Here is a 57671-nt window from a genome sequence, read left to right on the forward strand (position 1 = left end):
GATAACTTTCCATCAAAATATTCTTTGCATGCTGCTAGCCTTATTTCTGTCGTATATTTGGACATAAAAATTTCCCCCTAAGTAGATTTGGTTATTTACCTTGTCTACTTAAGGGGAATCATATCATCCCCCAGTGCTACGCCGTTTATTTGTATATAGTGAAGAAAAGTACCATTGTTAAAAAGGAAGGGAAGCGTTATTTTTTTGTTGATACATGATCGAATAACTCCAAGTATCCATAACCATTTTTGCATAGACCACACCATTCTAATATAGAAGAAATGGCCGATATACGGCGTAATACAGATTCTCCTAGTGCTACACCATATGCATTGTATGCGACATAGCCTTCTACAGTATCTAATGTAAGACCCGGTTCACCTAATTTGGCTTTCATTGCATTTCCTTTTGATGATCTTCCATTACTCTTCTTTAATAACTCCATAACAGAATCGAAAGCTTTCCAGGTTAGAAGGCTTCCCTTTGGAAGATTAGAGGCATAGATACCACCTTCAAATTCTTCATAATATATGAAGAATGTCTTGTTATTGGATAGAGGAAGTGTGGCAATTCCTTTACATGCATTAAGTTTTTCCTTAATTCGTTTTGTGGCAATGCTTTCGTCCTTATAAATGGGTAAAGCATCAATTATAACTTCAATGGTGTCTCCGTTTGAACCAGATAAACCATAGCCTAATCGATCAAGTACTTGATCAAGTCGTTTCTTAGCTGCTGGGTAACTTAAGTCCATCAATTGCATTAATTCCTTTAGATTACCACGGCACTTTAGGTAGTTATCAATAAAATGCAAATCTTCATAATCTAGATAATTAAATTTGCTCATTGCAAAATTATTGGTTAACTCTAATCCGCAATGTTTACAGGTAAGTCGAGTTGCAATTAATTTTTCATGGCAAATGGGACAATGCCCTATGATTTCTGTGTGCTGCATAGAGATCCACCTTTCTTTTTTGTTTTTCTATATGATTCTCCGATAATCTCCTCAAAAGGTACGTTCCTTTGTATGGACAGAGGGAATGATCAGTAGTATATATTTAGTGGGGTTTACTTCGGTATTTACTATATATATGAATCTGGTATAAAGTTATATTTTTGCATAAAGTAGGGCATACTTAGATAATGAGCGCTTTTTATTGGAATATTGGGTAGATAAAGGTAGTAAATATAGGAATAAATACTGAAGAACATGCTATAAAATATTTATTCAAAAAAATAAAAAAATATAATTAGAAAGTGTTTCTTCTATATAATAAGAAGAATAGCACATTAGAAGAAAAATCACAAGGTAGTAATAATAAAATTAATACTATCTTAAATTAGTAAAATGAATAGCTTGAGTTAGTCAAAAAAAACACCTTGATTAAGGTGTTGACAAGTCTAAATATATATGCTAACATGAAAAATGCACTATTGTGGTGTCTTGTGCTTTAAGTCGAATATGTGTTGATTATAGCACATTCATATAAAAAATTCAAGGGGTGAAAACGTCAATGGATAAAAACAGAATACGTCCAATTAAAGTTGGTAACGGCATGAGAATGAGTTACTCAAAGCAAAAAGAAGTACTTGATATGCCTAATCTCATTGAAGTACAGAAAGACTCTTATAAGTGGTTCCTTGAAGAGGGGCTTTATGAAGTCTTTGATGACATCTCACCAATCGCAGATTACAGCGGACACTTAAGCTTAGAGTTCGTTGATTTTACATTATGCGAAGATGATGTTAAGTATTCAATAGAAGAGTGTAAGGTAAGAGATGCTACTTATGCTGCTCCACTAAAAGTAAAAGTCAGACTTCATAACAAAGAGAATGACGAAATTAACGAACATGATATTTTCATGGGTGATCTACCATTAATGACCGAAACAGGTACGTTCGTAATTAATGGTGCTGAACGTGTTATCGTAAGCCAGTTAGTACGTTCCCCTGGAATTTATTATGCTATCGGACATGATAAGATCGGTAAAGAATTATATTCTTGTACGGTTATCCCTAACAGGGGTGCATGGTTAGAATATGAAACAGATTCTAACGATGTTTTCTATGTTCGTGTAGATAGAAACAGAAAAGTACCAATTACTGTATTGATCCGTGCACTTGGATTTGGTACAAATCAAGAGATTCTTGATTTGTTTGGTGAAGAACCTAAGATCTTAGCAAGTATCACAAAAGATACTTCAGATAACTACCAAGATGGTCTTCTTGAATTATACAAGAAACTTCGTCCAGGTGAACCACTATCTGTAGAAAGTGCAGAAAGTTTGATCAACAGTATGTTCTTTGATGCAAGAAGATATGATCTTGCCAAAGTTGGTCGTTATAAATTCAATAAAAAATTAGCACTTAAGAATAGAATTACTGGTTTCACACTATCAGAAGATGTGGTGAATACAGAGACTGGCGAAGTAATCGCTGAAACAGGTACATTTGTATCAGAGGATCTTGCAATTGAAATCCAAAATGCTGGTGTTCCTTTTGTTTGGGTTCAAACAGAAGAGAGAAATGTAAAAGTTATCTCTAACTTAATGGTAGATCTAGCAGCTTATGTTGATGTAGATAAAGAAGAAGTCGGCATCACAGAAGATGTTTACTATCCAGTATTGAAAGCAATTCTTGAAGAAAACAAAACACAAGAAGATATCATTGTTGCAATTAAAAAGAATGTTAATGAATTAGTTCCAAAACATATCACAAAAGATGATATCATTGCTTCTATTAACTATAACATGCATCTTGAGCATGGACTTGGAACAGATGATGATATCGACCACTTAGGAAACAGAAGAATCAGAGCGGTTGGTGAGTTATTACAAAATCAATATCGTATTGGTTTATCTAGAATGGAACGTGTTGTTCGTGAAAGAATGACGACACAAGATTTAGAAGTAGTATCTCCACAATCCTTAATTAATATTAAACCAGTAACAGCTGCTGTCAAAGAATTCTTTGGTAGTTCTCAGTTGTCACAGTTCATGGATCAGAATAACCCTCTTTCTGAGTTGACTCATAAGAGACGTTTATCTGCATTAGGACCTGGTGGTTTATCAAGAGATAGAGCCGGATTCGAGGTTCGTGACGTTCACTATACGCATTATGGTAGAATGTGTCCGATCGAGACTCCTGAAGGTCCTAACATCGGTCTGATCAACTCATTAGCTTCTTATGCAAGAATTAATGAATATGGTTTTGTTGAAGCTCCATATCGTAAGGTTGACAAGACAGATCCTAAGAATCCAAGAGTAACAGATGATGTTGTTTATTTAACAGCTGATGAAGAAGATAAATTCGTAGTAGCACAAGCCAATGAAGAGTTAGATGAGAATGGTTACTTCGTACGTAGCAACATTTCTGGTCGTTATAGAGAAGAAACTTCTGAGTTCGAGAAATCAAAGATTGATTTGATGGACGTATCTCCAAAGATGGTATTCTCTGTGGCTACAGCCATGATTCCATTCTTACAAAACGATGATGCCAACCGTGCCTTGATGGGATCCAACATGCAACGTCAGGCAGTTCCACTATTAATTACAGAATCACCTGTAGTTGGTACTGGTATGGAAAGCAAAGCCGCAGTTGACTCTGGTAACTGTGTTGTTTCTAAGAAAGATGGTGTTGTTGAAAAATCAACAGCAACAGAAATTATTATTAAGAACGATGACAATACAAGAGACGTATACAAAGTTTCTAAATTCCTTCGTAGTAACCAAAGTAACTGTTTGAACCAAAGAACAGTTGTATTCAAAGGTGACCGTGTTCATGCAGGACAGGTTATCGCTGATGGACCTTCTATTTCCAAGGGAGAATTAGCACTTGGTAAGAACCCATTAATCGGTTTCATGACTTGGGAAGGTTACAATTACGAAGATGCTGTATTATTAAGTGAAAGATTAGTACAAGAAGATGTATATACTTCTATTCATATTGAAGAATATGAAGCAGAATCAAGAGATACAAAACTCGGACCTGAAGAAATCACAAGAGATGTACCAGGTGTTGGTGATGACGCATTAAAAGATCTTGATGAAAGAGGTATTATCCGTATTGGTGCAGAAGTACGTGCGGGAGATATCTTAGTTGGTAAAGTTACACCTAAGGGTGAAACAGAATTAACAGCAGAAGAAAGACTTCTACGTGCAATCTTCGGTGAAAAAGCAAGAGAAGTACGTGATACATCATTACGTGTACCTCATGGTGAATTTGGTATCATCGTTGATGCAAAAGTATTTACAAGAGAAAATGGTGACGAGTTATCACCAGGTGTTAATGAAACCGTTCGTGTTTACATTGCACAAAAGAGAAAGATTCAAGTAGGAGATAAGATGGCCGGTCGACATGGTAACAAGGGTGTTGTTTCCCGTGTATTACCAGTAGAAGATATGCCATTCTTACCAAACGGTCGTCCACTTGATATCGTTCTTAACCCTCTAGGCGTGCCTTCACGTATGAACATTGGACAGGTACTTGAAATCCATCTAAGTCTTGCTGCTACAGCACTTGGATTCAAGGTTTCTACTCCAGTATTCGATGGCGCCAACGAGTTTGATATCATGGATACATTAGAATTGGCAAATGACTATGTGAATACTCCATGGGAAGAATTCTATAACAAATACAAAGATACCCTTCACCCAGATACGATGGAATTCCTTGAAAACAATATGGATTATCGTAAAGAATGGGAAGGTGTTCCAATTAATAGAGATGGTAAGGTAAGACTTCGTGATGGTCGTACAGGAGAATACTTCGATGGCGCTGTTACAGTCGGTTTCATGCACTACTTGAAACTTCACCACTTGGTAGACGATAAGATCCATGCACGTTCTACTGGTCCTTACTCATTAGTAACACAACAGCCACTTGGTGGTAAAGCGCAGTTCGGTGGACAGAGATTTGGTGAGATGGAAGTTTGGGCACTGGAAGCTTACGGTGCTGCATACACATTACAGGAAATCTTAACTGTTAAATCCGATGATGTTGTAGGTCGTGTGAAGACTTATGAAGCAATCATTAAAGGCGACAATATATCAGAACCTGGTATTCCAGAGTCATTTAAGGTACTTCTTAAGGAATTACAATCACTTGCACTTGATGTTACTGTTCTTGATGAAAATGGAAATGAAATTCAGATGACAGAAAACATTGACTATGGTGAAGAAGACTTAACACCATTAATCGAAGGAGATGACAATTTCCGTTTCGATGAGGAGCCTTTCGCAGATGCAGGTTTTAGAGAACACACTGCAGATGAAGAAGAGGAAAGCGTATTCGATGGCTTTGATACAGAAGAAGACATTGAACTAAGCGGTGATGAGGAATTCGAAGATTAATAGTTACACACATCAGAACAAGCAAGTATGCTTGTTTTGGTGTGCATTAAGATAAATCTTGGTGCAAGAAGATTGCTACTGAGTAAGTATAGAAGAAATCAGTTGACATTGGGACGGAAATTTACTGAATGCAGTAAAGTCCTTACACAGATGAACGAAGGGAGTGCCAGATAAATGTCAGATGTAAGCAATGAAAATGTTTCAGAATTGACATACGATGCGATAAAAATCGGATTAGCTTCTCCAGAGAAGATCCTTGAGTGGTCTAGAGGAGAGGTAAAAAAACCTGAAACAATCAATTACAGAACATTAAAACCAGAAAAAGATGGTTTATTCTGTGAAAAGATATTTGGACCAAACAAAGACTGGGAATGTCATTGTGGTAAATATAAGAAGATCCGTTATAAAGGTGTAGTTTGTGACCGTTGTGGTGTTGAAGTAACAAAAGCAAGTGTACGTCGTGAAAGAATGGGACATATTGAACTTGCAGCTCCAGTATCACATATTTGGTATTTTAAAGGAATCCCAAGTAGAATGGGTCTTGTTCTTGACTTATCACCAAGAACACTTGAAAAAGTATTATACTTTGCTTCTTATATTGTATTGGATAAAGGGGATACCGATCTTCAATACAAACAAGTATTAAATGAAAAAGAATACAAAGAGGCATATGACAAATATGGTAGCCGTTTCCGTGTTGGAATGGGTGCTGAATCAATCAAAGAACTTCTTCAGGCAATTGACTTAGAGAAAGAGTCAAAAGAGTTGAAGAGAGGCTTAAAAGATTCAACAGGCCAAAAGAGAGCTAGAATTATTAAACGTTTAGAAGTTGTTGAAGCATTTAGAGAGTCTGGAAACAAACCAGAATGGATGATTCTTGATGCGGTTCCAGTTATTCCACCAGATTTAAGACCTATGGTTCAGCTTGATGGTGGACGTTTTGCAACTTCCGATATGAATGATCTATATAGAAGAATCATCAATAGAAATAACCGTCTTAAGAGATTATTAGAGCTTGGTGCACCTGACATTATTGTTCGTAATGAAAAGAGAATGTTACAGGAAGCAGTAGATGCTTTAATTGATAACGGTAGAAGAGGACGTCCAGTAACTGGTCCTGGTAACCGTGCACTTAAATCTCTTTCTGATATGTTAAAAGGTAAGCAAGGCCGTTTCCGTCAGAACTTACTTGGTAAACGTGTTGACTATTCAGGACGTTCCGTTATCGTAGTAGGACCAGAGTTAAAGATCTATCAATGTGGTCTTCCAAAAGAGATGGCAATCGAATTATTCAAACCTTTCGTAATGAAAGAATTAGTAGCAAGAGGAACTGCTCATAACATTAAATCTGCTAAGAAGATGGTAGAACGTCTTCAAACAGAAGTGTGGGATGTATTAGAAGAAGTAATCAAAGAACATCCAGTTATGTTGAACCGTGCTCCTACTCTTCATAGACTTGGAATTCAGGCGTTCGAGCCTATCCTAGTAGAAGGTAAAGCAATCAAACTACATCCATTGGTTTGTACAGCATTCAATGCCGATTTCGATGGTGACCAGATGGCTGTCCATCTTCCATTATCCGTAGAAGCACAAGCAGAATGTCGTTTCTTATTACTATCTCCAAACAACTTGTTGAAACCATCTGATGGTGGTCCAGTAGCCGTTCCTTCACAGGATATGGTTCTTGGTATCTACTATCTGACACAGGAGAGACCTGGAGATCGTGGTGAAGGACATTGCTTCAAGAGCATTAATGAAGCAATCTTAGCATATGAGAATAGTGTTATCACACTTCAAGCAAGAATCAAAGTTAGAAGAAAAGGTATTAATGCACAGGGACAAGAAGAGTTTAGAATGATTGAGTCTACATTAGGACGTTTCATCTTAAATGAAAGCTTGCCTCAAGATCTTGGATTCGTTGATCGTACCAAAGAAGAAAACTTCTTAAAACCAGAAGTTGATTTCCATGTTGGTAAGAAACAATTAAAACAAATCCTTGAAAAATGTATCAATACTCATGGCGCAACAAACACAGCGGAAACACTTGATGCAATCAAGGCATTGGGTTACAAATACTCAACTCGTGCTGCAATGACGGTTTCTATTTCCGATATGACAGTGCCTGCGAAGAAGAAACAAATTCTTGCCGATGCTGAAGCAACAGTAGAAGTAATTGCAAAGAACTTCCGTCGTGGTTTAATGACAGAAGAAGAACGTTATAAAGCAGTAATTGAAACTTGGAAAGAAGCCGATGATGAAATTACGGAAGCACTTCTTACCGGTCTTGATAAATACAACAACATCTTTATGATGGCTGACTCTGGTGCCCGTGGTTCTGACAAGCAGATCAAACAGCTTGCTGGTATGCGTGGTCTGATGGCAGATACATCAGGTAGAACAATCGAATTACCAATCAAGTCAAACTTCCGTGAAGGACTTGACGTTTTGGAATACTTCATCTCTGCGCATGGTGCTCGTAAAGGTCTTTCTGATACTGCACTTCGTACAGCCGATTCAGGTTACTTGACTCGTCGTCTTGTTGACGTATCACAAGATTTGATCATTCGTGAAGTGGATTGTTGTGAAGGTAAGGAAATCCCAGGTATGTGGATTAAAGCTTTTACAGATGGTCGTGAAATGATTGAAAGCTTGGAAGAAAGAATTACAGGTAGATTCTCTTGTGAAACAATCTGTGATGACAACGGTGATATGATCGTTAAAGCAAATCATATGATTACACCAAAACGTGCTGCTCGTATTGTGAAAAAACAAGAAATTGTTGATGCAGGTAACGATGCGAAATTAAAGATTCGTACAATCTTAACTTGTCGTTCTCACATTGGAGTATGTGCAAAATGTTACGGTGCAAACATGGCAACTGGTGAACCAGTACAAGTTGGTGAAGCAGTTGGTATCATAGCAGCACAGTCAATCGGTGAACCAGGTACACAGCTTACAATGCGTACATTCCATACAGGTGGTGTTGCCGGTGATGATATCACACAAGGTCTTCCTCGTGTTGAGGAACTTTTTGAAGCAAGAAAACCAAAGGGTCTTGCAATTATTGCTGAGTTCGGTGGAACAGTTACAATCAGTGATACGAAGAAAAAACGTGAAGTTATTGTTACAAACAGCGAAACTGGCGAATCCAAAGCTTATCTAATCCCTTATGGATCAAGAATTAAAGTTATGGAAGGTCAAGTTCTTGAAGCTGGTGATGAGTTAACAGAAGGTAGTGTTAACCCACATGATATCCTTAAGATTAAAGGTGTACGTGCCGTTCAAGATTATATGATTCAAGAAGTTCAACGTGTATATCGTTTACAAGGTGTTGAAATCAATGATAAGCATGTCGAAGTAATTGTACGTCAGATGTTGAAGAAGATTCGTATTGAAAACAATGGTGATTCTGAATTCTTACCAGGAACATTAGTGGATATCCTTGACTATGATGAAATCAATGAACAATTGGTTGCAGAAGGAAAAGAACCAGCAGATGGTAAACAAGTAATGCTTGGTATTACAAAAGCATCTCTTGCAACAAACTCCTTCTTGTCAGCAGCTTCCTTCCAGGAAACTACAAAAGTTCTTACGGAAGCAGCAATCAAAGGAAAGATTGACCCATTAATTGGTCTGAAAGAAAATGTTATCATCGGTAAGTTAATTCCAGCTGGTACTGGTATGAAGAGATATCGTTCTGTAAAACTGGATAGTGATGTATCCGAAGAATTAACATTATCAGATGATTTAGGAGAAGATGATATTATTTCAGCTAATGTAGATATGGATTTTGATCAAGATGCGGAACCAATCTTATTAGTAGACAATGATGAAGACTTTGATTTTCAATCAGATGATGAAGAATAAATAAGACAATATCATATAGCAACAATAGAAGCCTAGAGTGCAGAAAAGTCTGTTCTCTAGGCTTTGCTGCTATATAAATATAATAGGAGCCCTTCTACTTCCTGATTATATAAACCCTCCTAGGGAGGCGCACTCGTATATAAGGAAGATACCAGCTGAAGTTGACTGTTCTCCGCGCCATTTCTGTATGTTGTGCTAGAGCTGGAATGGAATACATGGCGGGTATTTGATTTCTTACAAGTACACATTAAGGAATGTTAGGAACATTAATATAGGAAGGCCATGGTTATACAATCCTAGTAATAAATGAAAGTAAATGTGCATAAAATAGTAGATAAGAATATGATTCGTTAAGAATATAAAACGGCATGTAGTAAAAGCTATTTGGCGTAAATTTTATGGAGGCATTTATTTAAGATATAGCAGTATAAAGTAACAAGCTACATAAAAATAAAGGATAGATATAAGATTGTGGTGATAAAAATGGAAGCTTGTTAGATAATCGGGGGAGGAATTAAGATATGGGTAAAAGAATAGTAAAGATTGCATTGTTCCTATTAACAATGCTTGCAATTTGTAGTATTATCCAACATAGCGTAGAAACACAAGTGGCACTAAGACCATTATTTATGTTATACTAAGGTCTTTCGTGCCACCTATATGTGTATATATATTCATGTATGACGCCCTATCAAATTTATATGAATCAACGGATCGGACTATTCATTTAAAGTTGTGTGATGTATCCAGTTTCCTTTTAGAATCCTTGGGATAGTGAGCAGTGTCTTCATCATTTCATCGCTACAGAGAATGATATAGACAAAAACAGGATTTAACTTTAGGACGCCTGCTACGAAGATGCCGACTCCCAATTTAATAACAAATAAGGTTAAGACATCAAGTGTGGTACAGTATATCGTATCTCCTGATCCACGAAGGATTCCCGCCATGGTAAGTATGGAAAATGCCTGAAAAAACAGAAGGTAAGCAGCACCAAACAGCATATTTTGAATCATGGAGGCTGTTTCTGGTGTACAGTTAATGAAGTTTGGAGCAATAGGTCGAAATGCAATAACGGCAACTGCGACGATGAATCCGAGCACAGCACTGACTTTAATCAAAACACGAGAGATTTCTAACGCTTCCTTTTCTTTTCCTTCTCCAATAATATTCCCCATAACAATACCGGTTCCAACTCCAAAACCAATTAGAATAATGCCTGCAAGCTGTTGTACTTGATTAATATAGCTGGATGCGGTTATGGCGCTTTTGCCAAGACGACCAATGATTGCAGCTTGGACAGAGATGCCGATTCCCCAACAAACTTCGCTTAATAATACAGGAATGCTGTAACGAACAAGCGTTGACCAATACTTCTTTGTATGGTGGAAAAGATCCTTTAATGTAAATCGTAATTTCCCTTCTCGTAGATACATATAGCAAACAGTTAAAACACTTTCTAGAATTCGGCTGATTAATGTAGCAGTGGCTGCTCCTTGAATTTCCAACCGCGGCATACCAAGATGACCAAAAATTAAAACCCAGTTTAGGAATACGTTTAGTATAAAAGAAATGCCATAAATACAAGCAGAGATATAGACATTTCCTGTACTGCGCATACTCATTAAGTAAATACCGGTAAAAGCAGAGAACATATAGGAAAATCCCACAATCCGTAGGTATTTTGCACCGTACTTGATGATTTCAGGTTCATTAGTAAAGATGGACATTGCTGTTTCTGGTTTTAAGAGAACAAAAAGCGAAACAAGTAAGCCAGCAAGTATACCAATACGAAGCATTAATCCTAAAATCGCTCGTATTGGTTTTAAATCTTGTTTTCCCCAATACTGTGCGGTTAGTACGATTGAGCCAGAAGCTAGGCCAAAAAGTACGGTTGTAAAGACGAAATAAGGCTGGTTGGCATAGGATATACCAGATAATTGTTCTTCACTAATACTTCCGATCATTAACGTATCTGTTACGCTGACTCCAACATTGATTAAATTTTGCAAGGCAATTGGTATAGCAAGCATTATGATACGCATTATATAGTGTCGTAGGGTAGCGGGAGAACAGGTGCTAGTTGCACGGTGTTCATTATGTAATTGTTTCATAAAGTAGTACCTCCAAGTAGCCCAGTTTGGGCGGGTTTATTTTTATTAGGGACATATTGTTTGAAACGATAAGTCCGCATAATAAGTAATTTTAAGTTTAAACAGTATTAATTTATGTTTCGTCGTATCTACTGTATATCATGGAAATGGATGACGTCAAGAAGAAAACAGAGCATATGTATTATTTCGTTTTCAGTGGTATACTACCTACAAGTATGATAATTTGTTACGAGTTGTGTAATCATAGGAATTTGACATTTTAATCATAATTGTTATATCATTTTGTATAGAGATGCACCGTATCGGTCAAAGTAATAATTTGCAGTGGGTCTATAGTACAAAAACAGTATAGGTTGAAAGGAGAACGGTAGGTTACATGAAGAAGTATATTGTAGCGTTGGATCAAGGGACAACAAGTTCCCGTTGTATCCTATTTGATAAGTGGGGGAATATCAAAAGCAAAGCGCAAAAGGAGTTTACACAGATTTATCCGAAAGCAGGTTGGGTTGAACATGATCCAATGGATATCTGGTCTTCCCAGATTAGTGTAATGACGGAAGCAATGATGAAGATTAATGCAAGAGCAGAAGATATTGCAGCAATTGGAATTACCAATCAAAGGGAGACAACCATTGTTTGGGATAAACATACGGGACAACCTGTGTATAATGCAATTGTATGGCAGTGTAGGAGAACATCCAACATGATCGATCAGATCGTGGAGGCTGGGCAGAACGAAATGATTCGCCAGAAGACAGGATTGATTCCAGATGCCTATTTTTCTGGAACAAAGATCAAATGGATTCTAGATCATGTGGAAGGTGCAAGAGAACGGGCAGAAAAAGGAGAACTTCTTTTTGGAACAGTGGATACTTGGTTGATTTGGAATCTTACACAGGGAAAAGTATTCGTAACAGACTATACCAATGCTTCCCGTACCATGTTATATAATATTAGAGAGTGCTGTTGGGATGACGAGATTCTTAAGCTATTAGATATTCCAAAATGTATGCTTCCAGAAGTCAAATCCTCCAGTGAAGTGTATGGAGAAACAACTTTGGATATCTTAGGGGGCAAAATTCCAATTGCAGGCGCAGCAGGTGATCAACAGGCTGCACTGTTTGGACAATGTTGCTTTACACAGGGTGAAGTAAAGAATACTTATGGAACAGGTTGCTTTCTATTAATGAATACAGGAGATAAAGCAGTAAACTCCCAAAATGGATTGTTAACAACGATAGCAGCAAGTAGACCCGGGGAGTTGGAATATGCACTGGAAGGAAGTGTATTCGTAGCAGGAGCAGCAATCCAATGGCTTCGTGATGAACTTGGATTAGTAGAGAATGCTGCAATGACAGAGAAACTTGCAATGGAAGTGCCAGATACCAATGGAGCGTATGTTGTACCTGCATTTACAGGACTTGGAGCACCATATTGGGATCAATATGCGAGAGGCGCCATTGTAGGATTGACTCGTGGAGTGAATAATAAACATATAGTTCGAGCGACTTTGGAATCCATTGCATATCAAGTACATGACATTGTTCGGGCAATGGAAAATGATGCAGGGATTACATTAAAGAGTCTTAAGGTCGATGGGGGAGCCAGTGCAAATAACTTCTTATTGCAGTATCAAGCGGATATCCTGAATACCACTGTATTGAGGCCAAATTGTATTGAAACAACAGCTTTAGGAGCTGCTTATCTAGCGGGACTTGCCGTTGGTTACTATGAATCAAAAGAGGAGATTCGTCAGAATTGGGCATTAGGAAAACAGTTTGAAGTCTCCATGACAGATGAAGAACGTTATGAACGAATTGATGGCTGGAAACATGCAGTAGGACAAGTTCGAACAAAATAGAGAAAAGACAGTTCAAATTGGGTATGGACTCTAATGACCAATTTAGAACTGTCTTTTTTCTTTAATCGCTTTTTGTATAATTCGACGCCACTTTTTTTTGCACACGAAAACAATCTGGCGCGACCATGTTAAAGTATTTTCTCAAGAACAAGCGCATCTCTTGTCTGATGGTTACTTAAGGTTGTTTGACTGCACTTTATCCTATGAAATCCAAGATGTTCCCAGAATGGAAGACTCTCTTCGTTTCCGTCAATACAAGCTAGTTGGATCTTCTTGATCTGGTTTTCTTTAGAAGCACGTTCAAAGACACGCATAAGATAGGAACCAATTCCCTTGCGTTTGTAGTCACCATGGATCATAAAAAAACCGATCCAGACACAGTCTAGCATATTGCTGTGCTCATAGTCATAACCTACCAGATAGTCCATCAATGCAATTAGATTAGTTCCTTCATAGATTCCAAAGTAGAACTTCTGCTTTATAGGAAAACCGTTGGGTACAGCTGTTAAGTCAGACAGACTTTCTTCCATTGTGATTGGGTGATCCTGAATCTGAGAAAAGTAATAAGGATTGGAGGTGTGGAGTGCATGGATATCCTCTTTTTGTCGATTGGTCAGACGAATGAGTCGGTATTCTGGCAGTAAAAGTTTGAAACCGTTGAATACATCAAACGGATCAAAGGAATCATCAAGTCCAAGGTCTTTTGGAGAAGGTTGTTTCTCTTCTTTAGTGTAATGTGAGCCATCTTTAGAACGACTAAGAAAACAGTTGTTATATAATTCTCTTCGTAGTGTACAGGCATCCGAATAGGTGTGCCATTGGTCGATCAATTCATTCATTTCCTTTTCTGTGTAAACCTTATTGTTTGAAATCTTTGAAGCAAGATAAAGGAGAGCCATCTTTTGTGTCTTTTTCTTTGCAGGGAATTGGGTTAGGCGTCCTTGTGCATCAAGAAAATTCTTGATTTCATATTGTAAGTTCATAAAGTCATCTCTTCCTTTCTTGAATTTGTAAATGGTTTTATGTGGTTAAAAAATAATGTGTGCTTACTGAAACGGTAATAGAAAGCCTATTAATATGTATCTTATGTACGGACTCCAATGCGATCTCTTCAAGAACAAACAATAATGGATTATAGTTTGTTATAGAACAAACAGATATAATGTTTGTTTATGATTATTATACAAAGTAGCATGATCAATGTCAAGAAACTATTTTCCATTTTGTTTTCAGCTATAGATACTGTCGATTGTTTAATTAGGAGTATAGTTAAGAAAATAATGAAACAATTATTAAAGAAAATAATAAAGAAAATAATAAAGAAAAAACTACATACATTGCGTAAATTTCCAATGTGCTAAGTTTGGGCGTAATAAATATAGAAAATAAAACGGATACACAATAAGTTACTCTATTGCGTATCCGTATGTGTTTTTATGAAGTTTAATATGGTTCTATTGTTCAAGTTCTTCAAGTAGGGAGCGAAGTACCTCTTCCACAGAGTGTGTTGTATATGGTGTGAGCGCCTTGATCTCTTCATTTGCTCCAGACATCGCATATCCATAACCGGCAGTGGTTAACATCTCGATGTCATTAAAATTATCACCAAAAGCCATGGTTTCTTTTGTTGATATATGCAAATGGTCACATAATGCTTGTAAAGCATTACCTTTGTTAGTTTGCGGATGCATAAAGTCAAGCCATTCAAAACCGGAAAAAGTAGCGCTAAGTTGGGAACTCCATTTATTCATAAAATAAGGGCCTGAATTTTTGGCAATTCCTATCTGCTCGAATGCAGATATTTTGTAAAATGGTTCTTTCACTTCATGAAAATCTTTTACCACCGTAACGTTATTATGTACAATGTGTTCTAAGAAATAAGCAAAAGCAGGATTCTTTGGTTGAACATACGAGGTGGACTGCCCAGAGAGAAGAATCTCGCAATCCCCTTTCTGGTATATGTCTTCCATGATCTGAAGCCCAAGTTCTCGGTCAATATTTGACTTAGATAGAATCGTATCCTGATATATAACCAAAGCACCATTTTCACATATATATGCAATCTTATCCTTCACAGGTTCGAATAGACGTTTAAGGTTTGGGTACTGTCGTCCACTTGCAGCAGCAAATAGGATTCCATGGTCTGCTAAACGTTCAATATATGTAATGATTTCATTGCCCAGACTTTGGGCGCCATTATGTAGTAGGGTACCATCTAGATCACTTGCAATTAATTTAATCGTCATATGTATTGTTTGCTATCACCTGCTATTATAAAGGTGATAGGGAACTCCTTTCCTGTATCATTAGCTAGTCGAATAAGGCAAATCCTAGTAGTATTCTGTATTTTATCATACATTCTTTCGGATTCCTAGTAGAACATAATTAGAATCCCTCTATTTTGTAAAATCAGCTGTAGTGTAGAATAAGAGCAGGAGAAGAATACTGTATGACAATTGTAACATTTATAAAATACTATATTGCAATGTAGAATAGTATGTGCTATTATATAGTCAATTCAAGATTAGATTATTCGAAGAAAGAAGGGAGGAAGAGAATGAATCCACAGTTTAAGAAGGGTGCGTTAGAGTTATGTGTATTGTCAAAATTGTTGGGAAATGATTGTTATGGATATGAATTAACAGAAGCCATATCAGAAAAAATGGTGATTGCGACAGGAACCCTATACTTGGTTTTAAAACGATTAAAGGACGAGAATTATGTAGAGACATATCTGGTAGAATCAGATGAGGGACCAGCAAGAAAATACTATCATCTCACAGAAAAAGGAATCACCTATCAAGGTGCATTAAAACAAGAATGGTTAGAATTTGTTCAGGCAGTTGATCATTTTATACAGGCATAAAATTGAGTATGTACCATTACCAATGAAGAGCGAGGCAACAAAGTCTTACAAAACTAAAATTAGAAAGGGAGTATAGAATAATGAATAAAGAGAGATATTTATCAGAAATCAAGAAGGCATTAGTAGATGCAAGTGTTGACCAGGGAATTATAGAAGAAGTAATAAGCGATTATGAAGAACATTTTCGTATGGGGATGAAGAACGGTAAAATAGAAGAAGAAATTTGCGAAGAGTTGGGATCCATAGAAGAAATTGTGGCGGAGATTCGTGGTATGGAAGGCAATAACAAACCAAATGAGAAGAAAGAAGAAAAGTATTCTTTAGTTGCAGAGGAATTGCAGAATGAACAGAAACAACAAGAAGCGGGAAATACTTCTATGGGAAATGCTCCATTTACAAAGGTTCAAGTAGAAGGTGTTTGTGCAGATGTCCAAGTGTTCCACGGACCAGAGTTTCAAGTAAACTATATGAATAATGGAAGCGAAAAGGATAAATTGGCATATCAATTCTATCATTATCAAGAGGGAGACACCATGTATGTTGGAGTAAAAGAGAATTTTACGAAGATGTTGTTCCGCATCTTCCATACAACAAACATTCGTCTGGATATACAAATGCCTGATTTTGTAGAAGATTTGAAAGTAAAATTAGTAAGTGGTGATTGTCGTCTTGAGGGAGTACAATTACAAAAACTTGCTGTCAATACTGCAAGTGGAGACATTACGATGAACCAAGTATCCGCAATTGATGGAGAAATTCATTCTAGCAGTGGAGATCTACGAGTGGATAGCAGTAGGATTAGTCACCTTTATGCAAAATCCAGCAGTGGAGATGTAACTGCTATGTATGTAACAGGTAATGTACTTCGTTGTAACAGCAGCAGTGGTGATTTGGGAATCGATGGCGGTACGATTGATAGAATAGAAGCACATACAAGCAGCGGAGATGTGAAATGCTCTGCTTTAGCAAAAGATTACTTTATGAAGAGTGTAAGTGGAGATGTGGTGATTCATATGATGGGCGATGGGCAGGCAACCTTTGAGTCGGTAAGTGGAGATGTTGAAATCCTATTGAACAACCAGAAAAATGGATTTATCTTAAATGCGAATACAGTATCTGGTGATGTGAACTTGAATTATGGTGGTATGTATCAATCTGATTGCAAGAGTGGACATTACACATTTGGAAACCAAGGTGCGACAATTAATGCAAAGACGGTTTCTGGTGACATTGATTTGAAAGGATAAAGAAAATAGAACCTAAGAAAATAGGTTGACGAATTATGTATAATAGAGTATGATAAATTAGTAAAAAGAAAACAAACATATTATTATTTCTCTTATTCAGAGTGACGGAGAGTAAAGGCTCTATGAAGTCACGGCAACCCCAAAATTGGAAGGTGCCAACCTGAGCGAGTAAAATCGAACAATAAGAGGATTTGATGAATATAGAATCAAGTCCACTTATGTGGACTTTTTTTATGTCATTTAGTAACTGTTTAGAGTTAACATATAGTGTTTCCTAGATTAACTCTAAAGGGTTCATTATTTAAGACAGGATAAATGGAATGTTGTATGGACATGCTAATGTACAAGCCAATATTTCAAAACACGTATATAGAAGACATAAAGAAAGTGTACAACGAATGGGAATAATAATTATACAAATGGGTCCCTGGGTATGAGAAATCATACAACAAGGATAACAGGAAGGATCGAGAGAATGGAAAAATTATTATTTACTTCAGAATCGGTTACAGAAGGACATCCAGACAAAATCTGTGACCAAATTTCAGACGCAGTTTTAGATGCGTTATTAGCACAAGACCCAATGAGCCGTGTTGCTTGTGAAACTGCTATTACAACAGGTCTTGTATTAGTTATGGGTGAGGTTACAACACAAGGATATGTAGATATTCAAAAAATCGTACGTGATACGATTCGTGAAATCGGTTATGATGCATCAGAAAAAGGCTTTGATGCCAATACTTGTGGTGTAATCGTTGCATTAGATGAGCAATCTTCTGATATTGCCATGGGTGTAAATCGTGCATTAGAAGCAAAAGAAAACAAGATGTCAGATGAAGAGATCGAGGCAATTGGTGCTGGTGATCAAGGTATGATGTTTGGATATGCGACAAATGAAACAGAAGAATATATGCCATATCCTATCTACTTGGCACAAAAATTAGCTCGTCAGTTAACAAAAGTAAGAAAAGACGGTACCTTACCTTACCTTCGTCCAGATGGTAAGACACAAGTAACGGTCGAATATGATGAGGCTGGAAAACCAATTCATTTGAATGCCGTTGTATGCTCTACACAACATGCAGCAGAAGTATCACAGGAACAGATTCACGAAGATATCAAAAAATATGTATTTGATCCAATCTTACCAAAAGAATTAGTTGATGAGAGAACAAACTTCTTTATCAATCCAACAGGACGTTTCGTTATCGGTGGACCAAACGGAGACAGTGGATTAACAGGACGTAAGATCATCGTAGATACTTACGGTGGATATGCACGTCACGGCGGTGGTGCATTCTCAGGAAAAGACTGTACAAAGGTTGACCGTTCTGCAGCATATGCAGCACGTTACGTTGCAAAGAATATCGTTGCAGCAGGACTTGCAAGTCGTTGTGAAATCCAATTATCTTATGCAATTGGTGTTGCACAACCAACATCTGTAATGGTTGATACATTCGGAACAGGTAAGATCAAAGATGATGAGTTAGTGAATATCATTCGTGATAATTTTGATCTTCGCCCAGCTGGAATTATTAAGATGCTTGACTTAAGAAGACCAATCTACAAACAAACAGCAGCTTATGGACACTTTGGACGTAATGATCTGAACCTTCCATGGGAAAGACTTGATAAGGTTGATGTATTAAAGAAGTATCTATAGGATTTTAATTATGAATGAGGTTTGTCTATATTGATCGACGAAATGATACGTGCATCAATAAGAAAAGCTCATTTTATATAAAAACGTTCACAAATTTGTTTCTATGAAATTTGTGAACGTTTTTTGTTTGCGAAACAATGGATGCTGTTTTAGAAAAAGTTAAGAAACATACGAAAGAGTTTATGTGTAAAACAAGAAGCACTATGGTATAATGAACATATAAATGACCATGAATCGTTAAGTAAACATTTGCTTTGTAGGTTTCTCGGAAAATGCAAGTAATCAGCGTGCAGAAGTGAAACGTGTAGCATTCAAATGAATAAGATAGAAGAAAGAAGGTGAGAAGATGAAGCTGCGATTAAGACTGGCAATCGCATTCATTACGATTATTTCACTTCCACTTATCATGATATTTTCAGTAGGAACAGTGATCATTAATAATCAGATTATATCCATTCAACAGACCTATGATGTGGATTCGAATACGATCCAAGTAATCACCAATCCCATGCAGTTGTTGAACCGAGTGACAAGAGGCGTATACAATGAGATTAAGCTGTGTGCATTAAAAGAGCCACAGAAATTAGAAGATATGAATTATGTCAAAAGGCTTAATTCAGAATTGGTAGGGAAATATTCATTTATTGTTGTACGAAAAGGGGACGAGATCCAATACACCGGTGACCGAATGAAATTAAACAGGATCAGTGAAGAACTACCCAAATTTGCGGATTATACCATCAGTACAGATGGTGGAATCTATCTGGGTGGGGCATATCCATGTTTAGTGAAGCAGCAGGATTTCTATTATCAAGATGGAACGGAAGGAAGTATATTCGTTATTACTGATGTGAACAAGCTGATTCCGCAGCTGGAATCTTCCATCATTCAATGTTTGGTTGCATTTATCTTGATTATATTTCTTACTGCAATTATACTGACGTTCTGGATCTATCGAAGCGTTCTTCGTCCACTTCGAACCTTACAGGTAGCTACGAATAAGATAAAGTGTGGGAATCTTGACTTCTCTGTGAAAGCTGAAAAGAATGATGAGATTGGTGCACTATGTGAGGATTTTGAAGAGATGCGTATTCGAATCAAGGAGTTGATTGAAGTTCGAATGCAATATGAACAGGACACCAAAGAATTGATCAGTAATATATCCCATGATTTAAAGACGCCACTAACGGCTATTAAGGGATACGCGGAAGGAATTATGGATGGGGTAGCGGATACACCTGAGAAACAGGAAAAATATCTGAAGACCATTTATACAAAGGCAGTGGATATGACATCATTGGTCGATGAACTTTCTTTCTATTCAAAGATTGACTGCAATACCATACCTTATAATTTTGCAAAGATTTATGTGGATCAATATTTTACTGATTGTATTGAGGAATTTAGTTTGGATCTGGAAGTGAAGAATATTGATGTGGCGTATTTTAATTATGCAGATGATAATGTGCGAATGATTGCAGATCCGGAACAATTGAAGAGAGTAGTCAATAATATAATCGGTAATTCTGTTAAATATATGGATAAAAAGAAAGGAATCATCAATGTTCGTATCAATGATCTTGGTAATTTTGTCCGAATTGAGGTAGAGGATAATGGACAAGGAATTGCTGAGAAGGATGTAAGCAGCATCTTTGATCGATTCTATCGCACCGATGTTTCAAGAAATTCTTCCAAAGGAGGAACGGGTCTTGGGCTTGCTATTGCCAAGAAGATTATTGAAGACCATGGTGGAACTATATGGGCAGGTAGCAAAGAGTTTGTTGGAACGACAGTTTATTTTACATTAAAGAAAGTGGAAGAAGATGTGGAAGGGGTTCAAGATCTTCCAGAAGTCGGTGATAATCTAAAATCAAAAAGCCGGCGGGTAGGAGAGGGAAAATACCGCTTCTTCTTCCTACCAGCAAGGGACAAGTCAGGCACAACGAAAAATGAGGGTGAAAAATCCCTAGAAGAGAAACATGGCAATAGTAAACCAGAAGGTGGTAAGACAGAAAAGAAAGAAAATGTTCCACCAAAGGGAAAGAATAAAAAGGCAGATAACATAAATGAGATCGGAGGGGTTAAAGAATGAGTAAGATATTAATAGTAGAAGATGAACTTGCAATCGCCGAATTGGAAAAAGATTATCTAGAATTAAGTGGTTTCACAGTAGATATAGAGTCACAGGGAGATACAGGGGCGCAAAGAGCCCTGTCAGAAAACTACGATTTGATTATATTAGATTTGATGTTACCTAATATGGATGGATTTGAAATCTGTAAGAAAGTAAGAGAAGAAAAGAATATTCCGGTAATCATGGTTTCTGCAAAGAAGGATGATATTGATAAGATTCGGGGGCTAGGACTGGGAGCTGACGATTATATGACAAAACCATTTAGTCCGAGTGAATTAGTGGCAAGAGTGAAGGCGCATTTGGCTCGCTATACCAGACTCATTGGTACTGGTATGAAGGAGAATGAGATCATTCAAATTCGGGGAATTAAGATTGATAAGACAGCCAGACGTGTATACGTGAACGGAGAGGAGAAGATCTTTACAACGAAAGAATTCGATCTATTAACGTTCTTGGCACAAAACCCAAATCATGTGTATACGAAGGAAGAATTATTCCAGGAAATCTGGGATATGGAATCCATTGGAGATATCGCTACTGTAACGGTACACATTAAGAAGATAAGAGAGAAGATCGAGATCAATACATCGAAACCACAGTATATTGAAACAATCTGGGGCGTAGGATATCGATTTAAGGTGTAGAGAGGTGCAGATGAGTAGCATGAGAAGTAACATTATATATGAAGATAATCATCTGTTGGTTTGTGAAAAACCAGTGGGAATGTTGGTACAAAGTGATCGGTCTATGAGTATAGATATGGTAAATGAGTTAAAGAATTATCTTTATGAAAAGCAATTGAAAGAGAAGCCAGGGGATTCCAAAGAACCCTACATTGGTTTGATAAATCGATTAGACCGTCCAGTTGGAGGTATTCTTGTATTTGCAAAGACAGGACAAGTTGCAAGGGCATTAAGTGAACAAGTACAAGCAGAACAACCTCAAAAAGATACAGAGAAAAAACAGACACAAGGGAAAAATCGGATCTCGAAGATGCAAAAGAAGTACTATGCTGTTGTAGATGGCGATTTGTCAACACAGTTGGGCTGTGAACCAGTTAAACTCCAGAATTATTTGATAAAAGATGCAAAAACCAATACTTCACGGATAACAACAGAAAATGATAAGAATGGGAAGCGTGCAATACTCACCTATCAGGTACGAAAGGTAGGGGTAGATGAGATGGGGTACCCCGTATCCTTGGTGGAAGTGGAATTAAAAACAGGACGTCATCATCAAATCCGTGTGCAGATGGCTGCAAACCATATGCCACTCTGGGGAGACACAAAGTATAATACGAGTTTCATAAAGAGACAGAAGGAATATCCAAGTTTGAAATGGGCAAATGTGGGACTCTACTCGTATTCCCTTACCTTTCAACATCCAATAACCAAAAAGGAATTGCATTTTACTAAAACACCAAAAGAAGGAATTTTTCAAGTGTTCTCTGTATAATATTCAACCAAATGCCAATACTATATCGGTAAATATCGCTATAGGAAGAATCAATTGTATGACAGGAATGTCAGACAAGTCATGAGTCAGAGGTGTTATGGTGGAGATGGAGAAGACAGGATCAAAAGTAAAAACCGCATTACTAATAGTAGGAACGACCATAGCAGTGTATCTATTCTTTCGGTACGCGCTGTTTATGTTTGTTCCTTTTATATTGGCATATTTTTTTACAAAATTGCTTCGCCCGATTGTGAATTGGATCTATGATAAAATAAAAATGCTTCGTATGATCAGCACAACAATTTTACTGTTATTGCTTGTAGTCCTTTTGGGTACGGTAATCTTTTTTCTTGGTAAAAAGTTGGTGGAGCAAATTAGCCGCCTGGTCATCAATTTTCCCTCATATCAGCAAAGTATACTGAACACTTTTCAGAAGATGTCTGGATTCTGTGATAAGATGTTTGGTTTGGATCACGGCCAGGCGTATGCATTCCTTATGGAACGAAGCAACACTATCATCTCCAACATGCAAGATAAGATGGTACCAGCAATTACGCAACAATCCATTAACATTGTTTCAATAACGGTGAAAATTCTTGCGAAGGTAGGAATTATCTTCATCGCTGTATTGATGATGATGAAAGATTATGATTCGTATAAGGAGACATATGAAAAGTCGCGTTTCTATGAAGATATTCATAAAGTGACGGGAAAATTATCAGAGACGGGGATTGCCTATATTAAAACCCAGGCAATTATTATGCTCATTACGGCAACCATTATGACCTGTGGATTGTTTCTTATGAAAAATAATTATGCGTTGTTGCTTGGAGTCCTAATTTCGTTTTTAGATGCCTTTCCTGCTATAGGTTGTGGACTTGTACTAATTCCATGGGCAATTATTGAACTTTTTTCAAAAAATGTTGTTCATGCGGCAATCTTAATTACAATTTATTTAATTTGTGAACTGACAAGGCAATTTCTAGAACCCAAACTTCTAGGGGACAGGATTGGGATCAAACCTGTGTTTACTTTAATGGCAATGTTAGTTGGTGTGGAACTTTTTGGTGTGCTAGGATTCTTACTTGGACCATTAGGTTTAGTTATTATATTAGCGGTGGTAAAGGCTTATGAAAGCTAGAATACAGAAAAATACAAAAACATTGTAAATTTTAATTATCATCCCTTGACAACTATAAAACTTTGAATTATACTCATCTAGTGTGCATTTTACTGAATGTAACATTGCACCATAAAAGCTGATGAAAACAGCAACCACAGAAAAAACATCATTACCGCAGGAGGTGAAAAGAATGCCAACTTTTAATCAATTGGTAAGAAAAGGAAGACAGACTGTAGAAAAGAAATCAACTTCTCCAGCACTTCAAAAAGGTTTCAACTCATTAAACAAGAAAGCTACTAATACTTCATCACCACAAAAAAGAGGTGTTTGTACAGCAGTTAGAACAGCAACTCCTAAAAAGCCTAACTCAGCGCTTAGAAAGATTGCCAGAGTTCGTTTATCTAACGGAATCGAAGTAACTAGCTATATCCCAGGTGAAGGCCACAACTTACAAGAGCATAGTGTTGTTCTTATCAGAGGTGGTAGAGTAAAAGATTTACCAGGTACTAGATACCATATCGTTAGAGGTACACTTGATACTGCAGGTGTAGCGAAGAGAAGACAAGCTCGTTCTAAGTATGGAGCTAAGAGACCAAAAGACGCTAAATAAGAATCATAAGTAACCACATTTTCGCAATTTTCTGATTCAAGAAGTGCCGGGTTAATGAGTTTATTCCTGTAGGTTGCAGGTAACTATATATTAAGCTGGTCACGAACACAGAAAAACAATTGCATTATAATTGTAATTGACACAATATGTGAGTACCGATGAATTAACAAGTGTATTGATCAGTGAAACTGGTCAGCACGTATTAAGGAGGGAAGCACCGTGCCACGTAAAGGACATATTCAAAAAAGAGACGTATTAGCAGATCCATTATACAATAACAAGGTTGTAACGAAGCTTATCAATAACATCATGTTAGACGGTAAGAAAGGTGTTGCACAAAAAATCGTATACGGAGCCTTTAATCGAGTAGCAGAAAAGACTGAAAAAGATGCTGTTGAAGTATTCGAAGAAGCTATGAACAACATCATGCCAGTGCTTGAAGTTAAAGCAAGACGTATCGGTGGAGCAACTTACCAGGTACCAATCGAAGTTAGACCAGACAGAAGACAGGCTTTAGCTCTTCGTTGGATCACATTGTATTCTCGTAATAGAGGAGAAAAGACAATGGAAGAAAGATTAGCAGCTGAAATTCTTGATGCAGCTAATAATACTGGAGCATCTGTTAAGAAAAAAGAAGATATGCACAAAATGGCAGAAGCAAACAAAGCGTTTGCACACTACAGATGGTAAGAATGATTGCATAATTGCATATTGTTTTATCGAACTGTTTATGCCGATAAAAATGAAAATAACCTCTTATGCAACTCGTTGTATAAGAGGTTATATATAAACGTGTAATACCGCGCTTCGCGGTAAAAAGTATGAAAAGGTGTAATATTATGTTACCCAAAAGGTTACAGTTGACCAAGCGAAGCAGATAGGAATATCTTCTTTGCTATCTTGCATATTTTCAGGAATGTGTAAGTAATATACTGATTAATTTAAGGAGGAAAATCCCTTGGCTGGAAGAGAATATCCGTTAGAGAGAACCAGAAATATTGGTATTATGGCTCATATCGATGCAGGTAAAACTACATTAACAGAGCGTATCCTTTATTATACTGGTGTAAATTATAAAATCGGTGATACTCATGAAGGTACTGCAACCATGGACTGGATGGAGCAGGAGCAAGAAAGAGGTATCACAATTACTTCAGCGGCAACTACTTGTCACTGGACTTTACAAGAAAATTGTAAGAAAAAACCAGGTGCTGAAGAACATCGTATCAACATTATCGATACTCCAGGACACGTTGACTTTACTGTAGAAGTTGAACGTTCACTACGTGTACTTGATGGTGCTGTTGGTGTATTCTGTGCTAAAGGTGGAGTTGAACCACAATCTGAAAACGTATGGCGTCAGGCTGACACATACAACGTACCTAGAATGGCATTCATCAATAAGATGGATATCTTAGGTGCAAACTTCTACGGTGCAGTAGAACAAATCAAGACTAGACTTGGAAAGAATGCAATCTGTCTTCAATTACCAATTGGTAAAGAGGATGATTTCCAAGGAATCATTGATTTATTTGAAATGAAAGCATACATCTACAATGACGAAAAGGGTGAAGATATCTCTATCACTGATATCCCTGAAGACATGAAAGATGACGCTGAATTATACAGAAGTGAATTAATTGAAAAAATCTGTGAATTAGATGATGATCTAATGATGGCTTACCTTGAAGGGGAAGAACCTACTACAGAACAATTAAAAGCAGCTTTAAGAAAAGGTACTTGCGAATGTACAGCTATTCCTGTATGTTGTGGTACTGCTTATAGAAATAAAGGTGTTCAAAAATTACTTGATGCTGTTATCGAATTCATGCCTTCACCAGTTGACATTCCTTCAATTAAGGGTGTTGATGAAGATGGTAACGAAGTAGAAAGACATTCATCAGATGAAGAACCTTTCTCAGCATTAGCATTCAAGATCATGGCTGACCCATTCGTTGGTAAGCTTGCATTCTTCAGAGTTTACTCTGGTACAATGAATTCAGGTTCATATGTATTAAATGCTACTAAGAATAAAAAAGAACGTGTTGGTCGTATCCTTCAGATGCATGCCAACAAGAGAGAAGAACTTGATAAAGTTTATTCAGGAGATATCGCTGCAGCTGTTGGTTTCAAATTTACAACAACTGGTGATACAATCTGTGATGAACAACATCCAGTTATTCTTGAGTCTATGGAATTCCCAGAACCAGTTATCGAATTAGCAATCGAGCCTAAGACAAAAGCTGGTCAAGGTAAATTAGGTGAATCTTTAGCGAAACTTGCAGAAGAAGATCCAACATTCCGTGCTCATACTGATCAAGAAACTGGTCAAACAATCATCGCTGGTATGGGTGAGCTTCACCTTGAAATCATCGTAGATCGTCTTCTTCGTGAATTCAAAGTAGAAGCAAATGTAGGTGCTCCTCAAGTTGCTTACAAAGAAACATTCACTAAACCAGTTGAAGTTGATAGTAAATACGCTAAACAATCTGGTGGTCGTGGACAATACGGTCACTGTAAAGTTAAATTCGAGCCAATGGATCCTAACGGTGAAGAAACATTCAAGTTCCAATCAACAGTTGTTGGTGGTGCTATTCCTAAAGAATACATCCCTGCAGTTGGTGAAGGTATTGAAGAAGCAGCTCAAGCTGGTATCATCGCTGGTTTCCCAGTACTTGGTGTTTCAGCAACAGTATATGATGGTTCTTACCATGAAGTCGATTCAAGTGAAATGGCATTCCACATCGCTGGTTCTATGGCATTCAAAGATGCTATGAGCAAAGGTGGAGCAGTATTACTTGAGCCTATCATGAAAGTTGAAGTAACTATGCCAGAAGAATACATGGGCGATGTAATTGGTGATATCAATTCTCGTCGTGGACGTATCGAAGGTATGGAAGATATCGGTGGCGGTAAGATGGTTAAAGGTTATGTTCCACTTGCTGAGATGTTTGGTTACTCAACTGACCTTCGTTCTAAGACGCAAGGACGTGGTAACTACTCTATGTTCTTTGAAAAATATGAACAAGTTCCAAAATCAGTTCAAGAAAAAGTTATTGCTGCAAAGAGCAAATAATTTTTAAGGACAAATACTTTCTCATCTGAGGAGGTCGTATAAGATCGAATCAGATGAGAAAAAAGAAAATTAAAGCGAAAGTAAACCAAAGTCATATGACAAATTGGTGAAAACCCTATAAAATAGGAGCTTACGTAAAGTTTTTCTTGAAAATATCACTAATATGAAATATAATTAGTGATATGAGGCAATAATCTTCAATGGTTATACATTCGTAAGAAGATTATAACAAAGAGTCGGTAAAACTGGCTCTATATAGAGAATTCAGTATAGTCGCCAAGAGGCGCATATTAAAGGAGGACACTTTAAAATGGCTAAAGCTAAGTTTGAAAGAACGAAACCACATTGTAATATTGGTACTATCGGTCACGTTGACCATGGTAAAACAACTTTAACAGCTGCTATCACTAAAACTCTTTCTGAAAGAGTTGCTGGTAATGCTGCTGTAGATTTCGAAAATATTGATAAAGCTCCAGAAGAAAGAGAAAGAGGTATCACTATCTCTACTGCTCACGTTGAATATGAAACAGAAAAGAGACATTACGCTCACGTTGACTGTCCAGGACATGCCGATTACGTTAAGAACATGATCACTGGTGCAGCTCAAATGGATGGTGCTATCCTTGTAGTTGCTGCTACTGATGGTGTTATGGCTCAAACTAAAGAGCATATCTTATTATCTCGTCAGGTTGGTGTTCCTTACATCGTTGTATTCATGAACAAATGTGATATGGTTGATGATGAAGAATTACTTGAATTAGTTGAAATGGAAATCACTGAGCAATTAGCTGAGTACGATTTCAATGATTGTCCAATCATCAAAGGATCTGCTTTAAAAGCTCTTGAAGATCCAAATGGTGAATGGGGAGATAAGATCATGGAATTAATGGATGCTGTTGATAGCTTCATTCCAGATCCTCAACGTGCTACTGATCAAGCTTTCTTAATGCCAGTAGAAGATGTATTCTCAATCACTGGACGTGGTACTGTTGCTACAGGCCGTGTTGAACGTGGTGTTCTTCATGTAAATGAAGAAGTTGAAATCGTTGGTATTCATGAAGATGTTCGTAAAGTAGTTGTAACTGGTATCGAAATGTTCCGTAAACTTCTTGATGAAGCTCAAGCTGGTGATAACATCGGTGCTCTTCTTCGTGGTGTTCAAAGAACTGAAATCGAAAGAGGTCAAGTTCTTGTTAAACCAGGTTCAGTAACTTGCCACAAGAAATTTACAGCTCAAGTTTACGTATTAACTAAAGACGAAGGTGGACGTCATAAACCATTCTTCAACAACTACAGACCACAGTTCTACTTCAGAACAACTGACGTAACTGGTGTTATCGAATTACCAGCAGGTACTGAAATGTGTATGCCTGGTGATAACGTAGAAATCACTGTAGAATTAATTCACCCAATCGCTATGGAACAAGGTTTATCATTCGCTATCCGTGAAGGTGGACGTACTGTAGGATCTGGTAAGGTTGCTACAATCATCGAATAATTAATATTGTTATTATATAGCAATTATAAATTTTCCCCGGAGACTAAGGTCTCTGGGGATTTTTTATATACTAGGAAAGCCCTCTGACATTTCTAGTGTATAACCTTCCGTAGGCTGCGCACTTGCTCATAAGGTAGATGCCAGCTGAAGCTGACTGTGTTCAGAGCTAAGAACAAAGTGTGCCAACACTGACAAAATCTGTAGTATACGATATATTGCAAGTGGAGGAAGTGAACATGAATAGGGATATGATCTATAAGAATGCTGTAGAAATTGCAAAAGTGTTATGTAAACAAAAGATTACAATAGGGGATCATGTAATTGATGCCACCATGGGAAATGGAAATGATACTGCTTTTTTCTGTAGTCTTGTTGGAGAAAGAGGAAAAGTATATGCATTTGATATTCAGGAACAGGCAGTTGCAGTGACAAAAAGCAAATTAGAGGAACTACATTATCTAGACCGTGTTGAATTGCATTTAAGGAGCCATGACCAAATGGATGAGGTTGTGAAGGAGAAGGTTCAGGCAATCATGTTTAATCTGGGATATTTACCAAAAGGAGACCATCGTATTGTGACAAAACCGGAAACCTCACTTGCTGCTCTACAAAAGAGCTTAGAATTAATAGCGGTAAATGGAATTATAATTATAATTCTATATCCTGGACATGAGAGTGGTAAGAAAGAAAAAGAATTGATTTTGAATTATGTAAAGGACTTGCCACAAAAGGAATTTAGTGTAAGCCACCTGTCATTTTGCAATCAAATAAACAATCCTCCAGAATGTATATGTATAGAAAAGATTGGATTAACATCTCGCTAGAACGGATATGCATTATACATGGGATAAGAATGTAATACATGGTAATCTGATGTAGAAAAGAAAAAGTTAGTGTAGTCAAATAAAAAAATCTTAACCAAATCTTCTATACTGTATTGAGTTACAGCATAGAATGATAATCTGGTTAAGATTTTTTATTTCCTTAATCTGATAAGGTTAAGCATTGTACTTTCGAAGTAAACATACGCCAACAATGTCAGGACCAGTGTAGGTACCAATTGTCGTCCCAAGAATAAAAATTGGATGTTCTATTGTTTTGTGAATAACCGCAGGAAGTTTGTCGCGTAAAACAGAGGCATCTTCCATATTTGTACCGGTAATTACACAAAATTCAAAATCCTCATAACGTAGATTTTGACTGCTGAAATATTCAGAGAGCATGTCAGAGATCTTATCAATTGCTTTTTTAAAGCCTCTAACTTTACCATAAGGTGCTAATTCTCCATCTTCAAGAACAATCAGAGGTTTCAAGTTCAATAAGCTTCCAGCTAAGGCAGATACTTTACCAATACGTCCGCCCTTCTTGAGGTATTCAAGAGTGCCGAGCGTTAACATAACACGACCGGTTTCTCGTAACTCTAATAATTTAGCAGCATTATCAGACAAGGAATAACCAGCTTGCTGCATTTTACCTGCTTCAATTAATAAAAGTCCTTGAGCACCAGTACATAAAATGGAATCAATGACTTCAATCTGGCTGTCAGGATACTTCTCCATTATGATTGATTTGGCAGTCATTGCAGATTGATGGGAACCACTAAATTTTAATGTTATATTTAAGCAAAGAACATCAAAACCATTTTTGATTGCTTCTTCGAATTTATCACAATAATCTTCTACAGAAGGAAGAGATGTTTTGGGATATACACTCTCAGTTGTTAATCGGTGATAAAAATCAGCTTTTGTGATCTCAACATTTTCTTTTTGATAAGTAACTTGATCAAAGGAAACATAGAATGGTATGGTTGAGATTTGGTACTGATCTAATAATTCTTGCGTCAAATCACAGGAACTATCGCTAAATATCTTGTATGGTTTCATATAATCCTCCACTAATACTTCTTATCTATTGACATAGTGTTTCAAGAAAATCTGCATCACGTACAAGCAGATACTAGCTATTATATCATAGAATTATAAAAATGTAATTAACTTTATTAACATTAAATAAAGATAACAATGTTGTTTATTACTGGTGGTAAAATATACACTTATAAAAAATGAAGGATTACAGAGAATATGAGTGTAGAAGGAATGATAAAAGATTCAAAAGAATATTCATTTTACCTTTACAAGGAGTGAAATTTGGAGAATCTATAAACATGAGTTTGGAGGTAGAAACTATGTCATTTACAGATCAAGGAGAACTCCCGGTAGGATTTGGTATGTCACTGGCGCTGGATATGAAAGCTATGTCTAATTTTTCTGCACTTACAGATCGTAAAAAAGAAGAACTCGTTAACTATATTAAGAATTCTACAACAGGATATGAAGCAAAAGAGCGAATTGTTGAGGTTGTAAACCGTTTACACAACGATACGTATTTTTAAAGAATCAAATATTTGAAGGTAGGAGGCAGCAATTATAGATAATCCTGTGCTATGATTGCTGCCAAACTGGCACTGTTAATAATTTGATAATTGGCATTTTACAAGTAGCCAGAAAGTGAGTATACTACAGAAAATACATATTTTGATTTGAGGGTGAAAAGTAAGATTTGTCCTTACTTACACAGAATCAAAGGTCTTGAATAGCATGTTTACTGAAAGTATAAAACAATTGAACGGCTAAAAGGAAAGAAAGGAAGAATATTATGGAGAGAAAAAGTATGACAACTAAATTAGCACAAGCAGCGTTATTAGCAGCGTTGTGTTACATAGGATTTCAATTTTTTAAGTTTGATATTCCCGTAGGAACAGAAAAAACAGCAATACATTTTGGTAATACATTCTGTGTATTAGGTGCTCTTTTATTAGGAGGTGTATGGGGAGGCTTAGCAGGTGCCGTGGGAATGACCATTGCAGATCTGACTTCTGACTATGTTACATATGCACCTAAAACATTTCTATTAAAATTGTGTATTGGTTTAATCGTTGGGTTGGTAGCACATAAGATTGCGAAGATTAGTGAAGAGCACAAGAAAGAATATCTTATGAAATGGACGATACTTGCATCAGCAGCGGGAATGGTATTTAATATTATTGCAGATCCTATTGTTGGATATTTTTATAAAAGATATTTGCTTGGTATGCAAGCAGACTTAGCAGAGACACTTGCTAAGATAACGGCGATTGCAACCGTGGTTAATGCATTAACATCGGTCGCGTTTGCCACAATCTTGTATCTGGCACTCCGACCAGTAATGATTAAGTCAAATCTATTTTTGAGAGTTGATAAAAAGAACGCATAGTGGAAGACAATAAAGAAGATATATACAAGAGGAGATATAAAAGAAGAAATAAAAGAAAATATAAATGTTAATAAAAAGAAAATAAAAAACCGATAAAACACTATGTACTGGGTAAACTAAGTAGGTAGTGTTTTTTATATCCATTCATTTTACCGCAAAGTTTTACAGATGTATAGAAATGGAGATGAGAAAAAGTTTACATTGTTTCTCTTATAAACAGAAGGTAAAGTAATAGGAATACAATAAAATAAGATAAATCTATAATTTTTGATAGGATACTGAAGAAAATTGTAGAAATTGAAAAATTCCTTTGATTTAATTATATAATGCGTATATAATAAGAATGAGAATGTTTAATTAGTTGAATAATGGAAAAAATTAGATGACAACTGTAAGATAAATAGAAATAAAACGGAGTAGTTTGAAAGGAGATTTATATGTTGGGCAGTGATATTGGTATTGATTTGGGAACAGCAAGTGTACTAGTCTACATCAAAGGAAAAGGTGTTGTATTGAAGGAGCCTTCAGTTGTGGCATTCGATAGAGATACGAATAAGATCAAAGCAATTGGTGAAGAGGCAAGATTAATGTTAGGTAGAACGCCTGGTAACATTGTAGCAGTTCGTCCTTTAAGACAGGGCGTTATCTCTGATTATACAGTAACAGAGAAGATGTTAAAGTATTTTATTCAAAAAGCAGTTGGTAAACAACGTTTTAGAAAACCAAGAATCAGCGTATGTGTACCTAGTCAGGTAACAGAAGTTGAGAAAAAGGCAGTAGAAGATGCAACGTACCAAGCTGGTGCAAGAGATGTTGCAATTATAGAAGAACCAATTGCAGCAGCAATCGGCGCAGGAATTGATATTGCAAGACCATGTGGTAACATGATCGTAGATATCGGTGGTGGTACAACCGATATAGCAGTAATCTCTTTAGGTGGTACAGTAGTAAGTACTTCAATTAAGATTGCTGGTGATGATTTCGACGAAGCAATCGTTCGCTATATGCGTAAGAAACATAATTTATTGATTGGTGAAAGAACAGCGGAAGATATTAAGATTAAGATTGGATCTGCTTATAGAAGACCAGAAGTTGCTACATTAGATGTACGTGGACGTAACTTAGTAACTGGTTTACCAAAAACAATTACAGTGACTTCTGATGAAACAGAGGAAGCATTAAAAGAAACAACTTCACAAATTGTAGAAGCAGTGCACAGTGTTTTAGAGAAGACTCCACCTGAATTAGCAGCAGATATCGCTGATCGTGGTATTGTATTAACTGGTGGTGGATGTTTATTATATGGATTAGAGCAATTAATTGAAGAAAAGACGGGAATCAATACGATGACAGCAGAAGAACCAATGACAGCTGTAGCAATTGGTACAGGTAAATTCGTTGAATTCTTAAGTGGTAAGAGAGAATAGAAGGATACAAGGACAGAAAGAGAAACTCGCGAAGCGTGTTTCTCTTCGTTCACTTTATGAGAAATAGATAATTTGCACTATAAAGGTTTACGAAAAAAAAGACGAAATATAGGATAAGGAGTAGTGTCAATAGTGACCTATAGATTATGGTAGGAGGTATTAAGTTTGGTTAGAGGTTTATATACTGCTTATACAGGAATGATCAATGAGCAGAAACGATTAGATACAATCAGTAATAACTTAGCCAATGCAGCTACAATTGGTTATAAGAAAGAAAATGTTACAAGCCAAGCATTTGAAGAAGCATTAACAATAAAGATTAATGATGGTTCTGAAGCCTATGCAAATCGTCCTATTGGTACGATGAGCCTAGGAGTACGATTAGGTGAATACTATACAGATTATACACAAGGTTCATTCCGAGAAACTGGTAATACATATGATCTGGCAATAGAAGGTGATGGATTCTTCACCGTATCTGTAACAGACAAGTATGGTAATGAACATATTAAGTATACAAGAGATGGATCATTTAAGATGACACAAGATGGATACGTGGTAGATGCTTATGGAAACCATTTGCAAGGAGACGGTGGAGATATTCAAATTCCAACGGATGCACAAGAGGTTACGATTGGTGTAGATGGTTCGATTTACGCAGATCGTCAGTATGTTGGAAAGGTAACGATTACTGATTTTGAGGATTATAATTTCCTTGAAAAATCAGGAGACAATTACTATAGTCCAGTAGACGGTGCAATAACAAAAGAATCTACAAGTATCATTCGTCAAGGTTATACAGAACAATCCAATGTAAATGTAATCTCTGAGATGGTTAGTTTGATCAATATAACGAGAGCTTATGAAGCTGGTCAAAAGGTTATTAAGACACAGGATCAATTACTTGATCAGACAGTAAATCAAGTAGGAAAAGTATAAGTTCATAATTAAGATAGAGTATATAATGATTAGAAAGAGGTGTTTATTATGATGCGTTCTTTGTGGACAGCTTCATCAGGTATGATTTCGCAACAGACAAATGTTGATACAATCGCCAATAACTTAGCCAATGTTAATACCGTTGGATATAAGAAAGAATCTGCAGAATTTAAGACATTGTTATATCAAACAATTCAAGAGAAAACAACCGATAACAATGGTAATCCAAAGCCGACTTCCGCACAAGTTGGTTTAGGTGTTCGAAACTCAGCAATTTCTACGTATTATACACAAGGACCTTTACAGGAAACTGGTAATACATATGATTTTGCAATTCAAGGCTCTGGATTCTTCATGATTCAGATGCCAGATGGTTCTGTAGGTTACACAAGAAGTGGTTCCTTTAATCTCTCTATGGGAAGTGAAGGAATGGTACTTGCTACTTCAAGTGGTAATCCTGTATTAGATGTTAATGGAAATAAGATTGTATTCGGTAAAGAATATGATCCAGCGAAATTAACAGTAGATGCTAACGGAAACTTCTGTTATCCAGATGAAAAAAACAATGCACAGCCAATTGATATAACCATTGGTGTTGCACAGTTCAACAACCCAGCAGGTTTATTAAAGTCTTCTGATAGTATTGTAAAAGAAACGGCTGCATCAGGCGAAGCAGTTTGGGGTGTGAATGCTTTAGCAAATGCCAATGTAACCATTAAACAAGGATATGTGGAAGGATCAAATGTACAGACTGCAGATGAAATGGTTAATTTGATCGTTGCACAAAGAGCATATGAGATGAATTCTAAGATTATCACAGCATCCGATGAGATGTTACAACAAGCAAATAATCTAAGATAGTAGATCTGATAAGGCAGGTGTAGAGAATGAGTTCATCAATTGATTCTTTAGCTGCATATACAAGTACGATGTCAGAAATCAATCGACAGAATACCCAAGCAACGCAGTTAAAAGATAAATTAAGCAATACAAGTACAGAAACGGCTACAGATTCTGAATTAATGGATGTGTGTAAGGATTTTGAAGCATATTTGGTAGAACAGGTATTCAAATCAATGAAGACGAGCATGGTACCAGAAAGCGAAGATGATAACAACGAATACATGCAGTATTTTGGTGATACGATCTATAAGGAATATGCAGAGAATCTTAGTGAAACTGGTGAATTAGGAATTGCACAGATGTTATACGAATCGATGAAACGGCAACAATAATAAAAGAGAGGCTATTGTTTACAACTACGGTTGTGATAATAGCCTTTTTTATGTACTAGGGTTTGGGTGTCAAAAGCCCTTATTTATTTTGAGGTCCGTCAATTTGCACAATTTAAGTTTGTCTACATGTAATACAGGATATCGTTCACTCCGGGTACGCTCAGTTAATAACGAAACGATATACGTATGGGAGGGAGCGCATTATAGAAGCGAAAGGGACACGAAATAAAATAGGAAGTGTACAAGTCTTGCAGGGTTGATTGATACTAGGTATAATGAAAGTAATGATTGATTAATTTGGAGGAAATGGTTTTGGCTGAAACATTACAAGGGTATGTAGAGAAAATTGTATATCGTAACCAGGAGAATGGATATACCGTTCTAAGTCTAACAGGAGAAGAGGATGACATAACTTGTGTGGGAAGCTTCCCGTTTATTAATGAAGGAGAATATGTCCAATTAGAGGGGAATTATATTTCTCATCAGATTTATGGAGAACAATTTCAAGTCCAAAGTTATGAAATTAAGGAACCGGAAGATATGATGTCAATGGAACGGTATCTGGGGTCAGGTGCAATCAAAGGAATTGGAGTTGCCCTTGCGGCAAGAATCATTCGGAAGTTCAAGGAAGATACCTTTCGGATTATTGAGCAGGAACCAGAACGACTAGCTGAGGTTAAAGGAATTAGTGTATCCAAGGCCCAGGAGATTGCGACACAATTCGAAGATAAAAAAGAATTACGAGATGCCATGTTATTCTTACAGAAATATGGAATAACCAATAATTTGGCTGTTAAAATCTATAAACAGTATGGAAGTCGAATGTACGATGTAATTCGAGATAACCCATATAAATTAGCGGACGACATTAGCGGAGTCGGGTTTCGTATTGCAGATGAAATTGCATCGAAAGTTGGAATTACTGGGGATGCAGAATATAGAATCAAAGCTGGCGTGCTCTATGTTCTTCAACAGGCTGCTCAGAATGGAAATGTCTATCTTCCAATGGAAATACTAGTTGCAAAAACAGCGCAGATTCTTATTATAGAACCAGACAAAATCGAAGATCACATAATGGATATGATGATTGATAAGCGGGTAATCATTCAAGAAGTACAACAGAAAAAGGTGGTGTACAATACATTTTATTACTATAGTGAATTGAATGTTGCTCGTATGCTACATGATCTGAATGAACAATATGATATTGCCATACCAGAGCTTGAAAAGAGAATTAGAAAGATTGAACAGCAGGAGAAAATTGAATTAGATGAAATGCAACGAGATGCAGTGGTAGAGGCTGTTCGAAATGGTGTTCTTATTATTACAGGAGGTCCGGGAACAGGTAAGACGACTACGATTAATACTATTATCAAATTCTTTGAGGCAGAGGGATTAGACTTCTTATTGGCTGCTCCTACAGGACGTGCTGCTAAGCGTATGAGTGAAACAACAGGATATGAAGCTCAAACCATTCATCGGTTATTAGAATTATCTGGAGCACCGGATGATTCCAATACAAGGCTGAATTTTGAAAGAAATGAAGAAAACCCATTAGAAGCAGATGCCATTATCATTGATGAGATGTCTATGGTGGATATTAGTCTAATGTTGGCGTTACTCCGTGCAATTACTGTGGGAACGCGCATAATTTTAGTGGGGGATGTCAACCAGTTACCATCAGTTGGACCAGGTAACGTATTAAAAGATATAATAACCTCCAACGCATTTCATGTTGTAAAGTTGAATAAGATTTTCCGTCAAGCAACAGAGAGTGACATTATTGTAAATGCACATAAGATCAACCGTGGTGATACGATAATGTTAGATAATAAAAGTAAAGATTTCTTTATGTTAAAAAGAGATGATGTTACAGTGATCATTCAAGTAATGCTCACGTTAATCAAGTATAAGATGCCGAAGTATGTCAATGCGCGACCTTATGATATTCAGGTATTAACGCCAATGAGAAAAGGAGAATTGGGAGTAGAAAAGCTTAATCTAGTATTGCAGAAGTATCTTAATCCAGCAGAGACAGGGAAAAGAGAAAAAGAGATAGCAGGAAGGATTTTTCGAGAAGGCGACAAGGTAATGCAGATCAAGAACAACTACCAGATGGAATGGGAATGCAAAAGCCAATTTGGACTCTCTTTTGAAAAGGGAATGGGCGTATTTAATGGAGATACAGGTATTATTAAGGAGATTAATTTATTCTCAGAGATTATAACAGTAGTATTTGATGAGATTCGTTATGTAGAGTATTCCTTCCAACAAGTAGACGAGTTGGAACTTGCGTATGCCATCACCATTCATAAATCACAGGGTAGCGAATACCCAGCAGTAATCATACCATTGTTGTCTGGTCCTAAGATGCTGCTACATCGAAATCTGCTATATACTGCTGTAACTCGTGCTAGAAGTTGTGTTACAATTGTGGGAAGCAGTAAACTAGTACAGACAATGATTGATAATGTAAGCGAGCAGGAACGATTTACCAGCCTAGATGACAGATTAAGAGAAATTAACAAGTAGGTAATTAGTAACAATTGGAGTAGAAAACAGTAGAAAATATTGTAATTTGAGTAATTTAATGATGCATTCTCTTGCCATATGTTGTATAATGACGATATAGTATGATACATGGTAGAAGGGGAGAGAGACGATTCAGTTCTTTAATTTATTATATCCCAGAAGGTGTCCAGTTTGTGGAAAGATAGTGACGCCACGTCAACAGCTGGTATGCCAAGAATGCAAAAGAACGTTTCAAGTAATACAGGAGCCTCGTTGTATGAAATGTGGGAAACCATTGGAAGTTGAGGAGCAGGAGTATTGCTTTGATTGTAGTAAGAATGTCTTTCAGTATACCAAGGGATATGCACTATGGGTTTATGATCGGAATGTTAAAAAATCAATTGCAGAATTTAAGTTTCATAATCGGCGGGAGTACTGTGAGTATTATGTAGAAGAACTAATTCGCTTTTATGAGTCTAAGATTTTGGCATTGGCGCCACAGGTTTTGATACCAGTGCCCTTACATCGATCGAAACTCCAAGAAAGAGGGTTTAATCAAGCAGCTTTATTAGCATTGGGATTAGGCAGGACACTTGGTATTCCTGTGGTAGAAAATTACTTATTACGACATCAGAAAACGAAAGCACAAAAGAGATTAAATGATAAAGAAAGAGTAATAAATCTTACAGATGCATTTGCTGTTAATCCAAAGTATCAGAATGTCAACTATAGTAATGTAATGTTGGTGGATGATATCTATACTACAGGAAGTACGATAGATGCGTGTGCCAAAGTTTTATTACAAAAAAGTACAAAAGAAGTGTATTTTATAAGTTTAGCTATTGGAAAAGGTTATTAGGAGGAAAGGACATGGACGTAAGAAATTGTAAGGACTGTGGTAAGTTATTTAATTATATCGGAGGAGTACCTTTATGCCCAACATGTGTTAAAAAATTGGACGACAAATTTGTACAAGTAAAAGAATACATTTATGATCATCCAAAGGCAGGGGTACAAGAAGTATCTGAAGAAAATGATGTTACTCCAGGACAAATACGTAAATGGATACGTGAGGAACGATTGGCATTTGCTGAAGATTCACCAATTGGACTTGCATGTGAATCCTGTGGAGCTCTTATTAAAACAGGACGTTTCTGTAAACAATGTAAAGATAAAATAGCAAATAACCTTGGTAATCTATATAAAGATAAAGTACAGGAACCACAAAAGCGGAAAGATTTCCATGATCGAGCAAAGATGCGTTTCTTGGATAACTAAGAATTATTATAGGTAGGGGGGACTTGTAATGAATCAAACCACATGGGACATTGGCAAGTTGTTCACCGACAAATACAAAGAAGTTACAGCAAGGTTGTCTTGCATCGATCTTGAAGAGGTATCTCCTTTCGAAATGAAAGAAGACTGTATATTTGGAAAAGTAGAGACGAAGCCAAACGCGCCATATAATTTGGTTTTGTTTTGCGATATGTCGGGGGAACTAGCAAAACAGATTGTTAGTCGCATGAGTAATGGCACGGTTAATTCACCGGAAGATGTAATTATATATATAAGGGAATATATAAATATAGCAAGTGGCAGAGCAGTATCAACTATTAATAATTACGTTGGTAAATCTGCTAGATTTAATGTACCTGAGGTACAGGAAGAAAAATTGTTAGTGGAAGATGTTGAAGGATATGAAAGTTATGCGAGTGCTTTTTTAAAGAGTGAATACGGGGAAATGATCTTGAAAGTTGCATATACGATTGATGGTAGCTTAAATTAGCAGAACGTGTATAACTTAAGAGGAGGTAATGTTATGAGTAAAACAATTTTAGTAATAGATGATTCGCCATTCATAACAAGTCAGATAACAGAGTTAACACAAGAACATGATTATAAAGTGATTGGGCATGCGGTGAATGGTGAGGAAGGAATTCAATTGTTTACAGAGATGAAACCAGATCTTACGATTTTGGATATCGTTATGCCAGGTATTGACGGGATGGAAACAGCAGCAGTTTTACTAAAAGAAAAGCCAAATGCAAAGATATTGATGTTAAGTTCAATCTGCGATAGTGAAACGATTGAAGAAGTAAAGAGTTTAGGGTTAAAATACTTAATACCAAAACCCATTGAACCAGATGTTTTGCTAGCTACAATGGAAATGCTTATGAAGAATGACCATTCTAAGATTAGCTAATGAGATAAGAAAAAGGCTATCGCCTAAGTAAATAAAGCTGCAGGGCAGTTTATTTATCTAGGTGATAGCCTTTTTATATAATAGGAAAGTCCTTCGACTTTTCTATTATATAAACCTACACTTTTTCCTTTGTTCTTATTAAGGAAAGAAAACATCATACATAATCTTATACAAGATGGATTCCATCGTCTTCAATCGTAATCTGCTTATTCTTTAATAGACGGCCAATTGCACGTTTGAAAGCGTTTTTGCTTAGGTTGAAGGTGCTCTTAATCAATTCAGGGTCCGATTTATCATTATAAGGAAGAAAGCCATCATTTTCTTGTAACTTCTTATAGATTAAAGAGGCATCTTCATCTAATTGAATATAGACTTTGTCCCTGGTGCTAAGGTTTAGTTTCCCATCCTCGCGGACACTAACAACGCGCGCTTGAATGTGATCTCCTGGACGATAGGAAGCGAAGGATTCATTCTTCATAAGCATAGCAGAATACTTTTGATCTACCGCAACAAAAGTACCAAAATCTCGACTTAACTCATATACAATTCCTTCAACTTTATCGTCTTTTTGGTAAGGAGAATTGGTATCCAAATAATCATATACTTTCATGGTAGCACATAAACGTTTACTTTTATCGATGTACAATGCAACAAGGATTTGATCCCCTTCTTGCACTTTCACTGTTTGTTGTTTGAATGGTAGTAAAAGATCTTTCGTTAATCCCCAATCAAGAAATGCACCAATTGCTCCGACTTCTTTTACAGGAAGTACTGCTAATTTGTTAAGCGTGATTGGGGGTATCGTTGTTGTCGCAATCATTCGGTCCTCTGAATCCTTATATAAGAAGACTTCAATATGATCTCCCTCTTTGGCATTGGTAGGAAGTTGTTTTTTTGGTAAAAGTACTTCACCATTCTTTACGCTTGTCCCATTGGCATTGCTATCGAGGTCGACAAGATATGCGCCAAATTCAACAAAACGGTTTAATTTTAGAGTTTGTATTTCACCTAAATTCATATGGTATTCCTTTCTGGTGGTATTTGTTGATATTATCTTAAAAGTTGCCTGACAAAAGATTGATTCACCGATAATGTGAAATTAAACTTGTCAAAGCAATCAGCTTATCCTATGCAAGGAATTGTACAATTGCATAAGGTTTTTGGTTTGGTTGACATAATTGAATCGTACAGCCTTCATTAGTAAGAGCATACTTTGGAATGATGGTATCTCCTAATTTGGCAGATACACGATAATCCGCACGCATCTCGCGAATACAGAAATTCTCCGGCAGATAATTTTGGGCAATCTTAACATATTGTCCGTTGTTCACATGATTGTTAGTATCCAGATAGGAACTTACCACAGTTAAGGGGATTCCCTCTTGTAAGTCAGATGGAACCTTTATCTTACGAGGGGCACAATTCATTGTTAGTTGTGTCTCAAGAGGATAGAGATCTACAATTTCACCTGTTAGTTTCATTGGATGTCCGGTAGTAAGATCCACGAGAATCCATACAGAGTTTGCATAGGCACATACTTCATTCTTCTCATCTTTTAGTGTAAAGTTACGATAACCGAACATACTGTCAAAATTATAGGCCCATGTTGATGTAGTAATTGTTTCACCTAGCAAAGGATAGCGATTAATAATTATTTGCCATGAACTTAACATCCATGCACATTTTTTTTCCTCAAGGTAATCAATTCCTACATGAAGATCTTCTGATTGAAAGATACTACAGTCTTGAAAGTAGTTAATAATCGCTGCTAGGTCCAATTGACGGTTTACATCAATTTCACTATAACGTATTCTGCTAGTAAAACTATACATGATCATTCTGCCTTTCTTCTTATCTTGCAATAGCTTTTTTATACGAAGCTTTTGGAAACAAAGCGTAGTACAAGTTTTCATAAAGCTTATTATACCATCTTTTGATCGTTTCTGATAGGAGTATTTTCATACTTAAAGTCGGTACGAGAAATTAGGAGAGAAAACAAATTGAATTTTAGTACTTTAAAATTAGAAAATATGGTATATAATTATGTAAGAGTCAATTATCTTGACCGGTATGATACGATGTGTTGCTATGTGTGATTTTTACCTCTTGTATCATAGAATAAATGAAAAATAAAATTGGATTTAAGGAGGATATTTTATGAAAACGATTATTAGTACAGATAAAGCACCTCAAGCAATTGGACCATATTCACAGGCAGTAGAAGTGAATGGTATGATCTATACATCTGGTATGATCCCAATTAATCCTGCAGATGGAACATTGGTAACAGGAACAGTGGAAGAACAAGCAGAACAAGCGCTTAAGAATCTAAAAGCACTTGTTGAAGCATCTGGATCAACGATGGATAAGGTAGTTAAGACAACTGTATTTATAAAGAATATGAATGATTTTGGTAAAATTAATGAAATTTACGCAAAATATTTTACAGGAAGTTATCCAGCTCGTTCTTGCGTGGAAGTAGCGCGTTTACCAAAAGATGTGCTGATTGAAATTGAAGCAATTGCTATAAAGTAAAACATAAGATGAAACTTACTCTTTGATATATGTTTCATACAAAGAAACTTCATAACAATTGAGAAAAGAATACCAAGGGAAGGGAAGCGTGGTAATTTGAAAATTACGAATATATCCAATCCGGAAGCATTTTTTGAAATGATCGATTCTTGCAAAGGGAAAGTTGAATTGGTATCTGGAGAGGGCGATCGGTTGAATCTAAAATCAAAACTCTCGCAGTATGTTTCGTTAGCAAAAGTATTTTCGGATGGTGTAATCGACCAACTAGATATTATTGCATATGAACCGGATGATATTGACCGGATTGTTGCATATGTAAATGCGAATAAATAAAGACAGGAAGAGACCTTTCAGAGATGGACAAGAAATTGTTTGCTATGAAAAGGTCTCTTTTTAATAGTAAGAAAGTTTCGAAGTGGAAAGTTTGTCCTATAGTGAAAAAATGCAACATGATTTATGATAATAGGAAAGGACAATATTATGAGTGCAAATAAGAAGGAAATTTGCTATAATACTGTTAGTTAAACCATAAATGAAAGAGTATAGGAGCGAGCGAGTCATATGAATAGAAAAAAAATGTTGGGAATGCTATTTTTGTGCACGGTATTAACAAGTATTGCTTCGGCGTATTTGCTAGATGCATTACGTGCGATCACTACAAACTCTTTCGTATTAATGTTTTTAAATCAAATGTTGTTGCTAATACCAACTATAGTTTATGTAGTTTTGTCACGAACAAATCTTAAAGACACTATACGGATAAAAAAAATCTCTCCTTCCAATGTTGTGTTGTGTATCATCTTCGCATTTTTAATTATGCCATTGATGAATCTAATCAACTCAATATCTTTGCTATTTTCACAGAATATGATTCAGGATACAGTAACAGATATCGTATCATCAAATCCATTGATTCTTAGTGTATTTGTAATTGCATTTGTTCCGTGTATGGTTGAGGAGATTATTTTTCGAGGAGTATTTTACAATGGGTATCGCAAAGCAGGAATCTTACTTGGAAGTATTACAAGTGCATTGCTATTTGGGTTAATGCATCAGAATATTAATCAATTTACGTACGCATTTGCTATGGGAATTGTATTTGCATTATTAATTGAAGCTACAGATTCGATTGTCTCAACAATGATTGTTCATTTTGTTATTAATGGGAATTCTGTCGTTATGACCTATCTGTTACCTAAATTAACAAAGATGTTAGAAAATGTTAGCACTAGTATGGGTGGTTATGAAGAAGCAATTACAACAAAGATAACCAAAGAAACTATAATTGCAAGCCTTGGTTATTATGCGGTATCAGCTATTATAGCTTCTATACTAGCATATATGGTATATAAGACAATTGCACAGAATACAAAGAGATGGAAGTATGTTAGAAGTATATTTTCTAAGAAAGAACGTCAAGAATTAAGAGCGTTAGAGGAAAGTAGTAGTTTGGATATGCAAGCCTTAGAAAGTGATGTGAGTGAAAAAGTATTTACAATTCCTCTATTAGCAGGCATTGTGATCTGCTTGGTACTAATGATTGCCACCGAGATCTATATGAGAATTGCATAAGAGTTTGCATGAATTGCGATGGAATTGGTAATAGATAAGTTAGAAATATTGCTTTAAATAAGAAAGGAAAAAACTATATGATATATGATGTTATCATTATTGGAACTGGACCAGCTGGACTAGCTGCTGGTATATATGCGCAAAGAGCAGAATTGAATACATTATTAATAGAGAAAAATGCGATAAGTGGAGGCCAGATTATCAATACCTATGAGGTGGATAATTATCCGGGATTACCTGGAATTAGTGGATTTGAGTTGGCAGAGAAGTTCCGTTCCCACTGTGATGGACTGGGTGCAACTGTTGTAACAGGAGAAGTAGCGAATTTTGAAGTAACCGATACGAATAAGAAAGTCACGTTAGACAATGGAGAAGTCTATGAAGCAAAAGCGATTATCATAGCTACTGGTGCCGCGTATCGGAAATTAGGCGTACAAGGAGAATTACAGTTATCGGGTATGGGTGTATCTTATTGTGCGACCTGTGATGGTGCTTTTTTTAGGAATAAGACGACAGTAGTAGTTGGTGGAGGGGATGTTGCTGTGGAAGATGCAATCTTCTTAGCACGCCTATGTAAAAAAGTATATGTAGTTCATAGAAGACACGAATTCCGTGCTGCAAAAAGTCTTTGTAACCGTTTATTGAATATGGAAAATGTAGAGGTGATCTGGGACAGCGTTGTTGATCAAATTGAAGGATCTGATTTGGTGGAGGCAATACAAATTACCAACAGAGAAACAAAGGAACAAAGAAGAATTGAAACGGACGGAGTATTTATAGCAGTTGGTAATGTACCTAATAGTGAGATTTATAAAGAAGCAGTCGCTGTAGATGAAAGTGGTTATATTATTGCACAAGAGGATTGCGAAACGAACGTACCAGGAGTATATGCAGCTGGAGATGTAAGAACAAAATCCTTGCGTCAGATTATTACTGCAGCAGCAGATGGAGCAAATGCCATTACAGCTGTAGAAAGATATTTGAATCATATGTAAATTAGATTCTGACAACAAAATATAAGAATATGTCGCGTAAAAAACAGAAATTATTGATCAAGATGATAATTTCTGTTTTTATTTTCTGCATTTATTTGTTTATTCCATATAAGATTTGTCTGACACAGTATTGACAAAAATGATAAATTTTGTTATAATTAGCTCGTGCTAAATTAACAAATTTGTAACAATTACAATAGATATTTAATAAAATGGAGGTATTCTAATGAAGAAAGCAGTAATAAGACATACAACAGTATGTTTAGCAACAACTGTAGTATTATGTACTAGTTCTATCTTGAATACAAAGGCAATTTCTTTTACAGGAGAAACTGGTGTAGCTGGAATTGAGTTATCATTGGATGATAACAATACTGCACGTAATGTTGTAAGTGATAGTGAAGTGGTTAATGTACTAGCTGCTCGCGCATTAAATCAAGAAACAACAACAGAAGATCAGGGAGAAACAAAGGAAGATACTTCATCAGAAGTTAAAGAAGATACAACAAAAGAGGACAGCCAAGAGGAAGAAAAGGAAGAAGAACCTGTTTCTGAATATGCGAATGTTGGTATTTCAATCGCACCTACATATGTTAATGTAAGAAAAAAAGCAAATACGGATTCTGAAATCATGGGTAAGCTATACAAAGGCTGTGCTGCAACAATCCTTGAAACAAAAGGGGATTGGGTTAAGATTAAATCTGGTAATGTAAAAGGTTATATCAAATCAGAGTACTTAGCAATTGGATTTGATGCAGAAGAATTAGTTGAAAAGTATGGTACTAAAATTGCTACTGTTACAACTACAACATTGAAAGTTCGTGAGAAGAAGAGCGTAGATTCCAAGACCCTTACTTTGATTCCAGAAGGTGAATCTTATGTGGTATTAAAGGAATATGATGAGTGGGTCAAAGTTTCTATCGATGGTGGTTCTGAGGATTCAGAAGACGATGGTGTAGTTGGTTATGTATCCAAAGAATATGTAGACATTACAGTTGAATTTGAAACAGCTATTTCTATAGAAGAAGAACAAGCAAAATTAAAGGCAGAAGAAGAAGCTCGTAAAGCAGAAGAAGAGCAAGCTGCTAGATTACAAAGAGAACAAGAGGAACAGAGACAACAGTCATCAAACAACAACTCAAGTTCAAACAATAATTCAAATTCCAATAGTTCAAACTCAAATAGTTCGAATAAATCAAACTCAAGCAATTCAAATAACTCTAAGAATTCAGGTTCATCAAGCAATTCATCTGAAACACAAGTTGTAAAGGGATCTGGAACTGGAAGTGATATTGCTAATTATGCATTAAAATTTGTTGGTAACCCATATGTATATGGTGGTACAAGCTTAACAAAAGGTGCGGACTGTTCAGGATTTGTAATGTCAGTATATAAGAGCTTTGGTTATAGCTTACCTAGAACTTCATCAGCGCAAGCTGGAGCTGGCGTTGCTGTAGATTTAAGCGCTTTACAACCAGGAGATTTGGTGTTCTATACAGGTGGATCAGGACATATTAACCACGTTGCAATCTATATTGGTGGTGGTAGAGTTGTTCATGCAAGTAACCCAAGATCAGGAATTAAGACATCTTCGGTTAATTATAGATCTCCTTATTGTGCAAGAAGAATTGTACGATAGTTTAGCATTGTAATTTAATACGAATAAAGCAAGCGGACATACATATAATAATATGTATGTCCGCTTTTTTAGTTAATCGTATACCCTGACTATTATTATATACACCTTCCGTGTGATGCACACTCGCACATAAGGTAGATGTCAGCAGAAGCTGACAGTGCTCGTATGGAGAACAAAGTGTACGAAGTACACTTTGTTTTGGCTGTATGATAAGACCAATCTTATGTTTGTTGTTTACATGGCTCTGTGCATCTGAGCAATGATATCATAGAGCCTATGTTTATAGGATGAGCACAAGATAGATTGGGTAGTAGTGAAGAATCTGTGAGCTTTATACGATAGAATCTTTGGAGAAAATAAAAAGGAATCAATATATACTTATATAGAATTAAGTTGTCTAATAAATAAAAGAAGATTTTTGACAATTGTATTGAATAAAAAAGATGATTTTAGTGGTGGTGTTTATTAAAAACATGATATACTAGCAAAGTGCACAAAATATTTAACGGTTTTAGTAAAAAATGTAAAAAGAATGGTTAGGGCGTGTGGATGAATCTATAAAGTTATCCACAATTGTTTTTCTTTAATTTACAAGGATTTTGAGTTATGCACGGAGTTATCCACATTATCCACAGTGTATGAGGTGGATTTCTATTTTGGATAACTGTGTCAATATAGAATGTTTGTTTTGTTTTTTTTGATAAAAAAGGTATTCGACAGGTTTTTTTTATTGTTTTTCTTGACTTTTCTATTGTCACATAATATTAAGAATGTGTTTTTAAATCAATGAATATTAGCTTAATTATAGAATATTAATATGTTAATCAGACAATTCGGACTTATATACAAAATTATAAGTAAAAATACCTCGAATAACCTTGATATATTTTATAATTATGGTATAATACTTATATATCAATTACATATTAATATATAAGACATTCATGAAAGACAACCTATACAGAGAAATGATGGTAGAACGGTTAGAAGGATATTAATAAGCGAAAGCTTTTAATATATATGGGGAAAGGCATAAGCACTATGCAGATGTCATTTTCTAATTGAAAGTAAAAGGAGTTGGACATTATGCGTTATATTATAAGCGGGAAAAACATTGAAGTGACAGAAGGGTTAAAAACAGCGGTTTATGAAAAGATTGGAAAACTAGAAAGGTACTTCACTCCTGAGACAGAGATTCACGTTACACTAAGTGTTGAAAAAGAAAGACAAAAAATAGAAGTTACAATTCCGATGAAAGGAAATATAGTAAGAGCAGAACAAGTTAGTACTGATATGTACGTTTCAATTGATCTTGTAGAAGAAGTTATTGAACGTCAATTAAGAAAATATAAACATAAATTAATTGAACATAAACAATCCGCAATCAACTTCAACCAAGCTTTTGTAGATGATGACAGCGAAGAAGATGAAGTTATTAACATCATTCGTACTAAGAAGTTTGCAATTAAGCCTATGGATGCTGAAGAAGCTTGTATTCAAATGGAATTATTAGGACATAACTTCTTTGTATTCCGCAATGCAGAAACGGACGAAGTAAATGTTGTATATAAGAGAAAAGGAAATACATTTGGATTAATCGAACCAGAATTCTAGAAGGTAATAATAATAGATAATAAAAAGAGAAGACAATGTCTTCTCTTTTTATTATCTATTAAATAAACCCTCCGTGGGATGCGCACTCGCACATAAGGTAGATGTCTGCTTCGGCTGACTTTGTTCTCTTTTTGATAACATTTTTGCAAAGGGTATGTATAGAATGTAAAAGTATGGGACTAGTTTAAAAAATTAGTTGAATAGTCCTTGGACTAATGATACAATATAAATTAGTTTGAATATCACTAGTATATATATTTGCGAAATATCATAGGAGAGAAAATAAATGGGATTAGTAAGTAAATTATTTGGGACACATAGTGAACGTGAATTAAAAAGAATAAGTCCGATAGTTGATAAAATTGAAGCATTAGAGCCCGAGTTTGAAAAGTTATCAGATGATGAGTTAAAAAACAAAACAAAAGAATTCAAACAACGCTTGGAAAATGGTGAGACTCTTGATGATATCCTTGTTGAAGCTTATGCTACAGTAAGAGAAGCATCTAAGAGAACATTGGGCTTAAGACACTATCGTGTTCAGTTAATCGGTGGTGTAATTCTTCATCAAGGAAGAATTACAGAAATGAAAACCGGTGAAGGTAAAACATTAGTTTCTACATTGCCAGCATATTTGAATGCATTAGAAGGCAAAGGTGTGCATATTGTAACAGTTAATGATTACTTAGCAAACCGTGATGCAGAAGAGATGGGAAAAGTACATCGTTTCTTAGGTTTGACCGTTGGTGTTGTTCTTAATAGTATGACCAATGATGAAAGAAGAGAAGCATATGCAGCGGATATTACGTATGCAACGAATAATGAATTAGGATTCGATTACTTAAGAGACAACATGGTAATCTACAAAGAACAGTTAGTTATGCGTGGATTACATTATGCAGTTGTGGATGAAGTCGATTCTGTATTGATTGATGAAGCTAGAACACCATTAATTATCTCTGGTCAGAGTGGTAAATCAACAAAATTATATGAAGCTTGTGATGTATTGGCAAGACAATTAGAGCGTGGTAAAGAAAGTGCTGAATTAACAAAAATGGCTGCCATTATGAAAGAAGAGATCGAAGAAGAAGGCGACTTTATTGTTAATGAAAAAGACAAGAATGTCAGCTTGACGGAAGAGGGTGTTCATAAAGTTGAACGATTCTTCAATATAGAAAACTTAGCAGATCCAGAAAATCTGGAGATCCAACACAACATTATCTTAGCTTTACGTGCACATAACTTAATGTTTAGAGATAAAGATTACGTTGTAAAAGAAGATCAGGTATTGATCGTTGATGAATTTACAGGCCGTATCATGCCAGGACGTCGTTATTCGGATGGATTACATCAAGCTATCGAAGCAAAAGAAAAAGTTAAAGTTAAGAGAGAAAGTAAAACACTTGCAACGATTACTTTCCAGAACTTCTTTAATAAATATGAGAAGAAATGTGGTATGACTGGTACAGCATTAACAGAAGAACGAGAATTTCGTGATATCTATGGAATGGATGTTATCGTAGTTCCTACCAATTTACCAGTAGCCAGAGTAGACCGTCAGGATGCTGTATATAAGACAAAACGTGAAAAACTTCATGCAGTTGTGGATGAAATCATTGAGAGTCATAAGAAAGGACAACCAGTCCTAGTAGGTACAATTACCATTGAGGCTTCTGAAGAAATCAGCGAAATGTTAAAGAAAAAGGGAATTCCACATAAAGTATTGAATGCAAAATTCCATGAATTAGAAGCTGAAATTATTGCGGACGCTGGACAACTAGGTGCTGTAACCATTGCAACCAATATGGCTGGTCGTGGTACAGATATCAAGCTTGGTGAAGGTGTGGTAGATTTAGGCGGTTTAAAGATTATTGGTACAGAACGTCATGAATCAAGACGTATTGATAATCAGTTACGAGGACGTGCAGGACGTCAAGGAGATCCAGGTGAATCTAGATTCTACATTTCTTTGGAAGATGATTTAATGCGTTTGTTTGGTTCAGAGAAATTAATGGCGATGTTTAATTCATTAGGTCTTCCTGAAGGAGAACAGATTGAACATAAGATGTTATCAAATGCCATTGAGAAAGCACAGATGAAGATTGAGAATAACAACTTTGGTATTAGAAAGAATCTTCTTGAATATGACCAAGTTAATAATGATCAAAGAGAGATCATCTATGAAGAACGTAGAAAAGTTCTTGACGGGGAAAGCATGAGAGATGCAATCTATAAGATGATCACAGATAATGTAGAGAAGTTTGTAAATCGTTGTATTAGTGATGATCAACTACCAGAAGACTGGGATTTGGCAGAATTAAACGAATTATTACTTCCAGTTATTCCAATTGAAGAAGTAACCTTAACAAAAGAACAATTGGAAACGATGAAAAAGGATACACTTGTTCAAGAGTTAAAAGAAAAGGCAGTTAAGCTTTATGAAACAAAAGAAGCGGAATTCCCTGAAATTGAACAATTAAGAGAAATTGAACGTGTAATTCTTCTAAAGGTTATTGATAGCAAATGGATGGGGCATATCGATGATATGGATCAATTACGTCAAGGCATTGGTTTGCAGGCATATGGTCAAAGAGATCCATTGGTAGAATACAAATTTATGGGATTTGAAATGTTCGACGAAATGATTGAAGCAATCTCAGAAGATACTGTTCGTGCATTAATGCATGTGCGAATTGAACAAAACGTTGAAAGAGAAGAAGTTGCAAAAGTAACAGGTACGAATAAAGACGATTCTCCAAAAGGACCAGTAAAACGTACTGGAAAGAAAGTATTACCAAATGATCCTTGTCCATGTGGTAGCGGAAAGAAATACAAACAGTGTTGTGGTAAGAATTATTAATTCTGTATAATAAAGAAAAGGGGCGGTGAAATTACAACGTCCCTTTTCGTTTATTATATTTACATCTGGTATAGTTATTTAATATAATGTATACGAGAATCCTTATACAAAACAGATTAGTATAGAAAGTAGCCATAGTAAAATATTTGGCAAGTAGGAATTGGAACCGTATTGAGTTAGAATATTAAAAGAAAGAGGTGATTATAGTGGTAGAATTAGATCAGTACAAATATACATTAAGTACCTATGAGAAACCGCTAAAAGAAGTGGGGGATTCACTTTGACTTAGCAAATAAAAAGCTAAGAATTCAAGAATTAGAAGAAATCATGGAGAAACCATCGTTTTGGGAGGATGCGAAAGCTTCCCAAGAATATATGAAAGAAATAAAGGATCTTAAAGCAACAATAGACAAGTATGACGAGCTGATGCAAGCATATGAGGATGTTGAGACATTAATCGAAATGGGATATGAAGAAAGTGATCCAGAACTCGTATCAGAAGTAGATGAAGCGATGAATGAGTTTGTACAGGAATTCGAAAACTTACGTGTTGCAACATTGTTATCCGAGGAGTATGATAAAGATAACGCAATTGTAACATTACATGCTGGTGCAGGCGGTACAGAAAGCTGTGACTGGGCAAATATGTTATTTAGAATGTACCAACGTTGGGCTGATAAAAAAGGTTTCTCTACAGAAGTGCTAGACTATCTTGATGGGGAAGAAGCTGGTGTGAAATCGGTAACCCTCCAAGTGAATGGGGAAAATGCATACGGTTACTTGAAGTCAGAACGTGGAGTTCATCGTCTTGTACGAATTTCACCATTTAATGCAGCTGGTAAGAGACAAACATCCTTTGTGTCATGTGATGTTATGCCAGATATAGAAGAAGATTTGGATATTGAGATTAAGGATGATGACATTCGAATAGATACGTATCGTTCCAGTGGTGCTGGTGGACAGCATATTAATAAGACATCATCGGCCATTCGTATTACCCATCTTCCAACGGGGATTGTTGTTCAATGTCAGAATGAAAGATCGCAATTCCAGAATAAAGATAAGGCAATGCAAATGCTGAAGGCAAAGTTATACCTGCTAAAACAACAGGAAAATCTTGAAAAAGAATCTGGTATACGCGGTGAGCAAAAAGAGATCGGTTGGGGAAGCCAGATACGTTCATACGTAATGCAACCCTATACAATGGTGAAAGATCATCGAACAAATGAGGAAATAGGAAATGTTATAAGTGTTCTAGATGGAAACATTGATCCTTTTATTAATGCTTATCTAAAATGGTTAAGTGTAGGAAAGAATAAGGAGGAGTAAGTATGGATACGACGAAACAAGTCATTTTTAAATTAGGAAATGAAGAATTCGGAATAGGCATCCTATATGTAAAGGCAATTGAGAAATATATGGATATTGTCCCAATTCCAAATGCCCCAAGCTATATCGAAGGAATTATCAACTTAAGAGGTGATGTAATTCCGGTTTATAGTTTACGTAACAAGTTTGGTCTGCCAAAAAAAGAAGTAGATGATAATACCAAACTTATTGTAACAAAATCAAAAGATATTGTTATGGCTTTTGAAGTTGATCTGGTTAATGAGATTGTTGAGATTCCAGAAAGTAGTATACATGATGCTCCTATGATTATTCGCTCCGAAAGTACCGCATATATTGATCGTGTGGCTGATGTGAATCGGAGATTGGTATTGTTGCTTAATTTAGATGGAATTCTAAGTGATGCGGAAAAAGGTGCAATTGAGAAAATTGTAGCAGAAGTACAAGAATAACTCATAAAAATACAGGATTTGTGTAATTAATAGAGTTGTAAGAACAATATTTAAAAGTATTAGACGAGTTTTTGACAGGTTACTCTTAATTGTTATGAGAATACATGTCAAAAGCTCGTCTTTTTTTATGCATTTTGGAGAATATTTATAAAAAGGTTGCATTTAAAAATGAAGTGTGTTAATATCTTCCTAGGAAAAACAAGTGTATTTCCTATACAAACACTAAAGTTGGGAATAGGAGCAGTTATGAATAATAAGTTAGAAGAAGATAAATACTTTATTGTAAAGAAAAAGGCAGTTCCTGAAGTACTTCTTAAAGTGGTTGAAGCAAAACATTTACTGGATTCAGAAAAGGTTATAACGGTTCAGGAAGCAACCGATGCCGTAGGTATCAGTCGAAGTTCTTTTTATAAATACAAAGATGATATCTTTCCGTTTCATGATAATTCCAGAGGGAAGACAATAACATTCATGTTACAGATGGATGATGAACCTGGACTTTTATCAAAGGTTCTGAATGTAGTAGCGCAGAATGAATCCAATATATTAACGATTCATCAAAGTATTCCTGTTAATGGGATAGCAATGGTGACAATCAGTGTAGAAGTTCTTCCATCAAGCGCAAGTCTATCTGTATTGATTGATGCAGTGGAAGGGTTAGATGGAATTCATTATTTAAAAATATTAGCTAGGGAGTGACATTATGTTGAATATCGGTGTGTTAGGTTACGGGACAGTAGGATCAGGTGTTGTAGAAGTATTGAATACCAACCAAGAAAGTATTAATAAAAAGGCTGGAAATGAAATTAATGTAAAGTATGTTTTGGACTTAAGAGATTTCCCTGGTGATCCAATTCAAGAAAAGGTTGTTCATGATTTTAATATCATTTTAAATGATCCGGAAGTACAGATCGTTGTTGAGGTAATGGGTGGTGTTGAACCAGCCTATACTTTTGTAAAGAAAGCGTTAGAAGCGGGTAAGAGTGTATGTACATCCAATAAAGAATTGGTAGCAAAACATGGAGCAGAATTATTAGCGTTAGCAAAAAGCAAAAATATTAATTTCTTATTTGAAGCAAGCGTTGGTGGTGGAATTCCGATTATTCGTCCATTAAATCAATCATTAACAGCAGATGAAATCGAAGAGATTACAGGTATCTTGAATGGAACAACCAATTACATCTTAACAAAGATGGGCAAAGAGGGTCTTGCTTTTGATGAAGTATTGAAAGATGCACAGGATAAGGGATATGCAGAAAGAAACCCAGAAGCAGATGTGGAAGGCTATGATGCATGTAGAAAGATCGCGATCTTATCTTCACTAGCATTTGGTATGCAAGTAGATTATGAAGATATTTATACAGAAGGTATAACAAAAATAACAGATGTAGACATGAAATATGCGAAAGCATTGAATGCAAGCATCAAATTATTTGGTACAAGCAAGAAGGTAAATGATGAAGTTTATGCAATGGTTGCACCAATGATGATCAGTGAAGAACATCCATTAGCAGGCGTGAACGATGTATTCAATGGAATTTTCGTAAGCGGGAACGTACTAGGGGATGTTATGTTCTATGGTAGAGGTGCAGGTAAATTACCTACAGCAAGTGCAGTTGTAGCAGATGTAGTAGATGCAGCAAAACATCTTGGAACGAATATAATGACTATATGGAGCAATAAAAAATTAGAATTATCGGATATCAAGAAGGCAAAACAAAAATTCTTCGTGCGTTTAGCTGGCGACAAAGCATCCAATGAGGAAAAAGTAATAGAAGCATTTGGTGAAGTTGCAGAAGTGCCAGCAGTTGTTGCAGGAGAATATGCGTTTATAACAAAAGAGATTTCAGAAGGGGAATTCGAAGAAAAACAAAAAGCATTCTCTAATATGGTCAATCGAATCCGTGTGAATTTTTAATAAGGATTGGAATACTCACTGGAATACGGAAGACTGTTTCTGGTGAGTACTTTTATAAAAGCCTGCGTTTGCAGACTATGTATATAACTAATGATTGATGGGAAAGAAAACTTTCTTATAATGAGATTCGCATACATGCATAAAACATGGTGCAGATGGGAGCGAGACATGAAGTATATCGTAGTTTTAGGAGATGGAATGGCAGATGAACCTTTGGAAACATTGGAGATGAAGACGCCGCTTGAATATGCCAATACACCAACAATGGATGCCTTAGCAGGAAAATCTGAAATCGGTTTGGCAAAAACAATACCAGAAGGTATGAAACCAGGAAGTGATACAGCAAATCTTGCAGTACTTGGATACTACCCTAAAAAGTATTATACAGGACGTTCTCCGTTGGAAGCGTTGAGTATAGGTGTGGATATGAAGGCTACCGATATTGCTCTTCGATGCAATATTGTAACGGTATCAGATGATGATTTACCATATGAAGAAAAAACAATCATCGATCACAGTTCCAGTGAAATATCTACCGAAGATGCAGCCATTTTACTAGATGCAGTGAAAAAAGAATTAGAAAATGATGTGTACAAATATTATGTTGGAACGAGTTATCGTCACCTGACCATTTGGGATAAAGGAAATGTTGTTGAATTAACACCACCTCATGATATTCTTGGTAAAGTGATAGGTTCTTATTTACCAAAAGAAACAGCATTAAAAGAGATGATGAAGAAAAGTTATGATATCTTGAATAATCATCCATTGAACATAGAAAGAGCAAAAAAAGGTCTGAACAAAGCAAACTCAATTTGGTTTTGGGGAGCAGGAACAAGACCGGCTTTGGATTCTTTTGAAGAAAAGACAGGGAAAAAGGGAGCAATGATCTCTGCCGTTGATCTACTAAAGGGAATCGCAGTAGGTGCCAGTATGACGAACATTATTGTTGAAGGCGCTGACGGAACATTACATACTAATTATGAAGGTAAAGCACGAGCTGCTGTTAAAGCGGTATTAAAGGATGGATTTGATTTTGTATACATTCATGTGGAAGCACCAGATGAGATGGGACACCAAGGTAGTATACCGAATAAGATAGAAGCAATAGAATCTTTAGATCAAAAAGTTATTAAACTAGTGAAGGAAGAAATGGATGCATCAAACGAACCATATCGTATGTTGATTATGCCAGATCACCCAACGCCAATCTGTTGCCGTACCCACACAAGTGATCCAGTTCCTTATATGTTATATGATAGTAGAGTTGATAGAAAAGCCTCTTGGTTATATAATGAGAAAGAAGCAAAAAATAGTGGAAATTATGTCGCAGATGGGTATAAAATGATAAATAAATTGTTGACAGATGATGCAATATAATTTATTGTTTTAATTAACTACATTGTTAAAGCGTGTAGCGTGGATCGGTATATGTTTGCGAAATGTAATTGACGCAATCTAAATATATTTATAATATAGGAGGCAGTTATGCTAATAGTAAAAAAATTTGGCGGAACATCTGTAGCTAACAAAGAGAGAATCTTTAATGTTGCAAAAAGATGTATTGAAGATTATCAAAAAGGCAATCAAGTAGTTGTTGTTTTATCTGCAATGGGTAAACAAACAGACGTACTTTTAGATATGGCAAAGGATATTAATCCAAAGGCTTCTAAGAGAGAACTAGATATGCTATTGACAACAGGAGAACAAACTTCTGTTGCGTTAATGGCAATGGCTATGGATTCATTAGGCGTACCAGCAATTTCACTTAATGCATTCCAAGTGGCAATGCATACAACTTCCGTATACGGAAATTCCAGATTAAAACGTATTGATACCGAACGAATCAAACATGAATTAGATAATAAGAAGATTGTGATCGTAACTGGTTTCCAAGGCGTAAATCAATATGATGATTATACCACATTAGGTAGAGGTGGTTCTGATACAACAGCTGTTGCTTTAGCAGCATCATTACATGCAGATGCATGTGAAATTTACACAGATGTAGATGGTGTTTTCACAGCAGACCCAAGACTTGTCAAGGATGCAAAGAAACTTGATGAGATTACTTACGATGAGATGTTAGACTTAGCTACATTAGGCGCTGGAGTTTTGCATAACAGATCTGTTGAGATGGCTAAAAAATATGGAGTACCACTAATCGTACGTTCAAGTTTAAATACATCAGAAGGAACCGTTGTTAAGGAGGAAGTAAAAATGGAAAAGATGTTAGTAAGTGGAGTAGCAGCAGATAGAAATGTAGCACGTATTTCAGTTGTAGGATTACAAGACACACCAGGAGTAGCATTC

45 protein-coding genes, 2 pseudogenes and 1 riboswitch (1 of these 48 running past the window's edge) are annotated in these 57671 nt (G+C 36.2%); of the genes and pseudogenes, 40 read left to right on the forward strand and 7 right to left on the reverse strand.

Annotated features, from left to right (window positions below; genetic code table 11):
- Window positions 1–196 precede the first annotated feature (196 nt).
- Window positions 197–952: a DUF2089 domain-containing protein gene (locus HBB17_RS12210; RefSeq protein ID WP_167957784.1), complete on the reverse strand. Its 756-nt coding sequence runs from the start codon at window positions 950–952 to the stop codon at window positions 197–199.
- 559 nt (window positions 953–1511) lie between these two features.
- On the opposite strand from HBB17_RS12210, the gene rpoB reads away from it, so the two are divergent.
- Both rpoB and rpoC read left to right on the forward strand, forming a co-directional pair.
- The gene (gene rpoB, locus HBB17_RS12215) at window positions 1512–5348 is read left to right on the forward strand and encodes a DNA-directed RNA polymerase subunit beta (RefSeq protein ID WP_167957785.1); all 3837 of its coding nucleotides are present in this window, start codon (window positions 1512–1514) and stop codon (window positions 5346–5348) included.
- Window positions 5349–5522: 174 nt separating this feature from the next.
- Window positions 5523–9215: a DNA-directed RNA polymerase subunit beta' gene (gene rpoC, locus HBB17_RS12220; RefSeq protein WP_167957786.1), complete on the forward strand. Its 3693-nt coding sequence runs from the start codon at window positions 5523–5525 to the stop codon at window positions 9213–9215.
- Between the two features lie 719 nt (window positions 9216–9934).
- On the opposite strand, the gene HBB17_RS12225 is transcribed toward rpoC, so the two are convergent.
- Window positions 9935–11329: an MATE family efflux transporter gene (locus HBB17_RS12225; protein ID WP_167957787.1), complete on the reverse strand. Its 1395-nt coding sequence runs from the start codon at window positions 11327–11329 to the stop codon at window positions 9935–9937.
- Window positions 11330–11705: 376 nt separating this feature from the next.
- Between HBB17_RS12225 and glpK the strand changes: the two genes are divergently transcribed.
- The gene (gene glpK / locus HBB17_RS12230) at window positions 11706–13190 is read left to right on the forward strand and encodes a glycerol kinase GlpK (RefSeq protein ID WP_167957788.1); all 1485 of its coding nucleotides are present in this window, start codon (window positions 11706–11708) and stop codon (window positions 13188–13190) included.
- Window positions 13191–13318: 128 nt separating this feature from the next.
- Here the strand turns inward: glpK and HBB17_RS12235 are convergent, their stop codons facing one another.
- Window positions 13319–14173 (reverse strand): GNAT family N-acetyltransferase, encoded by an 855-nt coding sequence (locus tag HBB17_RS12235; protein WP_167957789.1) that lies wholly within the window; start codon window positions 14171–14173, stop codon window positions 13319–13321.
- 471 nt (window positions 14174–14644) lie between these two features.
- On the reverse strand, window positions 14645–15436 hold the full coding sequence (locus HBB17_RS12240) for an HAD family hydrolase (RefSeq protein ID WP_167957790.1): 792 nt from the start codon (window positions 15434–15436) through the stop codon (window positions 14645–14647).
- A gap of 311 nt (window positions 15437–15747) precedes the next feature.
- Between HBB17_RS12240 and HBB17_RS12245 the strand changes: the two genes are divergently transcribed.
- The 12 genes and pseudogenes from HBB17_RS12245 to HBB17_RS12300 all read left to right on the forward strand — a co-directional run bounded on the left by HBB17_RS12245 (window position 15748) and on the right by HBB17_RS12300 (window position 29686).
- Window positions 15748–16056 carry a PadR family transcriptional regulator gene (locus HBB17_RS12245; RefSeq protein ID WP_167957791.1) on the forward strand — a complete coding sequence of 103 codons (309 nt, stop codon included), beginning with the start codon at window positions 15748–15750 and terminating at the stop codon, window positions 16054–16056.
- 80 nt (window positions 16057–16136) lie between these two features.
- Window positions 16137–17303, forward strand: a complete 1167-nt coding sequence (locus tag HBB17_RS12250; protein WP_167957792.1) for a DUF4097 family beta strand repeat-containing protein — start codon at window positions 16137–16139, stop codon at window positions 17301–17303.
- A gap of 89 nt (window positions 17304–17392) precedes the next feature.
- Window positions 17393–17491: riboswitch (SAM riboswitch) on the forward strand.
- 287 nt (window positions 17492–17778) lie between these two features.
- A complete protein-coding gene (gene metK, locus HBB17_RS12255; protein WP_167957793.1) occupies window positions 17779–18966 on the forward strand; it encodes a methionine adenosyltransferase in 1188 nt (395 codons plus the stop codon).
- A gap of 346 nt (window positions 18967–19312) precedes the next feature.
- Window positions 19313–20809, forward strand: a pseudogene (locus HBB17_RS12260) (ATP-binding protein); the annotation flags it as partial.
- A 245-nt stretch (window positions 20810–21054) separates the two neighbouring features.
- The gene (locus tag HBB17_RS12265; RefSeq protein WP_167957795.1) at window positions 21055–21744 is read left to right on the forward strand and encodes a response regulator transcription factor; all 690 of its coding nucleotides are present in this window, start codon (window positions 21055–21057) and stop codon (window positions 21742–21744) included.
- Window positions 21745–21754: 10 nt separating this feature from the next.
- The gene (locus tag HBB17_RS12270; protein WP_167957796.1) at window positions 21755–22555 is read left to right on the forward strand and encodes an RluA family pseudouridine synthase; all 801 of its coding nucleotides are present in this window, start codon (window positions 21755–21757) and stop codon (window positions 22553–22555) included.
- Window positions 22556–22661: 106 nt separating this feature from the next.
- Complete coding sequence (ytvI, locus tag HBB17_RS12275) at window positions 22662–23696, forward strand: sporulation integral membrane protein YtvI (RefSeq protein WP_167957797.1); 1035 nt, start codon at window positions 22662–22664, stop codon at window positions 23694–23696.
- Window positions 23697–23868: 172 nt separating this feature from the next.
- On the forward strand, window positions 23869–24288 hold the full coding sequence (gene rpsL / locus HBB17_RS12280; protein WP_167957798.1) for a 30S ribosomal protein S12: 420 nt from the start codon (window positions 23869–23871) through the stop codon (window positions 24286–24288).
- A 219-nt stretch (window positions 24289–24507) separates the two neighbouring features.
- Window positions 24508–24978 (forward strand): 30S ribosomal protein S7, encoded by a 471-nt coding sequence (gene rpsG / locus HBB17_RS12285; protein ID WP_207717348.1) that lies wholly within the window; start codon window positions 24508–24510, stop codon window positions 24976–24978.
- A gap of 268 nt (window positions 24979–25246) precedes the next feature.
- On the forward strand, window positions 25247–27364 hold the full coding sequence (fusA, locus tag HBB17_RS12290; RefSeq protein ID WP_167957799.1) for an elongation factor G: 2118 nt from the start codon (window positions 25247–25249) through the stop codon (window positions 27362–27364).
- 310 nt (window positions 27365–27674) lie between these two features.
- Window positions 27675–28862, forward strand: coding sequence for an elongation factor Tu (tuf, locus tag HBB17_RS12295; protein ID WP_167957800.1), 1188 nt, complete (start codon window positions 27675–27677; stop codon window positions 28860–28862).
- A 236-nt stretch (window positions 28863–29098) separates the two neighbouring features.
- Window positions 29099–29686, forward strand: coding sequence for a class I SAM-dependent methyltransferase (locus HBB17_RS12300; RefSeq protein ID WP_167957801.1), 588 nt, complete (start codon window positions 29099–29101; stop codon window positions 29684–29686).
- Between the two features lie 174 nt (window positions 29687–29860).
- Here HBB17_RS12300 and HBB17_RS12305 read toward each other — a convergent pair whose 3' ends face one another.
- Window positions 29861–30745 (reverse strand): DegV family protein, encoded by an 885-nt coding sequence (locus tag HBB17_RS12305; RefSeq protein WP_167957802.1) that lies wholly within the window; start codon window positions 30743–30745, stop codon window positions 29861–29863.
- A 302-nt stretch (window positions 30746–31047) separates the two neighbouring features.
- On the opposite strand from HBB17_RS12305, the gene HBB17_RS12310 reads away from it, so the two are divergent.
- The 12 genes and pseudogenes from HBB17_RS12310 (at window position 31048) to HBB17_RS12360 (ending at window position 40429) form a co-directional block, all read left to right on the forward strand.
- Window positions 31048–31254, forward strand: coding sequence for a hypothetical protein (locus tag HBB17_RS12310; RefSeq protein ID WP_167957803.1), 207 nt, complete (start codon window positions 31048–31050; stop codon window positions 31252–31254).
- A gap of 263 nt (window positions 31255–31517) precedes the next feature.
- Window positions 31518–32114 carry an ECF transporter S component gene (locus HBB17_RS12315; protein WP_167957804.1) on the forward strand — a complete coding sequence of 199 codons (597 nt, stop codon included), beginning with the start codon at window positions 31518–31520 and terminating at the stop codon, window positions 32112–32114.
- Between the two features lie 437 nt (window positions 32115–32551).
- Window positions 32552–33541 carry a rod shape-determining protein gene (mreB, locus tag HBB17_RS12320; protein ID WP_167957805.1) on the forward strand — a complete coding sequence of 330 codons (990 nt, stop codon included), beginning with the start codon at window positions 32552–32554 and terminating at the stop codon, window positions 33539–33541.
- A 165-nt stretch (window positions 33542–33706) separates the two neighbouring features.
- Window positions 33707–34480, forward strand: a complete 774-nt coding sequence (locus HBB17_RS12325; RefSeq protein WP_167957806.1) for a flagellar hook-basal body protein — start codon at window positions 33707–33709, stop codon at window positions 34478–34480.
- Between the two features lie 48 nt (window positions 34481–34528).
- Complete coding sequence (locus tag HBB17_RS12330) at window positions 34529–35341, forward strand: flagellar hook-basal body protein (RefSeq protein ID WP_167957807.1); 813 nt, start codon at window positions 34529–34531, stop codon at window positions 35339–35341.
- Between the two features lie 26 nt (window positions 35342–35367).
- On the forward strand, window positions 35368–35715 hold the full coding sequence (locus tag HBB17_RS12335; protein WP_167957808.1) for a rod-binding protein: 348 nt from the start codon (window positions 35368–35370) through the stop codon (window positions 35713–35715).
- A 312-nt stretch (window positions 35716–36027) separates the two neighbouring features.
- On the forward strand, window positions 36028–38247 hold the full coding sequence (recD2, locus tag HBB17_RS12340; RefSeq protein WP_330588223.1) for an SF1B family DNA helicase RecD2: 2220 nt from the start codon (window positions 36028–36030) through the stop codon (window positions 38245–38247).
- Window positions 38248–38431: 184 nt separating this feature from the next.
- Window positions 38432–38500: pseudogene (locus HBB17_RS20800) on the forward strand (hypothetical protein); the annotation flags it as partial.
- 3 nt (window positions 38501–38503) lie between these two features.
- Entirely contained in the window at window positions 38504–39085 is a 582-nt protein-coding gene (locus tag HBB17_RS12345; RefSeq protein ID WP_167957810.1) for a ComF family protein, read from the forward strand.
- A gap of 11 nt (window positions 39086–39096) precedes the next feature.
- Window positions 39097–39504, forward strand: coding sequence for a flagellar protein (locus HBB17_RS12350; RefSeq protein WP_167957811.1), 408 nt, complete (start codon window positions 39097–39099; stop codon window positions 39502–39504).
- 28 nt (window positions 39505–39532) lie between these two features.
- Complete coding sequence (locus HBB17_RS12355; RefSeq protein WP_167957812.1) at window positions 39533–40012, forward strand: chemotaxis protein CheX; 480 nt, start codon at window positions 39533–39535, stop codon at window positions 40010–40012.
- A 33-nt stretch (window positions 40013–40045) separates the two neighbouring features.
- Window positions 40046–40429, forward strand: coding sequence for a response regulator (locus HBB17_RS12360; RefSeq protein WP_167957813.1), 384 nt, complete (start codon window positions 40046–40048; stop codon window positions 40427–40429).
- 166 nt (window positions 40430–40595) lie between these two features.
- Here HBB17_RS12360 and HBB17_RS12365 read toward each other — a convergent pair whose 3' ends face one another.
- Window positions 40596–41447, reverse strand: a complete 852-nt coding sequence (locus HBB17_RS12365) for a CvfB family protein (RefSeq protein ID WP_167957814.1) — start codon at window positions 41445–41447, stop codon at window positions 40596–40598.
- A 109-nt stretch (window positions 41448–41556) separates the two neighbouring features.
- Window positions 41557–42261, reverse strand: a complete 705-nt coding sequence (locus HBB17_RS12370; RefSeq protein ID WP_167957815.1) for an acyl-[acyl-carrier-protein] thioesterase — start codon at window positions 42259–42261, stop codon at window positions 41557–41559.
- Between the two features lie 325 nt (window positions 42262–42586).
- Between HBB17_RS12370 and HBB17_RS12375 the strand changes: the two genes are divergently transcribed.
- The 13 genes from HBB17_RS12375 to HBB17_RS12435 all read left to right on the forward strand — a co-directional run.
- Window positions 42587–42964 carry a RidA family protein gene (locus tag HBB17_RS12375; protein WP_167957816.1) on the forward strand — a complete coding sequence of 126 codons (378 nt, stop codon included), beginning with the start codon at window positions 42587–42589 and terminating at the stop codon, window positions 42962–42964.
- A 96-nt stretch (window positions 42965–43060) separates the two neighbouring features.
- Window positions 43061–43297, forward strand: coding sequence for a polya polymerase (locus HBB17_RS12380; RefSeq protein WP_167957817.1), 237 nt, complete (start codon window positions 43061–43063; stop codon window positions 43295–43297).
- 228 nt (window positions 43298–43525) lie between these two features.
- Window positions 43526–44536 (forward strand): CPBP family intramembrane glutamic endopeptidase, encoded by a 1011-nt coding sequence (locus tag HBB17_RS12385; protein ID WP_167957818.1) that lies wholly within the window; start codon window positions 43526–43528, stop codon window positions 44534–44536.
- A gap of 77 nt (window positions 44537–44613) precedes the next feature.
- Complete coding sequence (gene trxB / locus HBB17_RS12390) at window positions 44614–45531, forward strand: thioredoxin-disulfide reductase (RefSeq protein ID WP_167957819.1); 918 nt, start codon at window positions 44614–44616, stop codon at window positions 45529–45531.
- A gap of 226 nt (window positions 45532–45757) precedes the next feature.
- Window positions 45758–47170, forward strand: a complete 1413-nt coding sequence (locus HBB17_RS12395; RefSeq protein ID WP_167957820.1) for a C40 family peptidase — start codon at window positions 45758–45760, stop codon at window positions 47168–47170.
- A 1086-nt stretch (window positions 47171–48256) separates the two neighbouring features.
- Window positions 48257–48784, forward strand: coding sequence for a ribosome hibernation-promoting factor, HPF/YfiA family (gene hpf / locus HBB17_RS12400; RefSeq protein ID WP_167957821.1), 528 nt, complete (start codon window positions 48257–48259; stop codon window positions 48782–48784).
- Window positions 48785–49070: 286 nt separating this feature from the next.
- Window positions 49071–51641, forward strand: a complete 2571-nt coding sequence (gene secA, locus HBB17_RS12405) for a preprotein translocase subunit SecA (RefSeq protein WP_167957822.1) — start codon at window positions 49071–49073, stop codon at window positions 51639–51641.
- Window positions 51642–51847: 206 nt separating this feature from the next.
- Window positions 51848–52970 (forward strand): peptide chain release factor 2 gene (gene prfB, locus HBB17_RS12410; RefSeq protein ID WP_167957823.1). Its coding sequence is split into 2 segments (ribosomal slippage): window positions 51848–51922 and window positions 51924–52970, totalling 1122 coding nucleotides; the frame shifts between segments, so codons are not numbered across the junction.
- 2 nt (window positions 52971–52972) lie between these two features.
- Window positions 52973–53440 (forward strand): chemotaxis protein CheW, encoded by a 468-nt coding sequence (locus tag HBB17_RS12415; protein ID WP_167957824.1) that lies wholly within the window; start codon window positions 52973–52975, stop codon window positions 53438–53440.
- 246 nt (window positions 53441–53686) lie between these two features.
- Window positions 53687–54139, forward strand: a complete 453-nt coding sequence (locus HBB17_RS12420; protein ID WP_167957825.1) for an ACT domain-containing protein — start codon at window positions 53687–53689, stop codon at window positions 54137–54139.
- A gap of 4 nt (window positions 54140–54143) precedes the next feature.
- Window positions 54144–55358, forward strand: a complete 1215-nt coding sequence (locus HBB17_RS12425) for a homoserine dehydrogenase (protein WP_167957826.1) — start codon at window positions 54144–54146, stop codon at window positions 55356–55358.
- A 168-nt stretch (window positions 55359–55526) separates the two neighbouring features.
- Window positions 55527–56738, forward strand: coding sequence for a cofactor-independent phosphoglycerate mutase (locus HBB17_RS12430; RefSeq protein ID WP_167957827.1), 1212 nt, complete (start codon window positions 55527–55529; stop codon window positions 56736–56738).
- 108 nt (window positions 56739–56846) lie between these two features.
- Window positions 56847–57671: the 5' portion of an aspartate kinase gene (locus HBB17_RS12435; RefSeq protein WP_167957828.1), read on the forward strand. 387 nt of this gene lie beyond the right edge of the window; 825 of the gene's 1212 nt are visible here — the first part of the coding sequence; it begins with the start codon at window positions 56847–56849; the stop codon falls past the right edge of the window.

Origin of the sequence: Anaerosporobacter faecicola (genome assembly GCF_012070565.1) — a bacterium.
GTDB classification, from domain to species: domain Bacteria; phylum Bacillota; class Clostridia; order Lachnospirales; family Lachnospiraceae; genus Anaerosporobacter; species Anaerosporobacter faecicola.

Bases quoted from the DNA above. Each gene is read 5' to 3' on its own strand.
- HBB17_RS12210 (WP_167957784.1), bottom strand. From the start codon at position 952: ATGCAGCACACAGAAATCATAGGGCATTGTCCCATTTGCCATGAAAAA.
- rpoB (WP_167957785.1), top strand. From the start codon at position 1,512: ATGGATAAAAACAGAATACGTCCAATTAAAGTTGGTAACGGCATGAGA.
- rpoC (WP_167957786.1), top strand. From the start codon at position 5,523: ATGTCAGATGTAAGCAATGAAAATGTTTCAGAATTGACATACGATGCG.
- HBB17_RS12225 (WP_167957787.1), bottom strand. From the start codon at position 11,329: ATGAAACAATTACATAATGAACACCGTGCAACTAGCACCTGTTCTCCC.
- glpK (WP_167957788.1), top strand. From the start codon at position 11,706: ATGAAGAAGTATATTGTAGCGTTGGATCAAGGGACAACAAGTTCCCGT.
- HBB17_RS12235 (WP_167957789.1), bottom strand. From the start codon at position 14,173: ATGAACTTACAATATGAAATCAAGAATTTTCTTGATGCACAAGGACGC.
- HBB17_RS12240 (WP_167957790.1), bottom strand. From the start codon at position 15,436: ATGACGATTAAATTAATTGCAAGTGATCTAGATGGTACCCTACTACAT.
- HBB17_RS12245 (WP_167957791.1), top strand. From the start codon at position 15,748: ATGAATCCACAGTTTAAGAAGGGTGCGTTAGAGTTATGTGTATTGTCA.
- HBB17_RS12250 (WP_167957792.1), top strand. From the start codon at position 16,137: ATGAATAAAGAGAGATATTTATCAGAAATCAAGAAGGCATTAGTAGAT.
- metK (WP_167957793.1), top strand. From the start codon at position 17,779: ATGGAAAAATTATTATTTACTTCAGAATCGGTTACAGAAGGACATCCA.
- HBB17_RS12265 (WP_167957795.1), top strand. From the start codon at position 21,055: ATGAGTAAGATATTAATAGTAGAAGATGAACTTGCAATCGCCGAATTG.
- HBB17_RS12270 (WP_167957796.1), top strand. From the start codon at position 21,755: ATGAGTAGCATGAGAAGTAACATTATATATGAAGATAATCATCTGTTG.
- ytvI (WP_167957797.1), top strand. From the start codon at position 22,662: ATGGAGAAGACAGGATCAAAAGTAAAAACCGCATTACTAATAGTAGGA.
- rpsL (WP_167957798.1), top strand. From the start codon at position 23,869: ATGCCAACTTTTAATCAATTGGTAAGAAAAGGAAGACAGACTGTAGAA.
- tuf (WP_167957800.1), top strand. From the start codon at position 27,675: ATGGCTAAAGCTAAGTTTGAAAGAACGAAACCACATTGTAATATTGGT.
- HBB17_RS12300 (WP_167957801.1), top strand. From the start codon at position 29,099: ATGAATAGGGATATGATCTATAAGAATGCTGTAGAAATTGCAAAAGTG.
- HBB17_RS12305 (WP_167957802.1), bottom strand. From the start codon at position 30,745: ATGAAACCATACAAGATATTTAGCGATAGTTCCTGTGATTTGACGCAA.
- HBB17_RS12310 (WP_167957803.1), top strand. From the start codon at position 31,048: ATGTCATTTACAGATCAAGGAGAACTCCCGGTAGGATTTGGTATGTCA.
- HBB17_RS12315 (WP_167957804.1), top strand. From the start codon at position 31,518: ATGGAGAGAAAAAGTATGACAACTAAATTAGCACAAGCAGCGTTATTA.
- mreB (WP_167957805.1), top strand. From the start codon at position 32,552: ATGTTGGGCAGTGATATTGGTATTGATTTGGGAACAGCAAGTGTACTA.
- HBB17_RS12330 (WP_167957807.1), top strand. From the start codon at position 34,529: ATGATGCGTTCTTTGTGGACAGCTTCATCAGGTATGATTTCGCAACAG.
- HBB17_RS12335 (WP_167957808.1), top strand. From the start codon at position 35,368: ATGAGTTCATCAATTGATTCTTTAGCTGCATATACAAGTACGATGTCA.
- HBB17_RS12345 (WP_167957810.1), top strand. From the start codon at position 38,504: ATGAAATGTGGGAAACCATTGGAAGTTGAGGAGCAGGAGTATTGCTTT.
- HBB17_RS12350 (WP_167957811.1), top strand. From the start codon at position 39,097: ATGGACGTAAGAAATTGTAAGGACTGTGGTAAGTTATTTAATTATATC.
- HBB17_RS12355 (WP_167957812.1), top strand. From the start codon at position 39,533: ATGAATCAAACCACATGGGACATTGGCAAGTTGTTCACCGACAAATAC.
- HBB17_RS12360 (WP_167957813.1), top strand. From the start codon at position 40,046: ATGAGTAAAACAATTTTAGTAATAGATGATTCGCCATTCATAACAAGT.
- HBB17_RS12365 (WP_167957814.1), bottom strand. From the start codon at position 41,447: ATGAATTTAGGTGAAATACAAACTCTAAAATTAAACCGTTTTGTTGAA.
- HBB17_RS12370 (WP_167957815.1), bottom strand. From the start codon at position 42,261: ATGTATAGTTTTACTAGCAGAATACGTTATAGTGAAATTGATGTAAAC.
- HBB17_RS12375 (WP_167957816.1), top strand. From the start codon at position 42,587: ATGAAAACGATTATTAGTACAGATAAAGCACCTCAAGCAATTGGACCA.
- HBB17_RS12385 (WP_167957818.1), top strand. From the start codon at position 43,526: ATGAATAGAAAAAAAATGTTGGGAATGCTATTTTTGTGCACGGTATTA.
- trxB (WP_167957819.1), top strand. From the start codon at position 44,614: ATGATATATGATGTTATCATTATTGGAACTGGACCAGCTGGACTAGCT.
- HBB17_RS12395 (WP_167957820.1), top strand. From the start codon at position 45,758: ATGAAGAAAGCAGTAATAAGACATACAACAGTATGTTTAGCAACAACT.
- hpf (WP_167957821.1), top strand. From the start codon at position 48,257: ATGCGTTATATTATAAGCGGGAAAAACATTGAAGTGACAGAAGGGTTA.
- secA (WP_167957822.1), top strand. From the start codon at position 49,071: ATGGGATTAGTAAGTAAATTATTTGGGACACATAGTGAACGTGAATTA.
- HBB17_RS12415 (WP_167957824.1), top strand. From the start codon at position 52,973: ATGGATACGACGAAACAAGTCATTTTTAAATTAGGAAATGAAGAATTC.
- HBB17_RS12420 (WP_167957825.1), top strand. From the start codon at position 53,687: ATGAATAATAAGTTAGAAGAAGATAAATACTTTATTGTAAAGAAAAAG.
- HBB17_RS12425 (WP_167957826.1), top strand. From the start codon at position 54,144: ATGTTGAATATCGGTGTGTTAGGTTACGGGACAGTAGGATCAGGTGTT.
- HBB17_RS12430 (WP_167957827.1), top strand. From the start codon at position 55,527: ATGAAGTATATCGTAGTTTTAGGAGATGGAATGGCAGATGAACCTTTG.